General features: G+C 72.3%; 54 protein-coding genes (2 of these 54 running past the window's edge). 13 read left to right on the forward strand and 41 right to left on the reverse strand.

Going from position 1 to position 55,998, the window contains the following annotated elements; translation table 11 throughout:
• Together ACLQ22_RS09250 and ACLQ22_RS09255 are read right to left on the reverse strand one after the other, a co-directional pair.
• Positions 1–215, reverse strand: partial view of a hypothetical protein gene (locus ACLQ22_RS09250; protein WP_425691885.1) — the 5' end (the start) only. It extends 721 nt beyond the left edge of the window; the window shows 215 of its 936 coding nt (coding positions 1–215); it begins with the start codon at positions 213–215; its stop codon lies beyond the left edge, outside the window.
• The gene (locus tag ACLQ22_RS09255) at positions 206–376 is read right to left on the reverse strand and encodes a hypothetical protein (RefSeq protein WP_425691886.1); all 171 of its coding nucleotides are present in this window, start codon (positions 374–376) and stop codon (positions 206–208) included. The genes ACLQ22_RS09250 and ACLQ22_RS09255 overlap by 10 nt, the downstream gene beginning before the upstream one ends.
• Between ACLQ22_RS09255 and ACLQ22_RS09260 the strand changes: the two genes are divergently transcribed.
• Positions 369–1,439, forward strand: coding sequence for a tetratricopeptide repeat protein (locus ACLQ22_RS09260; protein WP_425691887.1), 1,071 nt, complete (start codon positions 369–371; stop codon positions 1,437–1,439). The genes ACLQ22_RS09255 and ACLQ22_RS09260 overlap by 8 nt on opposite strands.
• 33 nt (positions 1,440–1,472) lie before the next feature.
• Here the strand turns inward: ACLQ22_RS09260 and ACLQ22_RS09265 are convergent, their stop codons facing one another.
• From ACLQ22_RS09265 to ACLQ22_RS09290, 6 genes are all read right to left on the reverse strand, one after another.
• Positions 1,473–1,970 carry a hypothetical protein gene (locus ACLQ22_RS09265; protein ID WP_425691888.1) on the reverse strand — a complete coding sequence of 166 codons (498 nt, stop codon included), beginning with the start codon at positions 1,968–1,970 and terminating at the stop codon, positions 1,473–1,475.
• Positions 1,971–2,057: 87 nt separating this feature from the next.
• Complete coding sequence (locus ACLQ22_RS09270) at positions 2,058–2,231, reverse strand: hypothetical protein (RefSeq protein ID WP_425691889.1); 174 nt, start codon at positions 2,229–2,231, stop codon at positions 2,058–2,060.
• Complete coding sequence (locus ACLQ22_RS09275; protein ID WP_425691890.1) at positions 2,228–3,163, reverse strand: peptidoglycan-binding domain-containing protein; 936 nt, start codon at positions 3,161–3,163, stop codon at positions 2,228–2,230. Before ACLQ22_RS09275 ends, ACLQ22_RS09270 begins: the two co-directional genes overlap by 4 nt.
• Positions 3,160–3,705, reverse strand: a complete 546-nt coding sequence (locus tag ACLQ22_RS09280; RefSeq protein WP_425691891.1) for a hypothetical protein — start codon at positions 3,703–3,705, stop codon at positions 3,160–3,162. Before ACLQ22_RS09280 ends, ACLQ22_RS09275 begins: the two co-directional genes overlap by 4 nt.
• Positions 3,702–4,298, reverse strand: a complete 597-nt coding sequence (locus ACLQ22_RS09285; RefSeq protein ID WP_425691892.1) for a MauE/DoxX family redox-associated membrane protein — start codon at positions 4,296–4,298, stop codon at positions 3,702–3,704. Before ACLQ22_RS09285 ends, ACLQ22_RS09280 begins: the two co-directional genes overlap by 4 nt.
• A 6-nt stretch (positions 4,299–4,304) precedes the next feature.
• Positions 4,305–4,916 (reverse strand): hypothetical protein, encoded by a 612-nt coding sequence (locus ACLQ22_RS09290; protein ID WP_425691893.1) that lies wholly within the window; start codon positions 4,914–4,916, stop codon positions 4,305–4,307.
• A gap of 286 nt (positions 4,917–5,202) precedes the next feature.
• Between ACLQ22_RS09290 and ACLQ22_RS09295 the strand changes: the two genes are divergently transcribed.
• Positions 5,203–6,147, forward strand: coding sequence for an acyltransferase domain-containing protein (locus ACLQ22_RS09295; RefSeq protein ID WP_425691894.1), 945 nt, complete (start codon positions 5,203–5,205; stop codon positions 6,145–6,147).
• A gap of 101 nt (positions 6,148–6,248) precedes the next feature.
• On the opposite strand, the gene ACLQ22_RS09300 is transcribed toward ACLQ22_RS09295, so the two are convergent.
• Both ACLQ22_RS09300 and ACLQ22_RS09305 read right to left on the reverse strand, forming a co-directional pair.
• Positions 6,249–7,301, reverse strand: a complete 1,053-nt coding sequence (locus tag ACLQ22_RS09300) for a S1 family peptidase (protein WP_425691895.1) — start codon at positions 7,299–7,301, stop codon at positions 6,249–6,251.
• Between the two features lie 499 nt (positions 7,302–7,800).
• Entirely contained in the window at positions 7,801–9,240 is a 1,440-nt protein-coding gene (locus ACLQ22_RS09305; protein ID WP_425691896.1) for a non-reducing end alpha-L-arabinofuranosidase family hydrolase, read from the reverse strand.
• Between the two features lie 460 nt (positions 9,241–9,700).
• On the opposite strand from ACLQ22_RS09305, the gene ACLQ22_RS09310 reads away from it, so the two are divergent.
• On the forward strand, positions 9,701–10,534 hold the full coding sequence (locus ACLQ22_RS09310; protein WP_425691897.1) for an SGNH/GDSL hydrolase family protein: 834 nt from the start codon (positions 9,701–9,703) through the stop codon (positions 10,532–10,534).
• Positions 10,535–10,718: 184 nt separating this feature from the next.
• On the opposite strand, the gene ACLQ22_RS09315 is transcribed toward ACLQ22_RS09310, so the two are convergent.
• The 3 genes from ACLQ22_RS09315 to ACLQ22_RS09325 all read right to left on the reverse strand — a co-directional run bounded on the left by ACLQ22_RS09315 (position 10,719) and on the right by ACLQ22_RS09325 (position 15,707).
• A complete protein-coding gene (locus ACLQ22_RS09315; RefSeq protein WP_425691898.1) occupies positions 10,719–11,564 on the reverse strand; it encodes an NAD(P)-dependent oxidoreductase in 846 nt (281 codons plus the stop codon).
• Between the two features lie 178 nt (positions 11,565–11,742).
• Complete coding sequence (gene wrbA, locus ACLQ22_RS09320) at positions 11,743–12,384, reverse strand: NAD(P)H:quinone oxidoreductase (RefSeq protein ID WP_425691899.1); 642 nt, start codon at positions 12,382–12,384, stop codon at positions 11,743–11,745.
• A 50-nt stretch (positions 12,385–12,434) separates the two neighbouring features.
• On the reverse strand, positions 12,435–15,707 hold the full coding sequence (locus tag ACLQ22_RS09325; protein WP_425691900.1) for a BTAD domain-containing putative transcriptional regulator: 3,273 nt from the start codon (positions 15,705–15,707) through the stop codon (positions 12,435–12,437).
• Between the two features lie 156 nt (positions 15,708–15,863).
• Between ACLQ22_RS09325 and ACLQ22_RS09330 the strand changes: the two genes are divergently transcribed.
• Positions 15,864–17,087 carry an MFS transporter gene (locus ACLQ22_RS09330; protein ID WP_425691901.1) on the forward strand — a complete coding sequence of 408 codons (1,224 nt, stop codon included), beginning with the start codon at positions 15,864–15,866 and terminating at the stop codon, positions 17,085–17,087.
• Between the two features lie 177 nt (positions 17,088–17,264).
• On the opposite strand, the gene ACLQ22_RS09335 is transcribed toward ACLQ22_RS09330, so the two are convergent.
• The 13 genes from ACLQ22_RS09335 to ACLQ22_RS09395 form a co-directional block, all read right to left on the reverse strand.
• Entirely contained in the window at positions 17,265–17,561 is a 297-nt protein-coding gene (locus ACLQ22_RS09335; protein ID WP_425691902.1) for a hypothetical protein, read from the reverse strand.
• Between the two features lie 191 nt (positions 17,562–17,752).
• Positions 17,753–18,310, reverse strand: coding sequence for a dihydrofolate reductase family protein (locus tag ACLQ22_RS09340; RefSeq protein ID WP_425691903.1), 558 nt, complete (start codon positions 18,308–18,310; stop codon positions 17,753–17,755).
• A gap of 175 nt (positions 18,311–18,485) precedes the next feature.
• Entirely contained in the window at positions 18,486–19,352 is an 867-nt protein-coding gene (locus ACLQ22_RS09345; RefSeq protein WP_425691904.1) for an LLM class F420-dependent oxidoreductase, read from the reverse strand.
• A gap of 9 nt (positions 19,353–19,361) precedes the next feature.
• Positions 19,362–20,093 (reverse strand): ABC transporter ATP-binding protein, encoded by a 732-nt coding sequence (locus tag ACLQ22_RS09350; protein ID WP_121401183.1) that lies wholly within the window; start codon positions 20,091–20,093, stop codon positions 19,362–19,364.
• A complete protein-coding gene (locus ACLQ22_RS09355) occupies positions 20,080–20,979 on the reverse strand; it encodes an ABC transporter ATP-binding protein (protein WP_425691905.1) in 900 nt (299 codons plus the stop codon). Before ACLQ22_RS09355 ends, ACLQ22_RS09350 begins: the two co-directional genes overlap by 14 nt.
• Positions 20,972–21,991: a branched-chain amino acid ABC transporter permease gene (locus ACLQ22_RS09360; protein WP_425691906.1), complete on the reverse strand. Its 1,020-nt coding sequence runs from the start codon at positions 21,989–21,991 to the stop codon at positions 20,972–20,974. The genes ACLQ22_RS09355 and ACLQ22_RS09360 overlap by 8 nt, the downstream gene beginning before the upstream one ends.
• Positions 21,988–22,863: a branched-chain amino acid ABC transporter permease gene (locus ACLQ22_RS09365; protein WP_425691907.1), complete on the reverse strand. Its 876-nt coding sequence runs from the start codon at positions 22,861–22,863 to the stop codon at positions 21,988–21,990. The genes ACLQ22_RS09360 and ACLQ22_RS09365 overlap by 4 nt, the downstream gene beginning before the upstream one ends.
• A gap of 60 nt (positions 22,864–22,923) precedes the next feature.
• The gene (locus tag ACLQ22_RS09370; RefSeq protein WP_370040833.1) at positions 22,924–24,147 is read right to left on the reverse strand and encodes an ABC transporter substrate-binding protein; all 1,224 of its coding nucleotides are present in this window, start codon (positions 24,145–24,147) and stop codon (positions 22,924–22,926) included.
• 543 nt (positions 24,148–24,690) lie between these two features.
• Positions 24,691–24,939, reverse strand: coding sequence for a 4Fe-4S dicluster domain-containing protein (locus tag ACLQ22_RS09375; protein WP_425691908.1), 249 nt, complete (start codon positions 24,937–24,939; stop codon positions 24,691–24,693).
• Complete coding sequence (locus ACLQ22_RS09380) at positions 24,936–25,667, reverse strand: GntR family transcriptional regulator (RefSeq protein WP_425691909.1); 732 nt, start codon at positions 25,665–25,667, stop codon at positions 24,936–24,938. Before ACLQ22_RS09380 ends, ACLQ22_RS09375 begins: the two co-directional genes overlap by 4 nt.
• Positions 25,664–26,446 (reverse strand): thiamine pyrophosphate-dependent enzyme, encoded by a 783-nt coding sequence (locus ACLQ22_RS09385; RefSeq protein WP_425691910.1) that lies wholly within the window; start codon positions 26,444–26,446, stop codon positions 25,664–25,666. Before ACLQ22_RS09385 ends, ACLQ22_RS09380 begins: the two co-directional genes overlap by 4 nt.
• Positions 26,443–27,522: a hypothetical protein gene (locus ACLQ22_RS09390; RefSeq protein WP_425691911.1), complete on the reverse strand. Its 1,080-nt coding sequence runs from the start codon at positions 27,520–27,522 to the stop codon at positions 26,443–26,445. The genes ACLQ22_RS09385 and ACLQ22_RS09390 overlap by 4 nt, the downstream gene beginning before the upstream one ends.
• Positions 27,519–28,088, reverse strand: a complete 570-nt coding sequence (locus ACLQ22_RS09395) for a 2-oxoacid:acceptor oxidoreductase family protein (protein ID WP_425691912.1) — start codon at positions 28,086–28,088, stop codon at positions 27,519–27,521. The genes ACLQ22_RS09390 and ACLQ22_RS09395 overlap by 4 nt, the downstream gene beginning before the upstream one ends.
• 97 nt (positions 28,089–28,185) lie before the next feature.
• Here ACLQ22_RS09395 and ACLQ22_RS09400 point away from each other — a divergent pair, with 97 nt between their 5' ends.
• Both ACLQ22_RS09400 and ACLQ22_RS09405 read left to right on the forward strand, forming a co-directional pair.
• Positions 28,186–29,325: a zinc-dependent alcohol dehydrogenase gene (locus ACLQ22_RS09400; RefSeq protein WP_425691913.1), complete on the forward strand. Its 1,140-nt coding sequence runs from the start codon at positions 28,186–28,188 to the stop codon at positions 29,323–29,325.
• A complete protein-coding gene (locus ACLQ22_RS09405; RefSeq protein ID WP_425691914.1) occupies positions 29,322–30,839 on the forward strand; it encodes a class I adenylate-forming enzyme family protein in 1,518 nt (505 codons plus the stop codon). Before ACLQ22_RS09400 ends, ACLQ22_RS09405 begins: the two co-directional genes overlap by 4 nt.
• Positions 30,840–30,940: 101 nt before the next feature.
• Here ACLQ22_RS09405 and ACLQ22_RS09410 read toward each other — a convergent pair whose 3' ends face one another.
• Complete coding sequence (locus ACLQ22_RS09410) at positions 30,941–32,569, reverse strand: class I adenylate-forming enzyme family protein (RefSeq protein ID WP_425691915.1); 1,629 nt, start codon at positions 32,567–32,569, stop codon at positions 30,941–30,943.
• A gap of 76 nt (positions 32,570–32,645) precedes the next feature.
• Here ACLQ22_RS09410 and ACLQ22_RS09415 point away from each other — a divergent pair, with 76 nt between their 5' ends.
• Positions 32,646–33,047 carry a thioesterase family protein gene (locus ACLQ22_RS09415; RefSeq protein ID WP_425691916.1) on the forward strand — a complete coding sequence of 134 codons (402 nt, stop codon included), beginning with the start codon at positions 32,646–32,648 and terminating at the stop codon, positions 33,045–33,047.
• 134 nt (positions 33,048–33,181) lie between these two features.
• Here ACLQ22_RS09415 and ACLQ22_RS09420 read toward each other — a convergent pair whose 3' ends face one another.
• Genes ACLQ22_RS09420 through ACLQ22_RS09430 form a run of 3 tightly spaced genes read right to left on the reverse strand, consistent with a single transcriptional unit; the run spans position 33,182 to position 35,686 of the window.
• Positions 33,182–34,774, reverse strand: coding sequence for a class I adenylate-forming enzyme family protein (locus ACLQ22_RS09420; protein ID WP_425691917.1), 1,593 nt, complete (start codon positions 34,772–34,774; stop codon positions 33,182–33,184).
• Entirely contained in the window at positions 34,767–35,501 is a 735-nt protein-coding gene (locus ACLQ22_RS09425) for an SDR family NAD(P)-dependent oxidoreductase (RefSeq protein ID WP_425691918.1), read from the reverse strand. Before ACLQ22_RS09425 ends, ACLQ22_RS09420 begins: the two co-directional genes overlap by 8 nt.
• On the reverse strand, positions 35,498–35,686 hold the full coding sequence (locus ACLQ22_RS09430) for a hypothetical protein (RefSeq protein ID WP_425691919.1): 189 nt from the start codon (positions 35,684–35,686) through the stop codon (positions 35,498–35,500). Before ACLQ22_RS09430 ends, ACLQ22_RS09425 begins: the two co-directional genes overlap by 4 nt.
• Before the next feature lie 253 nt (positions 35,687–35,939).
• Here ACLQ22_RS09430 and ACLQ22_RS09435 point away from each other — a divergent pair, with 253 nt between their 5' ends.
• Positions 35,940–36,536: a TetR/AcrR family transcriptional regulator gene (locus ACLQ22_RS09435; RefSeq protein ID WP_132236701.1), complete on the forward strand. Its 597-nt coding sequence runs from the start codon at positions 35,940–35,942 to the stop codon at positions 36,534–36,536.
• A 127-nt stretch (positions 36,537–36,663) separates the two neighbouring features.
• Here ACLQ22_RS09435 and ACLQ22_RS09440 read toward each other — a convergent pair whose 3' ends face one another.
• The 4 genes from ACLQ22_RS09440 to ACLQ22_RS09455 are packed head-to-tail and all read right to left on the reverse strand — an operon-like array spanning position 36,664 to position 39,643.
• Positions 36,664–37,482, reverse strand: a complete 819-nt coding sequence (locus ACLQ22_RS09440) for an SDR family NAD(P)-dependent oxidoreductase (protein ID WP_425691920.1) — start codon at positions 37,480–37,482, stop codon at positions 36,664–36,666.
• Positions 37,482–38,702, reverse strand: a complete 1,221-nt coding sequence (locus ACLQ22_RS09445) for an acetyl-CoA C-acetyltransferase (RefSeq protein ID WP_425691921.1) — start codon at positions 38,700–38,702, stop codon at positions 37,482–37,484. Before ACLQ22_RS09445 ends, ACLQ22_RS09440 begins: the two co-directional genes overlap by 1 nt.
• Positions 38,703–38,713: 11 nt before the next feature.
• Entirely contained in the window at positions 38,714–39,436 is a 723-nt protein-coding gene (locus ACLQ22_RS09450) for an SDR family NAD(P)-dependent oxidoreductase (protein WP_425691922.1), read from the reverse strand.
• Between the two features lie 57 nt (positions 39,437–39,493).
• Positions 39,494–39,643: a hypothetical protein gene (locus ACLQ22_RS09455; protein ID WP_425691923.1), complete on the reverse strand. Its 150-nt coding sequence runs from the start codon at positions 39,641–39,643 to the stop codon at positions 39,494–39,496.
• A gap of 143 nt (positions 39,644–39,786) precedes the next feature.
• Here ACLQ22_RS09455 and ACLQ22_RS09460 point away from each other — a divergent pair, with 143 nt between their 5' ends.
• The 4 genes from ACLQ22_RS09460 to ACLQ22_RS09475 all read left to right on the forward strand — a co-directional run bounded on the left by ACLQ22_RS09460 (position 39,787) and on the right by ACLQ22_RS09475 (position 48,318).
• A complete protein-coding gene (locus ACLQ22_RS09460; protein WP_425691924.1) occupies positions 39,787–43,155 on the forward strand; it encodes a CARDB domain-containing protein in 3,369 nt (1,122 codons plus the stop codon).
• Positions 43,156–43,332: 177 nt separating this feature from the next.
• Positions 43,333–46,137 carry a tetratricopeptide repeat protein gene (locus ACLQ22_RS09465; protein ID WP_425691925.1) on the forward strand — a complete coding sequence of 935 codons (2,805 nt, stop codon included), beginning with the start codon at positions 43,333–43,335 and terminating at the stop codon, positions 46,135–46,137.
• Positions 46,138–46,460: 323 nt separating this feature from the next.
• On the forward strand, positions 46,461–47,288 hold the full coding sequence (locus tag ACLQ22_RS09470) for a peptidoglycan-binding domain-containing protein (RefSeq protein ID WP_425691926.1): 828 nt from the start codon (positions 46,461–46,463) through the stop codon (positions 47,286–47,288).
• Positions 47,289–47,355: 67 nt separating this feature from the next.
• Positions 47,356–48,318: a hypothetical protein gene (locus tag ACLQ22_RS09475; protein WP_425691927.1), complete on the forward strand. Its 963-nt coding sequence runs from the start codon at positions 47,356–47,358 to the stop codon at positions 48,316–48,318.
• A gap of 325 nt (positions 48,319–48,643) precedes the next feature.
• On the opposite strand, the gene ACLQ22_RS09480 is transcribed toward ACLQ22_RS09475, so the two are convergent.
• Positions 48,644–49,534: an SGNH/GDSL hydrolase family protein gene (locus tag ACLQ22_RS09480; protein ID WP_425691928.1), complete on the reverse strand. Its 891-nt coding sequence runs from the start codon at positions 49,532–49,534 to the stop codon at positions 48,644–48,646.
• Between the two features lie 199 nt (positions 49,535–49,733).
• On the opposite strand from ACLQ22_RS09480, the gene ACLQ22_RS09485 reads away from it, so the two are divergent.
• On the forward strand, positions 49,734–50,099 hold the full coding sequence (locus tag ACLQ22_RS09485; RefSeq protein WP_425691929.1) for a DUF4259 domain-containing protein: 366 nt from the start codon (positions 49,734–49,736) through the stop codon (positions 50,097–50,099).
• Between the two features lie 117 nt (positions 50,100–50,216).
• Here the strand turns inward: ACLQ22_RS09485 and ACLQ22_RS09490 are convergent, their stop codons facing one another.
• The 6 genes from ACLQ22_RS09490 to ACLQ22_RS09515 all read right to left on the reverse strand — a co-directional run.
• A complete protein-coding gene (locus ACLQ22_RS09490) occupies positions 50,217–51,509 on the reverse strand; it encodes an MFS transporter (RefSeq protein WP_425691930.1) in 1,293 nt (430 codons plus the stop codon).
• 101 nt (positions 51,510–51,610) lie between these two features.
• Positions 51,611–52,495: an aminoglycoside phosphotransferase family protein gene (locus ACLQ22_RS09495; protein WP_425691931.1), complete on the reverse strand. Its 885-nt coding sequence runs from the start codon at positions 52,493–52,495 to the stop codon at positions 51,611–51,613.
• A gap of 89 nt (positions 52,496–52,584) precedes the next feature.
• Complete coding sequence (locus ACLQ22_RS09500) at positions 52,585–53,235, reverse strand: hypothetical protein (protein ID WP_425691932.1); 651 nt, start codon at positions 53,233–53,235, stop codon at positions 52,585–52,587.
• 234 nt (positions 53,236–53,469) lie between these two features.
• The gene (locus ACLQ22_RS09505; RefSeq protein ID WP_425691933.1) at positions 53,470–54,189 is read right to left on the reverse strand and encodes a SanA/YdcF family protein; all 720 of its coding nucleotides are present in this window, start codon (positions 54,187–54,189) and stop codon (positions 53,470–53,472) included.
• Between the two features lie 151 nt (positions 54,190–54,340).
• A complete protein-coding gene (locus ACLQ22_RS09510; RefSeq protein WP_425691934.1) occupies positions 54,341–55,147 on the reverse strand; it encodes a M23 family metallopeptidase in 807 nt (268 codons plus the stop codon).
• Between the two features lie 212 nt (positions 55,148–55,359).
• Positions 55,360–55,998: the 3' portion of an MFS transporter gene (locus tag ACLQ22_RS09515; protein WP_425691935.1), read on the reverse strand. Its footprint extends 594 nt past the window's final position; only the last 639 of its 1,233 coding nucleotides appear in the window; its start codon lies off the right edge, out of view; it ends in the stop codon at positions 55,360–55,362.

Consider the following 55,998-nt stretch of genomic DNA (forward strand, 5'->3'; position numbering starts at 1 on the left):
TCGACGAGCTTCTCCTCGGCCAGCTCCAGCACCCGCCTGCGCGCCGGGTGCCCGCCGGAGTCGGTCAGCAGGTCCAGCGCGTCGGCGCCGAGCGCGGACTCCTGGCGGCCGGTGGTGCCCGCCTGCGGGGTGCAGGCACTCCCGCAGGCGAGCACCAGGAGACCGACGGCCACGGAGAGGATCCGGGACGTCGAGCGTCGAGTCGTCAGCACCACTTGTGCGAGCTGATCTTGTCGTTGGGGCTGGTCCCGTCGCTCCACCTGTCGTACGCCAGGTTGGCGAGGAAACTGCCGCGCGGCAGCCGGTAGAAGAAGGCGCCGGTGTAGTTGGTGCCGTCGTAGAAGGTGACGGCGCAGTTCTGCCCGTGGTTGAACACGTACGCCGCCCACGACCTGCTCCGCGCCTACGCCGCCGAGCTGGCGGACAGCCTCGACAGCCGGTCGGACCGGGACAGCGCGGCCCAGCGGGTCCTCGACCACTACCTGCACACCGCACACGCCGCCGCCCGGATGCTGGAGCCCCACCGGGAGCCGCTCACGCTCGCCGTGCCCCGTTCCGGCGTCACGCCCACGGCCTTCGCCACCGACGCCGAGGCACTGGCCTGGTTCGTGGCCGAGCGTTCCGCCCTGGTCGCCAGCGTCCAGCTGGCCGCCGCCACCCGGCACACCTCCCACGCCTGGCGGCTGGCCTGGATCCTCAACACCTTCTTCAGCCGCCAGGGCTACTGGCACGACCAGGCAGCCGTCCAGCACACCGCCCTGAGCGCGGCGCAGGACGCCGGCGACAAGGATGGACAGGCACACCTGCACCGGGGCCTCGCACGGGCCTGTTTCCGGCTGGGTCGCCACGACGAGGCCCACACCCACCTACGGGTGGCCCTCACCCTCTGCGAGGAACTCGGCGACCCGGTGGCGCAGGCGCGCGTCCACGGCGGCCTCGGCTTCATCCTCAGCCAGCGGGGTCGCCACCGGGAGTCGCTACCCCATCTCCGGCGGGCGCTCGGGCTGTACGCCAGGGCCGGACACCCGGACGGGTACGCGGAATCGCTCAACGCGCTCGGCTGGAGCCACGCGCTGCTCGGCAACCACCACCAGACCCTCGTCTACTGCCACCAGGCGCTGGTGCTGATGGGCCGGCTCGGTGACTGCCACGGCCAGGCCAACGTCTGGGACAGCCTCGGCTACGCCCACCACCACCTCGGAGACCACGGCAAGGCCGTCGACTGCTACCGACGGGCTCTCCAGCTGTTCCAGCACACGGGCGAGCGGTACCTGCGAGCCGAGACCCTCGTCCGGTTGGGCGACGCCCTCCTGGCCACGGAGGAGCCGGGTGGGGCCACCGCCGCCTGGGCCGACGCCCTGTGCATCCTGGCCGACCTCGGTCACCCCGACATCGGCCTCGTCCGCGCCAGACTCCGCTCGGTCCCCGAGTTGCCGTAGCGGCGGATGGCGCGCCGTGGCGTCGCGCCGCGTTCAGAACTGCCGCACGGCCAGCAGGCTGAGGGCGGCCACGAGCACGACGCCCGCCGTGACGGTGATCGTACGGATCCGTACCCGCAGGTCGGCGTCCCACCTGTCGCCGGTGCCGGCGGCGCGGCGGGCCAGCGGGGTGAACGCGCGCCCGACCCCGAAGCCGATCCCGGCGAGCATCGCGACGTGCAGGCGTTGACCGCCGAGGAGCAGGGCGACCGCCAGCACGTACGGAGCGCTCGCCGAGACGTAGGTGCGGACCCCGGTGCCCATCTCGAAGCCGAACTGCAGCGCCCCGCGCCGCAGGCTGCGCTGAAGCACGTCCTGCGGCACCTGCCGGGCGTTCTGCGGCAGCCGGATCGGCACCAGGCCCACCTCGCGGAGCAGCCCCAGCACCGCCACCGCCACGATGCCCGCGTACCGCCACGGGACGGGCAGGGGCGCGGACAGGCCGGAGAACAACCCCAGCACCAACCCGCTGAGCAGGCCACCGGCGATCAACCCTACGACGAACAGGCTGAGGACGACGCCCTGCCGATCTCGATCCCGCCACCCGGGCGAGGCCAGCGCGTGCGCGCTGTTGTGCGTTCAAACGGAGCCGGAGAGCGTGTAACCCGCGAGCCCTCCGATCATCGCCCAGGTGAGCACGTGTCCGTACGCGGCGGCGGCGAGCGCACCGACGGCGAGCAGCACGAGGGGTACGAGGGGGTCGCCGGCCCGGCGCAGTGCCGCCCGGGCGTGCCCCGGCAGCGTCCGGGTCATACGGCGGCGCCGGTCAGCGTCCGCCAGGAGTTGACCCCGATCACCCCGTCGACCGTCAGCCCGTTCTGCCGCTGGAAGTCGCGCGCCGCGCTGTCCGTCGCCGGGCCGAAGGACCCGTCGACCACCAGCGCGTAGCCGCGCCTGTTCAGCTGGCGCTGCGCGGCGCTGACGGCGTGGCCGCTGTTCCCGGAGCGGACCGTGGTCACGAGCTTCGGCCAGGTGGTCGCGTCGACGACACCGGTGGCCCCGAGGCCGGCCGCCGTCTGGAAGCTCTTCACCTTCGCCTCGGTGTCGGCACCGAAGATCCCGTCGATGTCGGTCGCGTGCCCGCGGGCGGTCAGCAGGTGCTGCACCGTGTAGACGTTGACCCCGGTGTTGCTCCGCCGGGTGGTGGGCCAGCTGGCCGTGCCCAGGCATCCGCACTTGGTGTTCCAGCGGCAGATCGACTTCACCCAGCCCGAGCTGGTCTTCTTGTACCCGTCGTGGCACCGGCGTTCGACCGAGCAGGCGCACGCGCCGCACGCCCCGTTGTAGGCCCACAGCCAGCCGTCGTAGGTGCCGCCGTAGCACTGGTTCGGCCGCAGGATCCAGGTGACGCCGTCGTTCTTGTGGAATCCGGTGTACGTCCCGCTGGTGTTGCAGGAATCGGCGAAGATCGTGCTCGGGCCGCACCCCGGTGAGCAGTTGTGGTCGCTGGCGTACGTCGGGCACCCGGCATAGATGGTGTAGCCGTCGGCGTACGCGCGGCGGGCCGCCGGGAACACACTGAGCGCGGCCATCCCCACCGCGGTGCCCGCCCGGAGCAGGGTGCGCCGCGACAGTTCCCACCCGGCGCGCCTCCGGCCGCCCGGCTGGACCGGCACCCGCCGGACGGCGGGCCCGGTCCCCGGGTCGTCTCCACGCAGCCAGGGCACGGTGTCGATACCGGTCATGCCCGATCTCCCTGATTCGTGGCGACCGCCGGTGTGGGGTCGCCGGGTGGGCTGTCGACTTCGTCGAGCAGGCGGTGCAGTGCCGCGCGGGAACCGAGCGGCTCGGCGCGCAGCACCCGCCCGGCCCGGTCGACGACGGTGGCGAACGGGGTGGCGAGGGCGTCGTACCGCTCGAACAGTTCCGCCTGTCCGCCGAGCACGGTGATCGGCAGCTCCGCGGCCCGCGTCGGAGGGTCCTCCCGGTAGAGGACCCGGAACTCCAGGCCGGGGCGGACGTGTTCGCTCGCCTCGGCCAGCACCTCGGTGCACGTCCCGCAGTCGGGTTCCAGGAAGAGCAGCACCAGCGGAACCGCCGGTGCCGCCGGTGCCAGCCGGGCGAACTCGGGGGCTGGTGCGCCCGGCCGCAGACCGACCGAGTCGGGACGGCGCTGGACCGCCCCGCTCGACAGCGCGTGCACCTGGCGTACCAGGCCCGAGACCGTGAACGCCAGCAGGAGTATCGCGATCCAGCTCAGGATCAGTGCGCTGGTCTGGAAGCTCATCCGGGCAGGCCTCCCTCTGTCGTGCCGATGGACCGGCGGGTCGTGGGCCGCCGGGCTGTCGCCGTCGCCGTCGCCGGCTCGTACATCGCGGCGGGCAGGTGCCACAGCAGCGCGGTGAACGTGGCGGAGGCCAGCAGCACGACGGCCAGTGCGGCGTCGGCGCGCTCCGCCGGGATGATCGAGCCGGACAGGAGCAGCCCGACCAGTGCCAGCCCGGCGAGGACCGCCGCCCGCGCCACCACCCAGCCGGTCATCGGCAGTTCCACCCGGGAGCATCCGCACGAGCCGGCGCGCCCGGTCGACCTCACGTACAGGCCGTAGCCGGCGTACAGGGCGAGTAGCGCGACGCTGCCGACGAGGACGGCGGCGAGCAGGCCCTCGCCGGCGGGGTGGAGCAGCGCCACGATCCCGGCGCCGGCGAGCAGGCCCTCGCCGGCGATGGCGATGGCGGCGACCGCGCCCGGAGCCGGAAGCACCCGGTGCGCGGCCAGGGCCTCGGCGAGCGCCGCCGGCCGTGACAGGTGCTCGGCGGTGCTGACGAGCAGGGTGAACAGGACGGTGTACGTGGCCACGCCGGCCAGCAGTCCGGACATTCCGACCTACCGGGCGGTCTGGACGCGGAGCCGGTTGACCAGAGTGGGCACCTGCTCCATGTCCGTGTCGGCGAACGGCACCAGGCTGAGCCACGCGTCCGCCGCAGCCAGTACGAAGTAGGGCTGCCCGTCGGGCAGGACGTCCCGGAAGAGTTCGCCCGCCTGCGTCCGGAGGCCACGCCAGGTGGGCAGTTGCCCGGCACGCTGCTTGGTGAGCGGTGCGATCTCCAGCAGGCCGAGCCCGGGAACCTCCTTGAGCACGGTGGCGGGTTCGACGAACTCGGCCCCGGTCTTCGAGGTCGGGCGCAGGGCCAGCCCGTCGTCGTGCTCCTCGATGCGCAGCGTCCGCAACGCACCGAGCAGGTCGGTGGTCGCCGCGCCGTACATCTCGGTGAAGAAGCAGTGCCGCCGCCCCCGCCAGACCGCCACGAGCCGTTCCTCGGCCAACTGGATCTGCGGGTCGTACGACCGGATGCGCGCGGTCAGCAGCGTTCCGCCCTGGTAGGTGAGTTCCTCGTCGAACGTCTCGACGCCGAGCGTCCGGGCCACGTCGTCCGCGAGCCCGATCGCGCCGGCCGTGAACTCGTGCAGCCGGCCGCCGATCGTCACGTCGGCCACGGATGTGAACGGTGCGCTGAGGTCGAGTGAACCATCGAGCGAGAATCGGCCATGGTCGATTGCCCGATGCGTCACCGGCGCGCCTCTGGCTGCCATGCGACCGCCCTTCGTCCGGTCCGGAACTTACCAACGGCACGGTATACGGATCTGTAAATATCTGACAAGGTCGATCCCTGTCACGGTGCGGTGACAGCCCGGGGCCGACGCGCTGACGCTGCGGGCGCGCGACGTCCGGCCGAGCGGCACGGGCCGCGGAGGACGCCGACCGGCCGGTAGGGTTTTCCGCGTGGACCTGGCCGACACCGCCGCCCGGCTCGGCGTACCCGTCGAGGACGTCGAGCGCGTGCACCGGCTCGCCGGCGACCGGCCGTCGGCTCCGCTGCCCGCGAAGGCCGACGCGCCCGCGATCCTCGACCGGCTCGCGGTGCGTCCGGACGACGCCGCCGAGATCCTGGCGGGCTGGCCCGAGCCCGACTCTCCGCTGTGGACCCCGGAGCTGCGCTGGCTGCTCGACCGCTCGATCGCCCTGGTCCGCGCCGATCTCGGGGGCCACGGCTGGCTGCCGCCCGGTCCGGCGCTGCCGCGCGAGCGGGGCCCCGCCTGGCGGCATCTCTACGTGTACGCGTACCTGGCCCTGGTCGACGTCGTCACGGCGTACCACCGCGACCACGGCATCGCCGACGGCGTCTCGTGGGTGACCCTCGCGGACCTGGGCCGCAACCTCGCGATTGACCGGCGGATGCACCGCGAGGGCTGGCCGGTCATGCAGAGCTGGCTCACGCTGCACGCGCGCGGCGGCATCTACGAGTTGGGCCGGCTGCAGCACCAGCGCGGCGACACCACCATCCACCTGCACATCCCCGAGTCGGGGCCGATGAGCCCGGAGGCGGTCGAGGCGTCGCTCGACGAGGCCCGCGCGTTCTTTCCGCGGCACTTCCCCGACGAGCGCCACACGGCGTTCTCCTGCGGCTCGTGGCTGCTCGACCCACAGCTGCGGGAGTACCTGCCCGCGGACTCCAACATCGTCCGGTTCCAGCGGAGGTTCGAGCTGGAACCCCACGAGGAGATGGAAGGGCTGGACGCCGACGTCGAGGTGCTGCGGTTCGTGTTCCGCACCCTGACCACGCCGCTCGACCAACTGCCGCGCCGCACCCTCCTCCAGCGCGCGGTCGTGGACCACCTGCGGGCCGGCCGCCACTGGCAGTGGCGCCGCGGCAGCTTCCCGATCTAGCCACACCCCCGGTTCCGTACGGGCCGGCCGGATCGGCGGCACGGACGCGGACGCAGGGGCGGGGCCGCCGGTGTCCGGCGGCCCCGCTGGTGTGCCGTCGCTCAGACGATCTCCACCCCGTAGACGCTCAGCGCCTCGGTGACCGGCTGGAAGTAGGTGGTCCCGCCGGAGGAACAGTTGCCGCTGCCACCCGAGGTCAGGCCCAGGGCGGTACTTCCGCTGAAGAGCGCGCCGCCGCTGTCGCCCGGCTCGGCGCAGACCGTGGTGCGGATCAGGCCGCTGACGCTGCCCTCGGCGTAGTTCACCGTGGCGTCGGTCGCCTCGACCGTGCCGCCGTGCAGGCCGGTGGTGCTGCCGGAGCGCTGCACCGACTGCCCGACGAAGGCGTCGGCCGCGCCGGTGATGTCGCGGGTGGTGCCGTCGTACAGGTAGACGCTGCCGTCGGCGGCGGCCGGGTTGGTGTGCTGCACGATGCCGTAGTCGTCGCCGGGGAAGCTGCCGGTGCCGCCGGTGCCGAGCAGGTTGCCCTGCCCGGAGTCGGCGTACCAGTTGGCGGTGATGTCGGTGCAGTGCCCGGCGGTGAGGAAGTAGTGGGTGTCCCCGCTGCGGACGTTGAAGCCCAGCGAACAGCGGCCGCCACCCTCGGCGTAGATGGCCTCGCCGCCGGCGGCCCGGGTGCTGAGCGTGCCGGCCTCCCGCTGGATGCGGACGGTGCCGCCGAGCCGCTGCGCGACGGCCTCGACACGTTCCAGTTTCGCGCCGGTCACCGTGCTGTCGACGGAGACCACGACCTGGTTGGTCGCCGGATCGGTCCACCACGCGGTGCCTGGCACCCGCGCGGCGCTGTTCAGCGTGCTGGTGGCGCGGGCGAGGTCGTCCGCACCGCGGGTGACGAGCTTCGGGGTCGCGCCGGCCGCGCGGACCTTGCGGGCAGCGGCGTCGTCGGTCACGGTGACGACCATGGCGCCGTCGGCTCCGGCGTACGCCCCGCCGGAGCGGTCGCCGAGTGCGGCGGCGAGCGCGGAGGCTTGATCGGGGGAAGCGGGCGTAGCGGGTGCTGCCTGAGCGGGACTGCTGGTCAACGTGCCGACGACCAGAGCGCCAGCCACCGACAGTGCGGTGACGCGGCGCAGCGGAGACCCGGAGAGTCGCATGTGGTACCTCCATGGAGCTGAGCACGGGCTGCCTTTCAGGTAGCCCCGGGCACCCGATCGGTTGGTGAGGCTCACCCGACCGGAGGCGTCGATCTATTCATAGTTCTCATATTGATTGCAAGAGTGACGGTTGGCCTGACTCGGCCGCTTCTCATACCTTGGGTCCGGACAGCCCGACGAGTGGCGCCTGCGGCGATTAGTGGCTATTCGCCGCGACTCGGCAGGTCAGCGAGCCCGGCCCGCGACCCGCCGGACGGCTGCCGCCACTCACCCCGACCGGATGGCGGGACGAGGTCGCAACATCGAAAAAACCGACGGCGGCCGACGGCCGCCGGGCCGGCACCGGGCACGTCGACGCCTCACCCGCCGTCATGGACGGGGCGGGCTCGGCCGTGCGCCGAGCCCGCCCCGCCAGTTCCACCCGGTCCTGATCGTGAACCCTGACAACGCCTGCCGTTCGGCCTACCTCGTTGGGCGACGTCAGGTAGGTGTCACGCCGTCAGCGTTGCAGTGTCAGCAGACCCGGCCGGTAGGGCAGGCGGCCGTAGTCGCCACCGGAGTCGGGGGCACGGCCCTGGTAGAGCAGCCGCAGGTTGCAGGGATCGACGGTCATGGTCTGATCGGCGTTGCTGCGAATCAGTTCGCCGTGACTGATGTCGTTGGTCCAGGTGGCGCCACTGTTGGCCTTGCCGGCGAAGGGGTTGCCTTCGGTCGCGGCCTGCGGCGTCCACGTACCGCCCAGACTGGTGGCCGTGAACGAGCGGAAGTAGCGACCCTGCGAGCCGATCGCCTCGACGAGCATGAGGTACCGGTCCTGGCCCTGGAGCTTGTAGACCTGAACGGCTTCGAACAGGTTGTTCGTCGTGTCGCTCATGATCACCGTCGAGGTCGAGCCGAAGCTGCCCGGGAAGTTGCCGATCGGCATGCTGGCCCGGTAGATCCTGCCGTTGTCCCCGGCGAAGAACAGGTACATGTTGGTGTTGTCCCCGATCACAGCCTGGTCGATGGGGCCGGTGCCGGAGTCGGAGATGCTCCCGGAGAAGAGCGTCTGCGGCGACGACCAGCTGTTCACATTGGTCGGGTCGCTCGACGTCCGGTAGGAGAAGGCGGGGCCGCCCCACTGGTAGGCGAGCACCCAGATGTTCCTGGGCGCGAAGTAGAACAGTGAGGGCGCGACGGCGGAGAAGGGCATCTGGTTCTGGCTGGCCGAGGCCATGTCGGACCAGTTCGTGAAGAGGCCGAAGTTCATCGAGCCCCACGTCGTTCCCGTGTCGTGCGTGGTCGCGTAGACGAGTTGCCGGCCGTTGTAGGGGGCGTGGGTGAAGTCCTTGAGTGACACCCACCCCGCCCTCGGTTGCGCCAGCGGCCCCGTCGACGACCACCGGTACGTCGACGGCAGGGCGCACGTGCCGGGCGGCGGCGTGGTGGGGTTGCCCCCGCCGTCGACGCGGACGAGTTGCCACTGCTGGTTGTTGCCGTTCCAGTCGTCGTACTGCACGATGTTCCCGCCGTCGGCGGTCGAGGCGCCCTGCACCTCCACCACCTTGCCGCTGTTCCGGTTGATCAGGCGGACGTAGCCACCGGCGGAGTCGGCCAGCCGGAACTGCTGGTTGGTCGAGTTGTTGTCGGCCCACTGCACGATGCCGGCACCGTTGGCGGTCGAGAAGTTGTAGACGTCGAGCACCTTGCCGGACAGCCGCGACCGCAACCGGTAGTAGCCACCGCCGGAGTCCACGAACTGCCACTGCTGCTGGTTGCCGTCGTTCCGCGCCCACTGCACGATCCGTGCGCCGTCGTTCGTGGCCAGGTTGTACACGTCCAGGGCCTTGCCGCTGTTGCGGTTGACCAGCACGTACCACGCGCTCGTGTCGACCGTCGCCGCGGCGGCGGGTGCCGACGACACCACCGCCGCGACGGCACCACCGAGCAACACGGCCATGCCGGCGGCGACGACCCGTAGCCACCAGCCACGCCCCCGCGACGGCGGCGCGACCGGTGGAGCTCCACCTGAAGCAGACATGATCCTCCTTGGATGAGAAGTACCAACGGGATGCCCGGAGACGGGCGCACCGCGATGCGTGACCGGGCGCGAGCGCATGGAAGTTAGCGCTAACACAGCTGGTGCGCCCTGGCGCGCGCCCGGTCCACGCCGACGAGCCCGGCCTGCCCGGTAAGCCACACTGTCGCCGCCCCTAGCCATCGACTGTGAGCGATAACATGCCGTTCGTCAAGCGGTAACCGCACGGGCTCACCGGCCGGGCGCGGCTGGTGGCCGCCGGCCGGGCGGCGACGGCTGGAGTCGCGGTCGCGCCCCACCGCATCAGTTGAACGGCATCTATCCCCGGACATCGATGTAGTGCTATTAATCGTTCACCAACCGGCGGACGATGGAGGGGTACATGACCAGAACCCGGATGCTGACCCTGCTCGCAGGCGTTCTCTCCGCGACACTCGCGCTACTTGGGCTGGCCAATCCGGCGCAGGCCGCCGGCCACCACTACGTGGCGCTCGGCGACTCGTACGCCTCAGGTGTCGGCGCCGGCAGCTACACCTCGGAGAGCGGCTCCTGCAAACGCAGCACCAACGCGTTCTCCGCCCGCTGGGCGGCGGCCAACGTACCGGCCTCCTACACATCGGTGGCCTGTGCGGGCGCGACGACGACCGACGTGATCAACTCACAGGTCGCCGCGCTCAGCTCGCAGACCACCCTCGTCAGCATCACCATCGGCGGCAACGACGCCGGCTTCGGCAACATCATGTCCACCTGCGCCCTCCGCGGCTCCAGCGCCTGCATCGCCGCGGTCGACGCGGCCCAGGCGCAGGCCCGGGCGAACCTTCCCGGCCTGCTCGACCGCGCGTACGCCGCGATCCGCGGCAAGGCCCCGAACGCCAGGGTCGTGGTGCTGAGCTACCCGGTCTTCTACCAGCTGGGCACGACCTGCATCGGCATCGGCGAGGCCGCCCGCGCCAAGGTCAACGAGGGCATCAACCTGGTCGACAGCCTGATCTCCGCCGCCGCGGCCCGCGCCGGGTTCACCTTCGCCGACGTACGCAGCATCTTCGTGGGACACCAGATCTGCAGCGGCAACAAGTGGATCCACTCCGTCGACATCCTGAACCTGTCGAACTCGTACCACCCGATGGTGACCGGGCAGACCAACGGCTACCTGCCGGTGTTCACCCAGGCAGTCGGCCAGTCCGCCACGGCCAAGAAGGCCGGCGCCAAGGTGTAGCCCCCAGGGCTGACCCGTTCGCACGGTCGGCACCAGCCTGCGTTCGGAGCCATGCCCACCAGCCCAGAAGCCAGGTGACAACGCTCAGTACGTGCCGCGAGGTCTCCGGTTCGGGCCTGTTCTCGCCGAATAACCCCTTACCGGAGACCTCGCCGCTCTCCCCCGGGCGCTGAGAGGACCGCCATCAGGGCTTCGCCAGCAGCTCGAACAGGCTCGAGAATCCCTGAGCGCCGAAGCCGGCAGCGATCCGGCGGTTCATCAGGTCCCTGACCTCTCGCATCCGCACAGCTTCCACGCCGATGGACTCCCGATGGCTGATCATGTCGTCCATCAGCGCGGCCTGGACGTTGAGCGAGCCGAGATCCGGTGGGTAGTCGCCGGTCCTGACCGCGTTGCCGATCGAGTTCAACAGCGGTGGCAGCGCGCCCACGGAGCTGGCGGCACGCTCGGCGAACTCCGCCACGTCGACTCCTTCCGCCTGAACCAGCCTCAGCGTGTGCAGGAACCCGATGAGGATCTCGTAGCCCATCGCGACCTGCGCCATGAACTCCACGGCGGCCGAGCCGGCCTCTTCCCCGTGGTAGACGACGGTGCCCAACTCCCGCAGCATCGGCCCGTGCGCATCGAACGCGCTGCGGGAACCGCTGACCGGGAACATGACGTGCGGCGTACCGACGTATGGCGGATCTCCCATGATCTTGCCGTCGAGGTACGCGGCGCCGCGCTCTCCCGCCCAGCGATCGTGGGCCCGGGCCTGCTGGGGAGAGCCGCTCGTCAGGTTCACCAGCACCTTGCCCGCGACCGCGGCGTCCACGGAACCGAGCACCTCGTCGACCGCCGCGCCGTCGAGCAGACACACCACGACGAGCGGGCTCGCTGCCGCCGCTTCCGTGGCGGTCGCGGCGGCCGTGGCGCCGGCGTCGGCCAGCGGCAGGGCCCTGCTCGCGGTCCGGTTCCAGACCGTCGTACGGTACCCGCGGCCGCTGAACGTCCTGGCGATCGCCGATCCCATGTCACCGAGACCGAGCACGGTGACCTGGCTCGCCCGGTCGGTCGGACCGTCGGTGGTCGTTGTCAGCATGATTTCCTCTCGTCATTCACTCAGGTGGTCCAGGTGTGTCAGGTGGCGGAGGGCGGGCACCAGTCGCCACGGACGCGGCTGCCCGCGAGCTCGCCCCGGATGCCGTACCGCTCCCGTCGCCGGGCTCCTACCCGAGCCGGCTCTGCGCGCGGACGGCGCCGACGGCGGCCGCCGTGCGGGTGAGGCGTGCGCCCTGGAAGCGGGCCGTCTCGAGGACGGCCCTGGCGTACTCGGGATCCCGGCCGGCGCGGCTCTCCACGAGGCTGACGCCGTACGGGTTTCCACCGGCGACGTGAGCGGTGTCGTAGTTCAGGTAACCCGTGGGCAGGATGATCGCGCCCCAGTGGTGGAAGGTCTGGTAGAGGCTGAGCAGGGTCGACTCCTGGCCGCCGTGCTCCTCGTAGCTGGCGGTGAAGCCGGTCGCCGGCTTGTCGGCCAGTTCCTCCGCCTGCCAGGGGGCGGTCGTGGTGTCGAGGAACTGGCGCAGCTGGGAGCAGACGTTCCCGAACCGGGTCGGCGTGCCGAAGGCGTACCCGTCGGCCCACCGGAGGTCGTCAAGGGTGGCGAGCGGGATGTCGGCGGTGGCGTCCAGGTGGGCCCGCCACTGCGGTTTGGCAACGACCACCTGCTCCGGTGCCAACTCCGCCACCCGGCGCAGGCGGACCTCCGCGCCGGCGTCGGCCGCTCCGTCGACGAACGCCTGCGCGAGCCGGTGCACGGTGCCGGTGGCGGAGTAGTAGATGACGGCGATCCTGGCATCGGTCTGCACGGTGGCCTCCTGGGGTCGGCTCGGTTCTCGGTCAACCGTGCCGAGCAGGCTTACCGTTCGCTGACCATCGCCTCACCGGCGCCGGTGAGCGCCGCTTCGTCGAGGTCGAGCTGTGCGCCGCGGCTCATCTCGGCGGCAAGTTCCTCGCTGCCGAGCGCCTCCCGGAGGCGGGAGGTGACGCGCTGGACGTCCTGCTGCTCGCCGGGGGGCAGCGGCGCTCCGGCGACCTCGCGAAGCGTGCGCGCCGCGCCGAGCAGCCGCGCGGCGCAGCGATGGTCGCCGCCGAGGCTGGTGGCCCCGGCCAGGCCCTCGAGGGCCAGGGCAACCGCCCGGGGGTCCCCGGTGGCCCGCGCCGCGTCGAGCGACTCACGGTGGCGGCGCTCGGCGAGGACGGCGTCACCGCGCTGCTCCGCGATGAACCCCAACTCGGCCAGCGCGAGCGCACAGCCCGGCAGGTAGCCGGCGTGGCGGTTCCAGTCGAGCAGGTCCCGCTGCCGGGTCTCGGCGGCGTCGAGATCGCCCCGCCGTCGCGCGATCATCGCCAGGCCCGTGCCGGCGAAGGCCGCGGCGGAGCGGCTCGACTGTTCCCGCGCCACCTGTAGCGCGCGGTCGTGACTGGCGGCCGCCTCGTCGAGGTCGCCGCGCAACAGGGCGAGCCGGCCGATGCACGCCAGCTGCCGGGACACCGACGTCCACAGCCGCAGGTGTTCGGCGATGCGCAGCGCCTCGCGGTAGTGCGCGGCGGCGCGGTCGTAGTCGCCGTGGATCTCGGCCAGGGTCCCCAACAGGCTCGTCGGATGCACCTGCCCCCAGCGGTCGCCCAGCTGCCCGAACAGCGTCCGGCTGGTCTCGCAGTCGCGCTGCGCGCCGGGCAGGTCGCTGCGGTGTACGAGCGCGAGGTCCGCCCGGGTGGCGCAGGCGGCAGCGATGCCCCACCGGTCCCCGTCGGCGCGGAACGCCGCCAGCGCCGCGTCGGCCAGGTCGGCGGCCTCGCCCGGATCTCCGGAACCGAGCATCATGGACGCGAACAGCCACTGCGCGAACGCCTTCTCCGGCCCGTCGGCGTCCCGGTAGGAGTCCAGGATGAGCTGCCGGGGAGCGGTCGGGTCACCGTCGCGGGTGGCGAGGGCGGCCAGCCACATGTCGGCACGCCGGCGCAGCGCGTCCGGGGCGACGTCGTCCTCGCTCTTTCCGACGATGTCCAACGCCGTACGCAGTGACCGGCTCAGCTCCCCGAACCGACCCCGCAGCAGCCGGTACCAGGCCAACGAGGTGGCGAGGGTCAGGCCCACGCGGGCCTGACCCTCGGTGGCGGCGACGTCGAGCGCCGCGCGGAGGTTCGCGTTCTCGGCGTCGAGTTCGCACAGCGCGCGACTCTGGTCGTGACCACGTAGCCGCCCGGCGGCCTGCTCGGCGAGGCGGGCGAAGCACGCGGCGTGACGGCGACGGGTCGCCGGGAGTTCGCCGGCGCTGTCGAGCTGTTCGAGACCGTAGGCAGCCACCGTCTCCGGCAGCCGATAGCGTCGCGGGCTCTCGCCGTGCCGCACCATGACCAGCGATCGGTCGATCAGGCGGGCCAGCACGTCGAGGACCTCGTCCGACGCCACCTGCCCGCCCGGGCACACCTGCTCGACGGTAGCCAGGGTGGCGCCGTCGGCGAAGACCGCCAGCCGGCGCAGCACCGCGCGTTCGGCAGGCGACAGCAACTCCCAACTCCAGTCGATCATGGCGCGAAGCCCCTGCTGACGCGGGGGCGCGGTGCGCCGGCCGGAGGACAGCAGTCGGAAGCGATCGTCGAGCCGTGCGGCCAGCTCGCCCGGGTCGAGAACGGGCAGCCGGGACGCGGCCAGTTCCAACGCCAGCGGCACGCCGTCGAGACGCCGGCAGATGGTGGCGATGGTGTCCGTGTTCCGCTGATCGACGGTGAACCCCGGCTCGGTGGCGCGGGCGCGGGCTACGAAGAGCCGAACCGCGGGGGCCCCGGCGATCTGTTCCGCGGTGGCTCCGGGCTCCGGCAGGGCAAGCGGCGGCACCGGAAGGACGACCTCGCCGGGGATCCCGAGCGGTTCGCGGCTCGTCGCCAGGATGCGCAGGTCGGCCGCGGCGCCGAGCAGTCTCTCGGTCAGTTCAGCGATCGGCGCCACCACGTGTTCGCAGTTGTCGAGCAGCAGCAGCATCCGCCGGTCCCGCAGCGCAGCGGCCAGCCGGTCCATCGGCTCACGTGGTCGCTCACCGGGCAGGCCGGGCGGGCTGTCGTCCCGGATCTCGAGAGTCGCCGCCACCACGTCGACGACCTCGGTGCAGGTCGCCCGGCCGCCGCAGTGCGGCTGGCCCGCCAGCTCGACGAGCCACACTCCGGCGGGGAACGTGTCGGCCAGCAGACGAGCGGCCTCGAGCGCCAACCTGCTCTTCCCCACCCCGCCCATACCGGTCAGGGTCACCAGCCGCCCGTTCGTCAGCCGCTCCCGTACCGCCTCGACGGCCTCGTCGCGCCCGATGAGTCCGCCGTACGGGCCAGGTGAGAGAGGGGCCGGCAGGTTGGTCCGGACCGGAGTCGACGGCGGTGCCGGCGGCTGCAGGGCGGGGTCCTGGCGCAGGATCGCCCGATGCAGCTCGGCCAGCTCCTGGCCGGGATCGAGGCCGAGTTCGTCGCGCACCTGCCGACGGAACTGCTCGTAGGCGGAGAGGGCTTCCCGCTGGCGTCCCGAGCCGTACAGGGCGCGCAGGTGCGCGGCCCGTAGTCGCTCGCGCCACGGGTGGCGTGCGACCAGGTCGGCCAGCTCGCCGGCGAGCAGGTGGTGCTCGCCGAGATCGAGTCGGGCCTCGGCCAGTTCCTCCAGCGCGGCCAGGCGCTGTTCGTTGAGCCGCTCCGCCGCCTGGCGCACGAATCGCTCGTCGCCGAAGTCGGCGTACGGGGAACCGCGCCACAGCGACAGGGCCTCCGTCAGCGCCGCCGCCCGCCCAGCCGGCTCCCGTTGGGCGCGCGAACGCACCAACAGAGCGGCGAAGCGACCGGCGTCGACCGACTCCGGCGAGGTCCGCAGCCGGTAGCCGGCATCACCGGACTCGACCAGCGCGCGGCCACCCGCCTCACCCTCCCCCAGCGCGCGGCGCAACTGCGACACCTTGGTCTGGAGTGCCCCGAGCGCCTTGTCCGGCGCCTCGTCACCCCAGAGGTCCTCGATCAGCCGGTCGGCGGACACCGGGCGTCCCTCATGGACCAGCAGGTCGGCCAGGAGAGCACGAACCTTCAGACCGGGTACGGCGACGGGTCTGCCGTCGGACGTCCACACCGCGATCTCGCCCAGCACCCCGAACCTCACGGCTTCACCCTAGCCAGTCGGCCGTCCCGCCCCGCGGATGTCAGTCGCCCGTCGGTCCGCCCACCGGGACGCGGCGCCGACGTCACGTCAGCCGGCCGTCAGCCGGCGGTGAGGAACCCCGGGGAGGCTGATCCGAGCCGACACCGGAGGAATGAGATGGATCGCCTACAGCGGCCCCGAGCCGCCAACGGTCACGAGCAGTTCGCACCAGGGCGGGTGGCGACGCCCTGGCTCGCCCTGCTGGCCGGTCCACTGTCGTACGGGATTGCCGCGCCGGCCCTGCTCCTCGACGACCTGGCGCGCGCGACGGGTACCGACGAACAGGCCGCGGCCGCCGGCGTGACCGCCTTCGGCTGGGGGATCGCGTTGGGGACACCGCTGTTGGCGGCGCTGCTGGCCCGTCGCGGCGTACGCGCGGCCCTGACCGCCTCGGCCGCGCTGCTGGGCGCGGGGACGATCCTCCTCGTGCTGGTGCCGACCGTGCCGGCGTTGGTGGCCGGCGCGGCGGTGCAGGCGCTGGGATCCGCCGGCCTCAGCGTGACGGCCATGAAACTGGCCGACTCGGCTCGGCGGATGGGGGTGGTCGCCGCATCGCTGGCGGTCGTCGGCGCCACCGGCCCGCTGACCGGCGCGCTGGTGGCCGACCTCTTCTCGTGGCAGGCGGCGCTGGCGTTGCCCCTGCTGGCGGTGGCCGCCGTGCCCGCGGCTCGCCGCGGCGCCACACCGCCGGACGCGGCGCCGGCGTCGTTCGATCCGCTCGGCATGGCTCTGCTCGCCATGCTGGTCACCGCGGCAGTCCTCACTCCGCACCGTCCGCTGGTGGCCGGTCCGGCCACCGTCGCGCTGCTGGTGTTGCTCGTGGCCCGGACGAAGGTTCGCCCCGACGGCTTCCTGCCCGCCGCGGTGGCGCGCAACGGCCGGTTCCTCGCGGCGTGCGTGCTGGCTTTCGCGCTGGGCGTGGTGAACTTCGCCCTGCTCTACGCCGCGCCGGATCTGCTGCGCGAGCACGCGGGCTGGGACGGCACCCGGAGCGGGATCGTGCTGCTGGCGCCGTACCTGCTCGGCGGCTTCTGCTCGGGGTTCCTGGTCGCGGCGTCCGTGCGGGTGCCACACCGCGTGACGGCCGCCGCGTTGCTCGGCGGCGCCGCCGCCGCGCCGCTGCTGGCGGCGGTCGCCTCCGCCGTACCGCTACTGCTGGGGGCGATGGCGCTCGCCTCCCTGTCCGCCGCGACCGGCCAGGGCGTGCTCGCCCTGCGAGCGACCGGCGTCGTGCCCGCCTCTCACCAGGCCGAAGCCCTGGGCCTGTTCAACCTCGCCTACCTGCTCAGCGTCGCGTTCGGACCAGCGATCGCCGTGACGCTCTCGCAGCCGACCGGCTGAGATCCGGCGGGGCCGGCGCGGTGCCGGCGGGCGTCGCGCCCGACGTCCGGGCCGGGCGGCACGAATCTCGCCGGGAGCGCCGAACCGCCTTCTGTCCGGCAGTGCCGGATGGCGCCGGCCGGGGCCGGCGCCATCCGGCACGCAGCCGGACAACGGCGAGGAGGTGAGCGGTCCTACCTACCAGTTGCAGTTGGCGGCCGGGATCCAGCCGTCCTGCCCCGGCGCCTCGGCCCCGTGGCCGTAGTACCAGGTCTGGATCTCACTGCCGCCGTAGATCGAGTGAACGCGGAAGCCCCGCCCCGGGCTCAGGGTGCGCAGGACGCTGCCCCAGGGCTGGTCGCGCAGCCAGGTGGCCTGGTTGGTCACGCAGATGTCACCAGGGCCGTCGCTGGCGGAGGCCGGCGTGGACGCCACCGCCGATCCGGCCGCGACGACGGCCATGACCGCCAGCACGCGTACAACCTTGCGCTTCATACGTTTCCTCTCGGTCGGATGCCTTACGAGCCAGCCGATTATGCCCAACACCCCTGACGGCGAGTCGGTCAGCCTGAGCGGCATCAGGGCACGTGGCGGCGAGGCAATGATCGACAGAGATGAAGCTCCAGGTTGGACGGCAGCGAGTGCTGCCCGGCTCGGCCACCGGCGGCCTCACCGACCGGTGCGGCTCAGCGGGTCCGGTAGCGCGCGTAGATCAGTCCGCTGTCGAAGGCACGCTCCTCGACCAGCTCGAGATCGAGGCGCACACCGTCGGGGAAGAACCGCTTGCCGCCGCCGACCACGCTCGTGGTGATGAACAGGTGGTACTCGTTCACCAGGCCGGCCGCGATCGCCTGGGCCGCGAGGTTCGGGCCGTCGACGGTGAGGTCGTGGTCAGCCTCGGCCTTGAGCTTGCGCACCGCGGCCGGGTCGAAGGTCCGCTCTATCCTGGTCTTCGCGCTGGAGACCGACTCCAGCGTCGTGGAGTACACGATCTTCTCCGCGGCCTGCCAGTCGCGGGCGTACTGGAGGATGTGCGGCGGCTGGTCGGGCTCGGTGTGCGCGGTCTCCCAGTAGACCATCGTCTCGTACATCCGTCGGCCGTAGAGGTACGTGCCGACGGGACGGAAGAGGTCGTTGATGAAGGTGTGCACCTCCTGGTCGTCGGCCCCGGTGCCGAGGCCGCCCTCCGCCGCCTCGGCGTAGCCGTCGAGCGAGGTGACCATCGAGTAGATGAGCTTCGCCATGCGTCTCCTTCGGATACGAGCGGGTCAGCCGGCCCGTCCCGCTGCGCCGACCCGGCCGACACGAACCCCGCCCGGATGAGCACCGCCTGCGAGGGTCGCGCAGGATCGTCCCGTTCCGCCACGAGGGTGTCAAGCAGCCGCAGCCCCGCGCCACCCGCAGTGTGCGGGCGGTCGGTCACTCCCCCAGAACCTCGTGTCGGTACCGGTCCACCGTTGCCGCGACCCGCTCGGGGTCGCGCGGGTCGACCCGGATGACCACCCGTGCCACGCCCAACTCCCGCAGGGCGTCAGCCTCGGCCCGGGTGGCCGGCGCCCGCGAGGTCACCGCCACCTCGGCCGGATCCCGGCCGAGCACCGCGCACTCGGCTCGGAGCAGGGTCAGCATCTCGGCCAGGCCGGCGGCGTCGACGCCGAGCGGGTAGAAGTCGGTGCCGTAGCGGGCGGCCCTGCGGACGGCCGCCCGGCTGTGCCCGCCGATCATGATCGGCACTCCCCCGGGCCGGGTGGGGCGTGGCGCGCTGTGCACCGCGTCGAAGTGCACGGTCGCGCCGTGGTGGGTGGCCGGCGCGTCGGACCAGAGCGTCCGCAGCGCGTCGAGGTACTCGTCGGCCCGCCGGCCCCGGTCGGAGAAGGGCACGCCGACGGCGTCGTACTCCTCGCGCAGCCAGCCGACTCCGACCCCGGCGATCAGCCGGCCGCCGCTGAGCACGTCGAGCGTGGCCAGGCGTTTTGCCAGGGCGACGGGGTGGTGCAACGGGAGGATCAGCATCGCGGTGCCGAGCACCAGCCGACTGGTGTGCGCCGCCGCGAAGGTCAACCAGTGCAGGGGGTCGGGGATGTCGTCGCCGGGCAGCAGGCTCATCCGGCCGCTCGCGTCGTAGGGATAGCTGGAGTGGTAGGCGTCGGGCACCAGCAGGTGCTCGACCGCCCACACCGACTCGCAGCCCAAACTCTCCAACTGTCGGACGAAGGCGGCGGTGACCCCGGGCTCGGCGGCGCCCGGCCCGCCGAGCACCGGCAGTACGCCGAGTTTCAACCCCATGCGACCCACTCAGCTCGCCGGGCGCAGTTCCCGAGGACGCTGCACACCCATCGCGGCGCGGTACGCGTCGTCCAGGGCACGCCCGCCGCCCTCCTCGCAGGTCAGCACCTCGCCCCGGACGAGGACGTAGCCCCGGGAGACCATCCGACGCAGCACGCCCAGCGCCGGCTCGGCGAGCAGCACCGCCACCCCCTCGGCGGCCAGCGCGGTCACCGTCCGGCCGAGTTCCTGCACGACCAGCGGGGCCAGCCCCGTGGTCATCTCGTCCAGCAGCAGCACCCGGGGCGAGCCCATCAGCGCCCGCGCCACCACCAGCATCTGCTGCTCACCGCCCGACAGCACGCCGACCAGGCTGCGCCGGCGGGTCCGGAGGATCGGGAACCGGTCCAGCGCGCCCTGCACCGCGCTACGGGGCAGGTGCAGCAGCTCCGCCATCACCTGGAGATTGTCGACGACGTCGAGATGCGGAAACAGCTGCCGCCCCTGCGGGACGATCGCGATCCCGGCCCGCGCCCGGGCCGCCGGCCGCAGCCGGCTGACATCGTCACCGTCCAGGAACACCCGCCCGGTGGCCGGCACCGAGCCGTAGGCGGCGAGCAGCAGGCTGCTCTTACCCGCGCCGTTCGGCCCGACCAGCGCGGTGACCGTGCCGCCCGGCACGGTCACCGCGGCGTCGGTGAGGGCGCTGGCGTGCCCGTACCGGACACTGAGCCCCTCCACCCTCAACTCATGAGCGGACATCCTCCACCCTCCCCTGGCGTGGCACGCTGTCGTCGGACGGCGCCGTGGCGTCGGCTCCGGCGGACGCGTCGTCGGCCACCGCAGCGGTCGCCGCGTCGGCATCCTCGTCCTCGTCGGCGTCGGTCGAGCCGAAGTAGACCTCCTGCATCTGCGGGCTCGCCAGGCACTGGGCGGGATCGCCGTCGAAGGCGACCCTGCCCCGGTCGAGCAGCAGCACCCGGTCGACCAGTCGGGCGACCAGGTCCACGTTGTGATCGACCAGGATCACGGCGTGACCCCGCCGCTGGACCGTCCGGATCACGTCGGCGATACCGGCCACGCCCTGCGCGTCGGAGCCGGCGAAGGGCTCGTCGAGCAGCAGCACCACCGGGTTCTGGCCCAGCGCCCGGCCGACCTCGACGAGTCGTTGCTCGCCGAGGGTCAGGTCGCCCGCCTCGCGGTCGAGACCCTCGATGCCCAGTTCGTGCGCCAACTGGCGGACGCCCTCGCGGTCGGCCGCCCGCTGCGGCCGCAGCACGCCGGTGAACGCACCCGCGATCATCCGCCACGGCGTGTTGTGCCGTTGCGCGTGCCGACCGAGCAGCAGGTTGTCCCGGACGCTGAGGTGCAGCGCGAGCTGCGGGTACTGGAAGGTACGGCCGAGCCCGGCGCGGGCCCGGCGGGAGGCCGGCCCGGTGAGCCGCTGCCCACGCAGCAGCAGTTCACCGGCGGTGGCGGCCTGCGCACCGGAGATCAGGTCCACCAGCGTCGTCTTGCCGGCGCCGTTCGGGCCGACCAGCCCGAGGATCTCCCCCGCCCGCAACTCGAACGAGACGTCCGCCAACGCGGTCACCCCGCCGTACCGCTTGGTCAGGCCGCGACCGACCAGGAGCTTCGTCTCATCCACCGGTACGCCTCCTCCGTGGCAGCGCCATCGCCCGCCGTCTCAACTTGTCGGCGTATCCGATCACGCCCTTCGGCGCGACCAGCATGATCACCAGGACCCCCAACGCGAGCAGCAGCGTGCCACTGGCCTGGATCGCCGGGAAGTTCAGGGTCAGCTCGACGGCGAGCACCGCACCCGCGACCGCGCCCCAGGGCGTGCCCGAGCCACCGATCAACGGCATGAAGATGGCCAGGAAGACGATGTTGAGCGTGAAGGTGTCGGGCGTGATGCTGCCGGCCGAGTAGGCGAAGAGGCCACCGCCGACCGCGGCGATGGCCGCGCCGAGCGCCAACGCGACCAGGTTCATCACCGGTACGCGGACGCCGGCCGCCTCCACCGCACGGGGGGCGTCCCGCATGGTCCGTACGATCACGCCCCACGGCGACAGCCGCAACCGGTCCAGCAGGAAGGCGACCACACAGACCACGATCACCGAGCCGACCACCACCTGGTAGTGGCTCGGCATCCAGCCGAACAGGCGCAGCGGGCGCAGGTTGCCCACGCCGCCGGAGCCGCCGGTGAGCCGCTCGCCGTCGATGAGGAACGCGGTGAAGGCCATCCCGAAGAGCAGGGTCACCGCGGCCAGGAAGAACCCGGACAGCCGCCGGGTGGCCAGGCCCAGCAGGACCGCGATGATCGCCGCCACGATCGGGCCGGCGATCCAGGCGAGCAGCAGCGGCAGGTCGGTGCGGGTCGAGATCAGCCCGACCGCGTACCCGCCGATGCCCGCGTAGGCGCTGTAGGCCATCGACAGCGAGCCCGCCATCAGGTACGGCACGTACATCCCGAGGGCGATCAGCGCGTAGGTGACGCTGGCGGTGACCAGCGTCTGCCGGTAACCGTCGGAGCCGACCCAGGTCAGGATCAGCACGGCGGCGGCGATCCCGAGGCCCAGGCCACCGATGCCGGGCACCTGCCGGATGTCCCACCGCGGGCGCGCGGCTGCGGCGTGGGGGGCGCTCACGTCGGTCATGCCCGCACCGTCCTGACGAAGAGGCCCTGCGGACGGAAGGCGAAGAACAGCAGCGCGATCAGGAGCATCCCGTAGACGTGCGACTGGCCACCGAAGTAGTAGGGCAGGAACACCTCGACCAGGCCGAGCAGCATGCCCCCGAAGAGCGGCGCCCAGACCGAGCCGGTGCCGCCGATCACCACCGCGAGGAAACCGGACAGTGACCAGTGCAGGCCGGAGAGCGAGTGCACCCCGGCCTTCGGCGCGAAGAGCAGACCCGCCACCGCGGCGAGGAAGCCGGCGGCCAGGAAGGCGACCAGTCGGATCCGGTTGACCGGCAGACCGAGCAGCGAGGCCGCCTGTTTGCTGTCACCCACCGCACGCAGCAGCCGGCCGGTACGGGTGGCTCTGATCCAGACGGCGGTCACCCCGAAGGTCAGCACGGTCACCACGATCAGCAGCAGCGAGCTGGGTTGGACGACGATGCCGCCGATCGGCAGGGGATCGAAGGTGGCCAGGTTCTGGCCCGGCAGCGTCGGATGGCCGAAGAGGTATCCGGCGATCTGCTGGATGGTGAAGAGCACGGCGGCCACGGCCACCAGGGCGGGCAGTTCGCCGCCGCCGCTGCGCCGCTGCACCGGCCGGACCACGCCCAGCTCGGTGCCGGCGGCCAGCAGCAGGGTGACCGCCACCGCGATCCCGGCCGCGGTCCAGACGCCGAGGTCGTACTCGATGACCAACCAGCTCGTGCAGAGCCCGCCCATCATCGCGTAGGGGCCGATGGCGAAGTTGAAGAAACCTGCGCCGACCTGGACCAGGTAGTAGGCCAGAGCCAGCATGCCGAAGAAACAGCCCATCTCCATCGCGGAGAGCCAGAGCTGGAGGTCTGTCATGTGGAAACTCCTCGGGGAACTGCCGCAGGGGCCGGTCGGCAGGACCGGCCCCTGCGCCGGTCAACCGGAACAGGGCGGTTGGAAGGTGGACCAGGGTCCCTTCGGCTTGTTGTCGTCGCCGAACTCGATCAGGGACAGCCCGCAGAGCCCGTCGGCGCCGAGGTGCTTGGTCGCCGAGAACGACAGGGTGAAGTTGCCCTGCCCGAAGGCGGCCTGGTAGCCGGTGATCCCCTGGATCGCCGCGTTGAGCTTGGCCGGGTCGTCCGGGCCGCCGGCCTTCTCGATGGCCAGCTTGAGCAGTTGCACCGAGTCCCACGCCTGCGCGTCGTACGCGGTCACCTCGTAGTCGTCGCCGTTCTTCTCCTTCAGCAGCTTGGTCAGAGCCTGGGTGCGGGGATTCTCCGAGTTGATCGACCCCATGAAGATCAGGCCCTTGAGCGCACCGGCGTTGGCCAGTTTCCACGAGGACGGCTGGTTGCCGATCGAGGCCAGCGAGAAGCGCGGCTTGCCGGAGAACTGCCTGGCCAGGGTGTTCTGGGCGAGCACCTCGAAGGAGCCGCCGACGCTGGTCACCAGGACTGCGTCCGGATTGGCGTTCTTGAGCCGGGCCACCTGCGCGGAGAGGTCGGAGGCGTTGGCCGCCCCCTTCTCGGTGGCCACCACCGTGACACAGGAGAGCCCGCCGAGCAGCGACTTGTTGAGCGCGGCGATGGTGGTGGTGTCGTCGGTCAGCACACCCAGCTTGCTGATGTTCGCCGCCTTGAACGCGCCGCAGTAGACCTCGGCCCAGTCCGCCGTGGTGTTGGCGAGCATGTAGATGAGTTCGTTGTTGGGTGGTTCGACAAGCGTGGCGGTGACGCCCGTCGGCGCGATCGCCGGCAACTTGAGCTGGGTCAGCGTCGACTTGGCCTGCATGATCGCCGCGCTGCCGCTCTGCAGGAGCAGCGCCTTGGCACCCTGGCCGGAGAGCTTCTGCAACACCGCGGGCACCTTGGTCGGGTCGCTCTCGTCGTTCTCGACGACGAGGCGCAACGGCCGGCCGAGCACCCCGCCCTTGTCGTTGATGTCCTGCACCGCCAGCCTGATCGTCTTGCCGGCGATGGTGCTGTAGGACGCGCCCGGGCCGGTGCTGTCCTCGTCCATCCCGATGATGATGGGCGCCCCTGATGCGGTGCCGTCGGTGGGCTTGTCACTGTCACCGCCGCCTCCGCCACAGGCGGTGAGGGCCAGCAGGGCCGCCAGACCCGCCGCCAGACCGGTGGAACCAATTCTCGATACGACCACTGCTATCCCTGCCTTGCCGGTTGTCAGTGATAGGTAGTTGTGGACTGCACGCGCCGGAGCCCGTTGACCGTCCCCGACGCGCCGCCCGGTTACCGCCGTCGCGCCCGCGATGACGCCGACGTTCCCGGCGACATGTCACCCCCCGCGAGAAACCTAGCAAGCGCTTGGTTGCTTCTCATGATGGTGCCGGCATGGCCGTGTGTCAAGCACCACAATGCGACGCGCAAGTTACGAAGAAATCAAGAAGGGCGCTCGTCTGCGTCAGGTTCCGCCGCAGGTCGGGGCCCGATCGGGCGGTATGGGCGCCAACTTCCCCTTCGGCCCGGCGGCCAGTCGGGCGGCTCCGGGATCCGGGTGAGCAGTCGGCTGCCGGCCAGGTCGACGGCGACCACCAGGCCGTCGTCCCGGCAGCGCCCACCGACCTGCCCGGGGGGTCGGTCAGCCGCGCGCCGAGGGACAACGCGCGCCAGCCACGAACCGGCCCGGGCACCCGCTGTGGCGGGTACCCGGGCCGGTGGGATCTCGTGCCGGCGGAGTTCGCCGTCAGCGGGGGGCGGGGGTCAGTCGGTAGACCGAGAAGACGAAGTCGGGGCAGACCATCTGGCAGGCGGTGCAGCCGGTGCAGCCCGGGGTCAACTCGGGAAACCGGTAGCCCTTCTCGTTGACCTCGGCGGACATCACCAGCACCTGGGGCGGGCAGGCCAGGACGCAGAGGTCACAGCCCTTGCACTTCTCGGTGTCGATGATCAGGGTGCCCCGGCTGGCCCTGGCCGGGCTCTGCTGCGTCGTCACGGGCGGGCTCCTCCCCTCGTCGCCTGCACGATGCCGAGCAACCGGTCGCCCTCCCCGGCCGCGGGTGGTGGGGTCTCCGCCGCGAACACCCCGCGCCGGCGCAACGCCCGCACGGCGTTCTCGGCGGTCATGAGCACGTGGTCGAGGCTCGCCGCGGCGGCGGCCTCGGGGTCCCCGGCGATCAGCGCGGCGTGTTCGCGACACAGCGCCGCCCGCTCGTCGTCCATCGCGTCCTCGATCGAGAACCTCGCCGCGACCGGCACCAGCCCGCTGAAGGTACGCAGCAGCGCGCGCAGGTGCGGGCCGGCGGCGGCGAGATTGACCACCTTGCGGAACTCACGGGCCAGCCGTTCAAACTCGTCCACCTGGCCGCAGTCGACCAGCGCCTCGATCAGCTTGTCGAGCGTCTCGCGCAGCCCCGCGTCCCCCGAGGCGGCGGCCCGACTGCTGGTCAGGGCGCTGAGCATGCCGTACAGCTCGAACGCCTCGCGCACCGTGCCGGCGTCGAACTCGGCCACGAACGCGCCCCGGTAGTGCGGCATGCTGACCAGGCCGTCCCGTTCCAGCTGCATCAGCCCCTCCCGGACCGGCACCCGGCTGACACCGAGCGTCGTGGCGATGCCGTCGAGGTCGATCCGGTCCCCGCTGCGCAGCGTGCCGTCGAACAGCAGCCCCAGGATGTAGCCGGCGACCGCCTCGCCCGCCTTCGCCCGCACCAGCGGCGTCATGTGACCAACTCCCCCAGTGGATAGGTCTGTTCCAGTGACCCGCCAAGGTAGCCGGGCCCCTCGGCGGTGGGGACGAACCACCCGGTGGGGCACATGGTGAGGATCTCCACCAGGCTGAACCCGGCACCGGCGAGCTGCGCCTCGAAGGCCTTACGCAGCATCCGCCTGGTCTGCGCCACCCCGCCGGCGGTAGAGACCGTGCCCCGGGCGACGTACGCCGTGCCCTGAAGGCTGGCGACCAGGTCGGCAACCGGGATCGGGTACCCGTGCGTCTCCGCCTCCCGACCGGCGAGGCTGGTCTTGGTCCGTTGACCGAGCACGGTGGTCGCGGTGAGCTGGCCACCGGTGTCGCCGAAGACGCCGTTGTTGAGCAGGACGCAGGTGATCCGTTCCCCCCGCGCGGCGGCGTGCAGCACCTCCTGCAACCCCTCGTTGGCCATGTCACCGTCGCCCTGCATCGTGAAGACGGCGCATTCCGGGCGGACCCGCTTGATGCCGGTGGCGCAGGAGGGCGCCCGCCCGTGCAGGCACTGGAGCACGTCGACGTCCATGATCCGTACGAAGCTGCCGTAGCAGCCGTGCCCGACCACTCCGATCGTCCGCTGCACGATGTCGAGTTCCTGCAACACCTCCAGCAGCAGCCGCAGGGCGACCGGCTCGCCGCAGCCGGGACAGAGCGAGTGCTCGCCGAGCAGGAGCGACGGTTTCGGGTCGGCCACCTTGCGGGCGGGCACGGAGGGCGGGCCGGAGGTGTCGATGATGATCTGTTCCCGGGTCATGCGGGGACACCTCCGGTGAGTGCGGCGAGGATCCGGTCGCGGATGACCGGGGCGTCCATCAGGTCGCCGTAGGCGAGGCCGGACTCGGCGATGCTGACCCCGCCGATGAACCGGACGACCGACCGGTCGGCGGCGTGGATGCGTACGTCGTCGAGCATCTGGCCGGCGTTGAGCTCGAACACCAGCACCCGGCGGGCGCCGGTGGTGGCGGCGGCCAGCGCCTCTCCCGGGAACGGCCAGAGCGACACCGGGCGGAACCAGCCGATCCGGTGCCCCTCGGCGCGCAGTTCCTCGACCACGTACTCGACGAAGAGCGCCGCCGTGCCGAAGGCCACCACGACCGTCTCGGCGTCGTCGACGTACGCCTGCTCGAACCGGGCCTCGACGCCGGCGATGGCGTCGAACTTGTCGGCGACGGCCCGCCAGTGCCGGTCCGGTCCGGGCCCGGGGTCGGTGGCCTTGCCCATGGCCCAGGTCCAGACCTGGCGGGAGCGTCCGGTGCCGCCGCCGGTGCCGTCGAGCACCCAGTCCCGCGCCGGCAACGGTCCGTAGTCGCGAGGCGCCACGGTGACGGAGATCCGGGTCTGGGCGATCAACGGGTCGCCGTAGAGGATCACCGGCGCGCGGTGCAGCTCGGCGAGATGGAACAGCAACTGGGTGTGCTCGACCGCCTCGGTCACGTCCTTCGGCGCGAGGGTGATGGTCCGGTAGTCGCCCCAGCCGCCGCCACGGGTGCACTGGAAGTAGTCCTGCTGGTTGCGGGCCATGTTGAAGACGACGAACGGGGTCTCGTTGAGCGCCGCCTCGGCGATGGTCTCCTGCATCAGCGCGATCCCCTGCCCGCAGGAGCCGGTGGCCGACCGGGTGCCGGCTGCGGCGGCGCCGAGCACCATGTTCGCGCCCTCGATCTCGCTCTCGGCGTTGACGCAGACCCCGCCGACCTCGGGCAGTTCGCGCGACATGCTCTCCAGCAGCCCGGTGAACGGCGACATCGGGTAGCCGGCGAAGAAGCGGCAGCCGGCCGTGATCGCGGCGGCGGCGATGGCGGCGCTGCCCTCCAGCAGCTCCCGGGTCACGACGGCACCCCCACCGTGGCGCCGACCGGCACGACCGGCACGGCGGCGCCGGCCGCGAGCGCGCGGGCGTTGGCCGGTGCGTGCTGGCGGCGGTACGGCGGCAGCAGCTCGGTCATCGCCTCGACCAGGGCGGCCGGGTCGACCACTCCGGTCACCGCGTTGTACGCCCCGAGCAGGACGAAACCGATCGCCTGCGGCGCGTCGACCGACTTCGCCACGGCGGTGGCGTCCACCGGATGCACCGTCATCGCCGGCAGGCTGCCCGGGTCGACCAGCGGGACGTTGACGACGGCCGGTCCACCGGGGCGCAGCCGGGCCAGGGCCGGCCCGCTGAACCGGTGGTGCACGACGATCGCCGACCAGGCGGCGGCGAGCACCGGCAGGCTGCGCAGCGGCTCGTCACCGATCACCACACCGGCCCGGGACGGGCCGCCGCGCATCTCGCCGCCGTAGTCGGCGGTGAGCATGGCGTAGCGCCCCGATCGGGTCGCGGCGAGGGCGAGGGTCTTGGCGAGCAACTGGATGCCCTGGCCACCGACCCCGGTGACCACGAGTTCCCGCTCCATGCGTCCTCCTGAGTTCGGCACTTGACCTGGTTTGGATATTGAATACAAAATCTAACCGCGAGACAAGGGCAGGGTACGAGCCGTCGAGAGGAACACGATGCGCGCCGCTGTTCTGCACGGCTTCGGAGACCTCCGGGTCGAGGAGGTGCCCGATCCGCAGGCCGGGCCGGGCGAGGTGCTGGTCGACGTCTGCTGCGTACAGCCGAGCGTGACCGAGTGCATGCTGATCGCCGGCGAACCGGTCGCCCTGCACCGACGGCTGGCCGACGCGCTGGCCGCCGGGCCGGTCCGCTTCGGCGGCCACGAGTTCTGCGGCGTGGTGCGGGCGGTCGGCCCCGGGGTGCGCCGGTACCGGCCGGGTGACCGGATCACCGCCGTCGAGACCCTGGTCTGTGGGCACTGCGCCGCCTGCCGCAACGGCCGCACCGACGCCTGCGTCCGGCCCGAGTTCATCGGGTTCACCCGGCCAGGTGCCCTGGCCGAACGACTGGTCGTGCCCGAGACGGCCGTGGTGCCCGTCCCACCCGGGGTGAGTGCGGCGGCCGCGGCGGCGATCCAACCGCTGGCCGGGGCGCTGCACGCGCACGCGCTGGCGGCCGTCGCGCCGGGCGAGACGGTGCTGGTCCTCGGCGCGGGGGTGATGGGCCTGCTGGCGGTCCAGGTCGCCCGCCGGGGCAACGCCGGCCTGGTCGCGGTCAGCGGCCGGAGCCCCGCCAAACTCGCCCTGGCCCGGCGGTTCGGGGCCGATCTGGTCATCGACGCCACGGCGGCCGGCGCCGACGGAGCGGACCCGGTGCTGGCGGCGGTCCACGACGCGACCGACGGGATCGGCGCGGACGTGGTGATCGAGACGGCCGGCGGGTCGCCGGGGCTCGGGTTGTCCGGTGCGGACACCCTGGAGCTGGCCGCCCGCTGCGCCCGCCGGGGCGGTCGGGTCGTCGGCGTCTCGGTGCTGCCGGACGACGTGCCGGCGCCCCTCGGTCTGCTGCGCGAACGGTCGGTCTCCCTGCTGCACCCCCGCTCCGGAGCCGGCGGCTACTCCCCCTCCGGTAGCGTCTTCGCACACGCCCTGCGCCTGGTCGCCCGGGGCGACGTCGAGGTGGAGCCGCTGATCACCCACCGGTCGACCGGGATCGAGGCGATACCCGAGGCGGTGCGGATCACCCGGGACAAGGCCGCGCACGGGGCGATCAATCCGGCCCAGGTCCGGCTCGACGTCGACTGGAGGCGGCCGTGAACCTGCTGATCGGGGAGATCGTCCGGCTGGCCGCCCGGATGACACCGACCGCCGTGGCGGCCACCCTGCGCGGGCGGCGGATCACCTTCGGCGAGCTGGACCGGCAGGCGAACCGGACCGCGAACGCGCTCGCCGGGCTGGGGGTGCGGACCGGCGACCGGGTGGCCTGGTCGACCGCACCGACCCTGCGTACCCTCGACGGTTTTCTGGGCTGCGCCCGCCTCGGCGCCGTCTTCGTGCCGGTCAACCCGGCCCTGTCCGCCACCGAGGCCGAGGCGGTGCTGGCCTACCTGGAGCCCCGGCTGCTCGTCAGCGACCGGCCCGACGGTCCCACCGGGACGCTGTCCGGGGTGCCGTTCGCCCGGGTCGGTGCCGCCTCGGGTGGGGGTGGCGATCTGGATGCGCTCACCGCGCGCGCCTCGGCCACCGCGCCGGCCGGCGCCGACCGGCTGGCGGACACCGACCCGCACATCATCTACCTGACCAGCGGCAGCACCGGCCAGCCGAAGGGCGCGCTGGTCAGCCACCGGGCGAGCTGGCTGCGGGCCTCCCCCGGCGGCGGCACCTTCACCACCGGGATCCAGGGCTCGGGCGGGGTGCTCTGCAGCTTCCCGCTCTACCACTACGGCGGCTGGCACTACGTGCTGGAGGCGTGGCAGAACCGGACGGCCGTGCACCTGGTGCCCCGGGCCGACGCGGTCGCGCTCATCGACGTGGTGCGCACCGAGCACCCGTCGGCGCTCTACTGCATCCCGGCGGTCTGGGAACGGCTGCTCGATCCGGAACACCACCGGGCGGATCTCTCCGCGCTGCGGCACGCCGACACCGGCACCTCGGCCGTGCCGGCCGAGCTGGTCGACCGGATCAAGCGCCGGCTGCCGGGAAGCAGCACGACCATCCTGTACGGCTCCACCGAGGCCGGCCGGATGGCGGCGCTGCACGACACGGACCTCGCGCGCCGGCCGGGCAGTGTGGGACGGCCGGCCTTCCCGGGCGCGCTCTGGGTGGCGGCGGAGGGTGCCGGTCGGATCGGCGAGGTCCAGGTGACCGGGCCGGCGCTGATGTCCGGGTACCACCGGCTGCCCGCCGAGACCGCGGCGGCGCTGCCGGACGGCGCGTACCGCTCCGGCGACCTCGGCTGGCTCGACGCCGACGGATACCTCTACCTGACCGGCCGGGCCCGGGAGGTCATCCGGACCGGGGGCGAGTCGGTCTCCCCGGTCGAGGTGGAGGCGGCCCTGCACGGCCTGGCCGGCGTCGTCGACGTGGCCGTCATCGGACTGCCGGACGGGCGTTGGGGCGAGGTGGTCTGCGCGGTGCTGGTGCTGGCGCCGGGCGCCGCTGCGCCGGAGGTCGACGCGGTACGCCGCCACGTGGCCGGCCGGCTGGCCGGCTTCAAGCAGCCGCGCCGGGTGGTCGTGCTGCCCAGCATCCCGCGTACCCCGGCCACCGGGCAGGTGCAGCGGTCCCGGATCCGCGAGTCGCTGCGGGACGTGGCCGGCCAACTGCCGTAGCCGGGGCCAGGCGGGGCGCGCGGCGCGACCGGGGCGGGTCGCGCCGGGTCAGAGCGGTGGGCCCGGCTCCCGGGTGGTGTCAGCGCCCGGAGTGTCGCCGGTCAGCCGGTGCGCAGCCGGGCGCGCAGCTCGGCCTTGGCGATCTTGCCGCCGGAGCCGCGCGGCAGTTCGTCGACGAGTTCCAGCCGCTCCGGCCAGTTCTCCGGGGACACCCCCCGCTCGGCCAGGTGCGCCCGCAGCCCGTCCAGGTCCAGCGTCGCGCCGGGACGCGGCACCACCACCGCGCAGACCCGCTCGCCGTACGTCGGATCGGGCACCGCCACCGCCGCCACCAGCGCGACCGCCGGGTGGGTGCCGACCTGGTCCTCGACCGCCGCCGCGCTGACGTTCTTGCCGCCCCGGATGATGAAGTCCTGCTTGCGGTCGACCACCCGCAGGTAGCCCCGCTCGTCGGCGGTGCAGATGTCCCCCGTCAGCATCCAGCCGTCCGGGGTGAAGAGGCGCTCGTTGGCCTCCGGGTCGGCGAAGTAGCCCAGGCAGGTGGCCGGGCCGGCGCAGGCCGCCTGCCCGGGGCCACCCGTGGCGGTGACGTCGGTGCCGTCCTCGGCGAGGAGCCGTACCCGCATCTCGTCGATCACCCGGCCCGCCGTGCGCAGCCGGGCGTCGATCCCGTCGTCCACCGTGGTACGCGACAGCGCCCCGGTCTCGTTCGAGCCGAAGAACTGCAACACCTGGGCACCGGTACGGCGCTCGAAGTCGGCCGCCCGCTCGAACGGCACCGCCTCGCCACCGGTGAACATGCACCGCAGCGAGCTGAGGTCGTACCGGTCCGGGTCGGCGTTCAGCATCATGATGAACTGCGTGCTGACGCAGCAGAGCACGGTGACTCGTTCCCGCTCGATCAGCTCCAGCGCGCCGGTGGCGCTGAACCTGGGCATCACCACGGTCGGCGCGCCGAGCAGGGTGGGCGTGAAGTTGGCCGTCCACTGGGCGAAGCCGTACGGGGCGGGGATCAGGGTGAGGAAGACGTCGTCGCCGGTGAGCGCGCCCGCGTCGACGGCGAGGCGGTGGTAGTACATCCACCGGTTCTGGTTGTGCACGACGCACTTGGGCATGCCGGTGGTCCCGGAGGTGCCGTTGAGCAGGTGGATCTCGCCCAGGCCGAGGGTCCGCCCGGCGATCAGTCGACGCTCGGCGTCCGTCGGCGCCGGCCAGCCCACGTCGGCCAGCGTCGCCGGCAACTCCAGCCGTACGGTCAACGGCAGCCCGTCCACCAGCTCGGCGGCCGGAATCCCCCGGTGCTCGGCGAGACTGACCAGCGCGGTGGCGCCGCTGACGGTGAGCAGGTGCCGGACCTCCAACCGACCGGCGCGCGGCCCGACCGCCACCACCACGACGCCGGCCTTCAGCGCCGCCAGGTACGCGACGTGCACCAGCACCCCGTCGGGGAGCAGCACCCCGACCCGCTCACCCCGGGCGAGGCCCTGGCGGAGCAGCACCGCGGCGAGCCGGTCGGAGAGGTCGTCGAGCTCCCGCCAACTGACCCGCTCGGTGCCGGCGACGAAGGCGGGCCGTTCGCCGATGGCGCCGGCGTGCCGGCGTACCCGGTCGACCAGGGTGTCGGCGCCCCAGCGGCCCACCTCGGCCAGCCGGTCCGCGACGTAGCGCTCGTGGGCGCTGCCGGGGGCCGGGGCCGTGCCGGGTGGATAGAGAGCTGAGACCTGGTTCACCTGCACCGTCCCTACCAAACAAGCGCTTGTTTATGGCATTCTGTGGCCGGACAGCGAGACGTGTCAAGGAGGCGGAATGCGGATCTGGCGGACCTCGGCGGCGGCCGACCTGTTGACCGTGGCGGTCGAGCCCGGCGACCGGGCCCACCGGTCGTTCGAGGTCGGCACGGGAATGCTCACCGACCACGTGCCCGGCTCCCCGCCGGTGCTCTCCACGCCGGCTCTGATCGGGCTGCTGGAGGACACCGCCGCCGACGTCCTGCGTCCCCGCCTCACTTCCGGCGCCGCCTCGGTCGGCACCTGGATCGGAGTGCACCACCGTTCCCCGGCCCTTGCGGGGGACCGGCTGGACGTGGTGGCGACGGTCGCCGTCGTGGCCGGCCGACGAGTCACCTTCGACGTGACCGCGTCGGTCGGCGGACGAACCGTCGGCGACGGCCAGGTCAGCCAGACCCTGATCCGGGCCGTCGAACACTGAGCCGGCCCACGGGCCGCCGTCCGTCGCCCGACTCCGACACCGCGACTGGCCGATCCGCGCGAAGCTGACCGCATCGGTCGTCGTGCCGGTGACCACCCGGCGGGCCGGCGGGGCGCCGGCCCGTCGTCGACCGCTCAGAGCAGCGCCCGCAGGGCCGACTTGTCGACCTTGCCACCGGCACCCAGCGGCAGCACGGGCAGCCCGACCAGCCGCTCCGGCCAGTTGACCTTGGAAACGCCCGCCGCCTCCAGGTGGACCCGCAGCTCGTCCAGGGTCAGCCCGACACCGTCGCGGGTGACCACGAAGGCACAGACCCGCTCCCCCAGCACGTCGTCGGGCATGCCGACCACCGCGACCTGGGCCACGCTCGGATGCCCGCCCACGGCCTCCTCGACCACCGGCGCGCTCACGTTGTGCCCGCCCCGGATGATGAAGTCCGCCGTCCGCCCGGTGATCGAGAGGTACCCGTCGGCGTCCAACCGCCCCAGGTCTCCGGTGCGCAGCCAGCCGTCCGGGCGGAACAGCAGGCGGTTGGCCGGCTCGTCCCGGAAGTACCCGGAGGTGCAGCCGGGACCGTTCACCGCCACCTGGCCCGGCCCCTCGGTCACCGGGTCACCGTCCGGGTCGAGCAGGCGTAGCCGCATCGCCGGGACCGGCCGACCGGCCGTCCCCAGCCGTGCCGGACGAGGGTCGGCCACCCGGGTCACCGAGATCGGCCCGGCCTCGTTGGAGCCGTAGAACTGCAGGACCGCGCAGCCGGTCCGCTCCTCGAACTCCTCCGCCCGGTGCCGTGGCACCCGCTCTCCGCCGGTGAAGAGCACCCGCAGCGAGCCGAGGTCGCGCCGGGCGAACGACTCGTGGTTCAACATCATGATGAACTGGCTGGTCACGGCGGCGAGAACGGTCACCCGGTGCCGTTCGATCAGGTCCAGCGTCCCGGCCGGGTCGAACTCGGCGCTCAGCACCGTGGTGAACCCGTACCGGGCGGGCATGACGTGGGCACTCCAGAGCCCGAAGCCGTACGGCGCGGGCAGCGCGCTCAGCACCACCTCGTCCGGGCCGAACGCACCGGCCTCGGCGGCCAGCGCGGCGAAGTATTTGCGCACGTTCATGCTCTGCCGCACGCACTTGGGCCGCCCGGTGGTGCCCGAGGTGGAGTTGAGGAAGAACAGGTCGTCCGGGCCGAGACCCCGGCCGGCGAGCAGCCCGACGGCCTGCGCCACCGTCGGCACCGTGAGCGGTACGCCGGCCCGGCGCAGCACCGGCACCGCGTCGATGAGGTCCAGCTCCAGGTGCTCGGGAGCCCCGGTGAGCCGGGCGATCTCCCCGGCGGGCCGTCCCCGGTGACTGGACCGGCTGACCAGCGCGACGGCGCCGGTGTGCCGCAGCAGATGGCTGATCTCGGCGTCCCCGGCGCGGGGGCTCAGCCCCACCGTCACCAGGCCGGCCCGCTGCGCGGCCAGGTACGCGACGTGGGTGAGCGCGCCACCGGTGAGCAGCACGGCCAGCGGTTGCCCCGGCGCCCAGCCGGCGAGCACGTACGCCCCGGCCAGCCGGGTCGCCGCCGCGTCGTACTCGCGCCACGTCAGTGCCCCCTCCGGGGCGTGGAAGGCGATCGCGTCCGGCGCGGTGACGGCGTTGCGCGCCACCAGGTCGGCGATCGTGTCGGCGTCCCACGATCCGTCGGCGTAGTACCGCTCGATCGTCGCCGAGGAGAACTCAGACACCTGCCCCACCGTCCATTCGCAGCACCGCTCCGGTGGCGAACCTCGCCTCCGGTGAACCGAGATAGGCGATCGCGGCGGCGATCTCCTCCGGCTGGGACACCGGCGGATCGACCAGTGCCCGGCCGTGTGCCAGCAGTCGGGGATCGGCCCCCGGCACGGGCGTCAGGTTCCGGGTCAACGCCGTGTCGATCGACCCGGGGCAGACGCAGGTGACCCGGACCCCGGTGAGCGCGTACTCCACGGCGAGCGCCCGGGTCAACGCGACCACCCCGCCCTTGGCCGCCGAGTAGGCGGCGCTGTACCGGTAGCCCCGCACTCCGGCCAGGGACGCGACCGTCACCAGCGCGCCCCGCCGCGCGCTCAGGTGCGGCAGCGCCGCCCGCGCGGTCAGGAAGGTGCCGGTCAGGTTGATCGCGAGCAACCGGTCCCACTCGGCGAGCGCGACGTCGGTGGTGTGGCCGAAGGAGGCGACCCCGGCGGCGGTCACCACCAGGTCGATGCCACCGCCCCAGTCGACCGCCCGGTCGACCGCCTCGGCGATGCCCGCCTCGTCCCGGACGTCCACCGTGATCGCCAGGCCCGCCGGGCCGAGATCGGCGTCGTCGGCGAGCAGGTCGAGGCAGGCGACCCGGGCACCCTCGGCCGCGAGTCGGCGGGCCGTGGCCCGGCCCAGCCCGCTGGCGGCGCCGGTGACCAGCGCGACCCTGCCCTCGTACCGGCCGTTCATCGGTCCACCGCACCGCCACGGGGCGGGGTGTCCCGGCCCGGGCCGTCCACGGTCGGGCCGCCCGGGGTGGCGGCGTCGCGCACCGACCGGTTCAGCTGGACCACCACCCCACCACCGGTCGCGACGGTCGTTGCGGGGCGTAGCTCCGTCACGACGTCGTCCCCGGTCATCCGCTTGTCAGCCATCGCCGCCTTCTCGCCGCCGGTCCGCCCGGCCGTCCGCGGTCGCCCCCACCGGTCGGCGCAGGTCAGCGCAATTCGATCCCCGGAGGCACGTGATGTGAATTTACCAAGCGCTTGGTTGGTTACGCTACCCTGTACGACGAGCGGCACGACCTGTCGATGCCGCCGGTACACTCCGGAGGCCGTCCGGCGGGAGGACCCGTCGGACGTCCAACGACCAAGGCCCCTGTTCCGTCGAGTCCGTCTGTGAGAAAACATGGCGCGAGAGCCTGGAGTCCGGCGCGAGGCGATCCTCGCCAGTGCCGCCGCACTGTTCGCCAGGAAGGGCGTGGCGGCGACCACGGTCCGGCAGATCGCCGACGACGTCGGCATCCTCTCCGGCAGCCTCTACCACCACTTCGACTCCAAGGAGACGATGGTCGACGAGATCGTCTCCTCCTTCCTCAAGGACCTCCAGCACCGGTACGAGCAGGTCCTGGCCGAGGAGATCGGCGCCCGCCAGCGCCTGCACGACCTGATCGTCGCCTCCCTCGAGGTGGTCGAGGCGCACCCGCACGCCACCGAGATCTACCAGAACGACGTCAACTTCCTGCTCCAGTTCGACCGGTTCGACTACCTGCGCAACGCCGGCCGCCAGGTGCAGAACGTCTGGCTCACGGTGATCGAGGCGGGCATCGCGGAGGGCACCTTCCGGGCCGACGTCGATCCGAAGATCCTCTACCGCCTGATGCGGGACGCGGTGTGGTTGTCCGTCCGCTGGTTCAAGCCCAGCGCGGACCACCCGATCTCCAGCCTGGCCGAGGACTGCACGTCGCTCTTCCTGGACGGCCTGACCAGCCGTCCCAAGGACTGACGGCTACCGGCGCCCGGCAGACCTCCAGGGTTCCCGGCCAGACCTCCCGGGCTCCCGGCCGGGCTTCCGGGCTTCCGGCCGGACCTCACGGCTTCCGGCCCGAGCCTCGGCTTCCGGCCGGGCCCGGTCACGGCTGCTGGCGCAGGTCACCGGCGAACGCCTCGGCCACCGCCGCGACCGTCCACTCCGGCAGCCGTACGGCGACGGCCGTGCGCGGCGGCTGCACCAGCGACAGTTCGTCGCCGTCGACCCGGACGATCCGGCCCGAGATCCCCGCCGCCGCGTCGGAGAGCAGGTGCACCACGGCCGGCGCGTTGCTCGCCGGCGACTTGCCCACGTTCTGCCCGCGGGCCCGGGCGCCCAGATGCCGCTCGAAGGCGTCCGCCATCCGGGTGTGCGCGTTGGGCGAGACCGCGTTGACGCGCACCTCCGTGTCGGCCAGGTCCGCCGCCCAGCACCAGGTCAGCGAGGCGACGCCACCCTTGCTGGCACCGTACGCGGCGAGGGCGGCAGTGCCGGACTGGGAGCCGGAGGTCACGTTCACCACCGAGCCAGCGCCGCCCTGCTCCAGCATCGCGCGGATCGCGTGCAGTCCGCAGTAGGCGGTGCCGAGCAGGTTCACCTCCAGCACCCGGCGGAACTCCTCCGGGTCCTGCTCCCGGGGATCGGCCAGCCGGAACAGCCCGGCGTTGTTGACCAGTCCGTCCACCCGCCCGTACGCGCGACGGCAGTTGTCGATCAACCGGCCGGCGCCGGTCCAGGTGGCGACGTCCGAGTCGTCGGCCAGCGCCCCGATCGCCCCGGCCACCGACGCGGCGGCCGCCGAGTCGACATCGTTGACCACCACCGAGGCGCCCTCGGCGGCGGCGAGCCGGGCGTAGGCCTCGCCGAGGCCACGCCCCGCGCCGGTGATCACGACGGCCTTGCCGGCCAGCACGCCCGGCATCACGAGAGCCGCTCGATGATCAGCGCCATTCCCTGTCCGCCGGCGGTGCACATGGTGACCAGTCCGAACTGCCGGTCGCGGAAGCGCAGCGCGTTGATCAGGGTGGTGGTCATCCGGGCCCCGGTCATGCCGAACGGGTGCCCGACCGCGATCGCGCCGCCGTGGACGTTGAGCCGGTCCAGGTCGATGCCGAGCATCCGGTAGCTCGGGATCACCTGGGCCGCGAACGCCTCGTTCATCTCCACCAGGTCGATGTCGCCGATGGTGAGCCCGGCGTTGGCCAGCGCCCGCTGGGTGGCCTGCACCGGGCCGAGGCCCATGATCTCCGGACTGAGCGCGGAGACTCCGGTGGCGACCACCCGGGCCAGGGGGGTCTGACCGAGCTCGCGGGCGCGGGTGTCGCTGAGCACCACCAGCGCGGCGGCGCCGTCGTTGAGCGGGCAACAGTTCGCCGCGGTGACCGTGCCGTCCGGCCGGAAGACCGGTTTCAGGGCGCCGACCTTCTCCAGGGTGACGCCCGCACGCGGGCCGTCGTCACGGTCGACGACCGTGCCGTCGGGCAGGGTGACCGGCGTGATGTCGGTGGCCCAGAAACCGTCCATGATCGCCTTCTCGGCCAGGTTCTGGCTGCGGACGGCGAACTCGTCCTGCTCCCGGCGGCTGACCCCGCAGTGCTGGGCCACGTTCTCGGCGGTGTGTCCCATGGCGATGTAGACGTCCGGCTCCGCACCGGCGGACCGCGGGTCGACCCAGTCCGCGCCACCGCCCCGGGCACGGGCGGCGGTGCGCTCCTCGGCGACGGCGTAGCGGGGGTGGTGGGTGCCGGGCATGCCGTCGGCCTTGCCCCGGTCGTAGCGGGAGACCATCTCCACCCCGGCCGAGAGGAAGGCGTGCCCCTCCCCCGCCCTGATCGCGTGCAAGGCCATCCGGGTGGTCTGCACCGACGAGGCGCAGTAGCGCTGCACCACGACGCCGGGCACCCCGTCCAGGCCGAGCCGCAGGGCGAGCATCCGGGCCAGGTTGTAGCCCTGCTCGCCGGCCGGCTGGGCGCAACCGAGCAGTACGTCGTCCAGCGCCCGCGGGTCCAGCGCGGGAACCTGCGCCAGGGCCGCACCGGCGATGTCGGCGATCAGGTCGTCGGCGCGCACGCCGACCAGCGAGCCCTTGCCGGCGCGCCCTATCGGTGAGCGGGCCGCGGCGACGATGACGGCTTCTGGCATCGGTTGCCCCCTTACTGAGTGACCATCCAGCCGCCGTCGACCGGCAGCAGCACGCCGTTGAGGTAGCCGGCGAGCGGGGAGAGCAGGAAGAGCACCGCGCCGGCGACCTCCTCCGGCCGGCCGGCCCGCCCCATCGGGTTGCGGGCCACGAGGTCTCGGCCCAACCCGGAGGCGGCGAACCCGGCCGTACGCGGGGTGTCGATCAGACCGGGCGCGACGGTGTTGGCCCGCACCGCCGGGGCGAGCCGGGTGGCCAGGTGCCGGGTGTAGCCGGCGATGGCCGCCTTTCCCGCGCAGTACCAGGCGGAGTCGGTGCCGACCAGGTTGCCGGCGACCGACGCGATGTTGACCACCGCCGCGCCGTCACCCGGCCGGCTGGCCAGCCAGGCGTCGGTGACCGTCCGGACGCTGCCCACGGTGAGCGCGAGCGCCCGGTCGAAGTCGAGGTCGGCGCTGCTGGCCGGGCCGGCGTTGTTGACCAGGTACGTGGCCGGGCCGCTGGCGGCGAACGCGCCTCGCACCGCCACCGGATCGGCCACGTCGACCACCCGCGCGACGGCGCTGCCGCCGGCGGCGGTGATCTCGTCGGCGGTACCGGCGACCGCGTCGCCGGCCAGGTCCCAGGCCGCCACCCGCAGGCCGACCCGGGCGGCCAGCAGCGCGGTCGCCCGGCCGATCCCGCTGCCGGCACCGGTGACGACGACGGTGGCGCCGGCCGGGAAAGCGAAGTCCATGTCGTCAACCTAACAAGCGCTTGGTCAGATGACAACGGCCCCCCGCGCCCGTCACGACTACTGCCGCAGCCGCCCCTTGATCCCCACCGCCGGCATCGCCGCCCACACCTCGACCCCGACCGGGCGGCGCAGAGCGCGCAACCCCGGGAGTCGGAGCGCCTCCGCGCGTACCAGACCGTTGACGAACCGGCGACCCATCTGAAACATTGACGGACATCACGCGAAAGAAGTTGGCACGGCAGCGCAAGAAGGCGATCGCGCTTCTGGAATTTTCTGACAACGCCGCCTTCTTCCGTCCGCCGCAGACCGCGCCGCAAGATCCACCGCCGATCTCACAGAACAGGGACGCCATGAAACGAAGGAAACTCGGCCGAGGGCTGCTCAGCGGTCTCCTCGCGGCCGGCCTGATAGGCCTGACGGCCGTCTCGCCCACCCCGGCGCTCGCGGCCGGAGGCCCCAACCTGTCGCCCGGCAAGGCGGTCTCGGCCAGCGGATCCAACGGCGGCTACGTCGCGGCCAACGTCAACGACGGCAACCAGCAGACGTACTGGGAGAGCCCGTCGAACGCCTTCCCGCAGTGGGTTCAGATCGACCTCGGCAGCAGCGTCACCGTCGACCAGGTGAAGCTGAAGCTGCCCCCCTCGACCGACTGGGGCACCCGTACCCAGACCATCGCCGTGCAGGGCAGCACCAACGGGAGCACCTTCAGCACGCTCTCCGGGGCGGCCGGGCGGGTGTTCAACCCGGCGACGGCCAACACCGTCACCATCGACTTCGCCGCCACGGCGGTCCGCCACGTGCGGCTGACCATCACCGGCAACACCGGCTGGCCCGCCGCCCAGATCGCCGAGTTCGAGGTCTACGGCGTGGGCGTCCCGGGCGGTGGCGACCCCGGCGTCCCGGGCGGCACGAACCTGGCCGGCGGCAAACCGATCGAGGCGTCCTCGTCGGTCTTCACCTTCGTCGCGGCCAACGCCAACGACAGCAGCCCCAGCTCCTACTGGGAGTCGGCCGGATTCCCGTCGACCCTGACGGTGAAGCTCGGCGCCGACGCCGACGTCACGGCGGTCGTGGTCAAGCTCAACCCGGACCCGGTCTGGGGCGCCCGCACGCAGAACGTCGAGATCCTGGGCCGCGCGCAGACGGCCACCGGCTTCACCTCGTTGAAGGCCGCGGCGAGCTACGCCTTCGACCCGGCGAGCAACCAGAACTCCGTGACGATTCCGGTCACGAGCCGGGTCGCGGACGTACAGCTGAGGTTCCTCGGCAACACCGGCGCGCCCGGCGGGCAGGTCGCCGACCTCCAGGTGCGGGGATCCTGGGCCCCGAACCCGGACCTCGTCGTGACGACGACGAGCTGGAGCCCCGCGACGCCGAGCGAGGCCACCCCGATCACCCTGTCGGCCACGGTCAGGAACACGGGGACCGCGGCCGCCGGCGCGACCAGGGTGGACTTCAAGCTCGGCGGCACCGTGGTGGGTGGCGCCTCCGTCGCCGCACTTGCCGCCGGCGCCTCGACCACCGTCTCGGCGAACATCGGCACGCAGGCGATGGGCAGCCACACCGTCTCCGCGGTGGTGGACCCCGCCAACACGGTCGCCGAGCAGAACAACGACAACAACGGCTTCACCTCGGCCACGCCGCTGGTCATCACCCAGGCTCCCGGCCCCGACCTCCAGGTCGTCGGCGTCACCCCCAACCCGTCCAACCCGGCCGTCGGAGCGGCGGTCACGTTCACCGTCGCGGTCCGCAACCGCGGCATCACCGGCGCCCCCGCCGCCTCCGTGACCCGACTGACGGTGGGCGGCACCACGCTGAGCGCCAGCACCCCCGCGGTGGCCGCCGGCGCGACGGTCAACGTGGCCGTCGGCGGGAGCTGGACCGCCACCGCCGGCGGCGCGACCATCACCGCCACCGCCGACGCCACCAACGTCGTCGCCGAGACCAACGAGACCAACAACTCGTTCTCCCAGGCCATCGTGGTCGGCCGTGGCGCGGCCGCGCCGTGGGTCGAGTACGAGGCCGAAGCCGCCCGCTACCAGGGCACCCTGCTGGAGGCCGACCCCCTGCGCACGTTCGGGCACACCAACTTCGCCACGGAGTCCTCCGGGCGCAAGTCGGTGCGGTTGAACAGCACCGGGCAGTTCGTCGAGTTCACCTCGACCAACCCGTCGAACTCCATCGTGGTGCGCAACTCCATCCCCGACGCGCCGGGCGGCGGCGGCATCAACGCCAGCATCAGCCTCTACGTCAACGACGTCTTCACTCAGAAACTGACGCTCTCGTCGCGGAACAGCTGGCTGTACGGCACCACCGACGACACCGAGTCGCTGTCCAACACGCCGCAGGCCGACGCCCGACGGCTGTTCGACGAGTCGCACGCCCTGCTGTCGCGGTCCTGGCCGGCCGGGACCAGGTTCAAGTTGCAGCGGGACGCCACCGACACCGCGTCGTTCTACATCATCGACCTGATCGACCTGGAGCAGGTGGCGCCCCCGGCCACCAAGCCGGCCGAGTGCACCTCGATCACGGCCTACGGCGCGATCCCCGACGACGGGCTCGACGACACCGCCGCCATCCAGCGCGCGGTGACCGACGACCAGAACGGCGTGATCAGCTGCGTCTGGATCCCCGCCGGGCAGTGGCGGCAGGAACAGAAGATCCTCTCGCCGGACCCGAACCGCGGGCAGTACAACCAGCGGGGCATCCGGGACGTCACGGTCCGCGGAGCGGGCATGTGGCACTCACAGCTCTACACCCAGACCGAGCCGCAGAACGTGGTGGGCAACATCAACCACCCGCACGAGGGCAACGTCGGCTTCGACATCGACGACAACACCAGGATCTCCGACATCGCCATCTTCGGCATGACGACCAACCGCGCGAACCGGGGACACGGGCTGAACGGGCGGTTCGGCAGGAACACGAAGATCAGCAACGTGTGGATCGAGCACGTCAACGTCGGCGCCTGGGTCGGGCGGGACTACTCCGACACGCCCGCCTACTGGAACCCCGGCGACGGGCTGGAGTTCACCGGCATGCGGATCCGCGACACGTACGCCGACGGCATCAACTTCTCCAACGGCACGCGTAACTCCCGGGTGTTCAACTCGTCGTTCCGTACCACCGGCGACGACTCCCTGGCCGTCTGGGCCAACCCGCGGGTGAAGGACGCCAGCGTGGACGTCGCGCACGACAACCGCTTCCTGAACAACACCATCCAGCTGCCCTGGCGGGCGAACGGCATCGCGATCTACGGCGGCCACGGCAACACGATCGAGAACAACCTGATCTACGACACGATGAACTACCCCGGCATCATGCTGGCGACCGACCACAGTCCACTGCCCTTCTCCGGCACCACGCTGATCGCCAACAACGCCCTCTTCCGGTGCGGTGGGGTCTTCTGGAACGAGGACCAGGAGTTCGGGGCGATCACGTTGTTCCCGGCGACGACGGACATCTCCGGCGTCACCATCCGCGACACGGACATCCACGACTCGACCTACGACGGCATCCAGTTCAAAAACGGCGGAGGCAACATGCCGAACGTCGCGATCACCAACGTGAAGATCGACAGGTCGAACAACGGCGCCGGCATCCTGGCCATGAGCGGCGCTCGCGGCAACGCCGTCCTGACCAACGTCACCATCACCAATTCGGCCGACGGCAACATCGTGAAGGAACCCGGTTCCACCTTCTCCATCTCCGGCGGCTGACACCCGCCCGACGGTGACGCGAGGTGTCTCCGGCCGTGGCCGGAGACACCTCGCGGCCAGGCGGATCGGCCCGGTCGCGGCGCCCGCACGAGCGCCGCGGATCGGCGGTGTCGCGGCGCCTGCACGAGCGCCTCTACGATCGGGGAGATCGAATCCATGATCGTGGAGGTTCGCGGGATGACGGTCGGGTTCGGCCTGCTGGGACCCGTGAACCTGTGTGTCGACGGCCGCCGCGTCGCGCTGCCGACCGGCCGGCCGCAGCTCCTGCTGGCCGCGCTGCTCATGGGGCGCGGGCGGCGGGTGTCCGCCGACCGGCTCAGGGGCAGTCTATGGGCGGAGCCACCACCGTCGGCGCAGGTCAACATGAGGGCCTACGTGGCACGGTTGCGGGTCGCCCTGGGCCCCTACCGTGACCGGCTGACCTGGGTGAACTCCGGCTACGCGCTGAGGGTCGAGCCGGGCGAGCTGGACCTCGACCGGTTCGAGACCGACGTACGCGACGCTCTCGACGCGAGCCGCGCGGGACGCCCGGAGCAGGCCGCGGACCTGCTCGCCACCGGGATGCGCCGGTGGTACGGCGAGGCGGCCGAGGGTCTGCCCCGCCACGGCGCGCTGGGCCACGGCCTCGACGCGCTTGACGAGAGCCGCGCGGTGGCGGTCGAGCAGTACGCCGCCGCGTGCGTCGAGGCCGGCCGGACCGATGCCGCGGTCGGCGCGCTGCGATCGCTGCTCGCCGACCGGCCGGGGCGCGAGTCCGCCTGGGAAGGGCTGGTCCAGGCTCTGGTCCGCTCGGGCGACCGGGCCGAGGCCATGGCGGCCCTGGCCGCGGCGAACGCCGCGCTGCTCGCCACGTTGGGCCGGGGCGCCGGTTGGGTCCTCCAGGACATCGAGCGCAAGCTGCTCCATGAGACGTCAGGCCCCGCGCACCGCCCGATGCCGGCGCCCGGTGCGGCGTCGCCGGACGGGTCGCCGTCCACCCTTCCGCCGCCGGTGGCCCTTGTCGGCCGGCAGCGCCTGCTGGCCCGGATCGAGGCCGAGCTCGGCACCGCCAGGATGCTGGTGCTGCACGGCCCGGCCGGGGTGGGCAAGTCCGCGTTGGCCGGCAACCTCGCCGCCCGGCTCGCCCCGTCGCACCCGGGCGGGCAGCTCTACCTCGACCTGTGCGGCAGCAGCCCCGGCCTGACCCCGATGACGGTCGAGGAGGCGATCGGCAGCCTCCTTCGCGCACTCGGTGGGGACCGGTCGGGCGGCACCCCCGGCGCGGAGGCGGCCGAGCTGGGGGTACGGGTCCGCGGCCGGCGGGTGCTTGTCGTCCTGGACAACGTGGTCGACGCCGGCCAGGTACGACGGCTGTTGTCGGTGCTCGGCAGCGCCACGGTGATCGTGACGAGCCGGACCACGTTGCCCACGCTGGACGTGGCCCACCTCGCAGTCGACGAACTCGGCGCCGAAGAGTCGATCATGCTGCTCGCCCGGCACGCGGGCGCGGACCGGTTCACCAGTTCGCCCCGGGAGGCCGAGGAGCTGGCCGCGATGTGCGGGCACCTCCCACTCGCGCTACGGATCGTGGGCGCCCGACTGGCCAGCCGTCCGGAGTGGACGCTCGCCGACATGGTCGCCCGGCTCTCCGACGAGCAGTACCGGCTGGACGAGCTGAGCTGCGACGACCTGGCCGTGCGGGCGAGCCTGGCGGTGACGTGCGACGTTCTCGCCGAGCGGGCGGGCGGGCCGGAAGCGTTGGACCTGTTCGACCGCTGGGGAATGATCTGCACCCCGACGCTCGACCTCGATCTGGCCCGGGTGCTGACCGGGGCCACCGCGCGCGAGGTGCGCACCGCGCTGGACCGCATCGCGGACGCGGGGCTCATCGACCCGTGCGGAACGGGCCGCTACCGCCTGCACGACCTCGTGCGGATCTACGCCGTCGAACGCGGCCGACGTGACCCGGTGGCCCGGGCGGCTGCGATACACGCGGCACGCTGCTACTTCCTCGACACCGCGCGGCGCGCCCGGGACCAGGTCCGGCCCGACCCCCATCGGCTGCCCGACGTCTTCGTCGAGGCCGTCCCCGCCGTCACGTTCACCCACCAGCGGGAGGCCCTGGGGTGGCTCGAGGCGGAGCGCGACAATCTCCTCGCCGTGGCGCGCGTGGCGGCGCGGGACGGCACGCCCGAGGGCGACCTGTTCGCGGTCGGGATGTGCACGGCGCTCTACCCCTTCCTGCCCATGCGGGGCCACTACCGGGAACTGCGTGAGCTGGCCGAGAACGCGCTGCGCTGCGCCCGGCGGCGGGGCAGCCGTCCGGACGAGGCCACCGCGCTGACCTACGTCGCGGTTGCCCGGTCCCGGCTCGGCGAGACCGAACAGGCGGTCGACGGCCTCCGAACGGCACTTGCGCTCCAGACGACCGAAGGGGACAGCCACGCGGTCGCGGTGACCCACGACCATCTCGGAGTCGTGCTGGCCGCCGCCGGCCGCCTCGACGAGTCCCGGGTGAGCTTTCTACGGGCGCTCGAGATGCACCGCCAGCGCGATGACCGGCAGCGGGTGGGCCTCACTTTGAACAATCTGGCCGACGTGCTGCTGCAACTCGGCCGGACCGAGGCGGCGCTCGTCAACCTGCGGGAGAGCCTGCGGTTGCGACGTGAACTCGGCGACGAGCTGGGCCTCGGCATCACCATGTTGACCATCGGCCAGGTCTACGCCCGTAGCGGCCAGCCCCGGCACGCGTACGGATGGCTCGGCAAGGCCCTGACCACCGCGCGTGCCACCGGCAACCGCGAGGCGGAGTGGCGGGTCCTCACGGTGCGGGCCCAGGTCCACCGCGACACGGGGCAGCGGCTGGCGGCCCGCGACGACCTGCACCTGGCGCTGGCTCTCTCCGAGCGGATCGGCGACCCGAACGGCACCCGCGAGGTGCGTCGCGCCCTGGCCGAACTCGACTCCTCCGCCGGGACGGGGCGGAAGGTCAGCCGACGGTGAACGGTGTCGGGCGGCAGGCGGATCAACGGGCGAAGGCCGCGAACGGGCTCGTACATTCCGAGTACATCATCGATGAGCGTCTTGACGGGCCGGTTCGTTGACTCGATAGTCAGGCAACCGTCCTTTGCGTCCGTGGCAGGGGATCCGGCTGCCTGACGGAGTCGAGGTGTGAGGCCACGTTCCCCGCGGCTGTTCGCGGTCGCGCCTGCCTCCACGGTCGGTGTGCCTCTCCGACGCGTACGTCCACACCGGCTTCGACGGGCTCACCGCCGGCGTCCCGCGCCGCTGACCGACCACGTCGTGACGGACAGACAGGAGCTCAAGTGATCACGAGAAGAAGCCTGCTCGTAGCCGCGGGCGCGGCGGTGGCCACAGCCGGGCCGTTGGCCCGCCCGGTCGCCGCCGCGTTGCCTCAGGTCGACATGGAGGCGCTCATCAAGGCCGCCCAGATCGACCCCCGCCGGGCGGACACCGCCATCACGACGGGCGCCAAGGACAGCGTTCTGCTGGTGGAGCGGGCCCTGCAGGCCAGAGGGCTGCTGTCGGCCACCTACGTCGACGGGCACTTCGGCACCAGCACGGTCGCCGCGTACGCGGCGTACCAACGGTCCCTCGGCTACACCGGCCTCGACGCGACCGGGCTGCCCGGGCCGTCTTCGCTACGGCTGCTCGGCGAGGGCCGGTACACCGTCGTCCGCGCCATCTCGCCCGGCAGCGTCGTGACCCTGCGCGGCTTCCTGGTCAACACCCGTACCAGGGCGATGCTGCTCGAGGCCGAACGTCTGCTCGGGCGCCAGCTCAGCATCACGCAGGGGTCCTACAACACCGGCGTGGGTGCGTCGGCGGGCACCCACGACGGCGGCGGCGCCCTCGATCTGTCGGTCAGCGGTCTCTCCTCGACCACCCGGACCGACGTGCTGCGCCGGCTTCGCACGGTGGGCTTCGCCGCGTGGCTGCGCACCCCGAGCCAGGGGGACTGGGGCTACCACATCCACGCCATCGCCCTCGCCGACACCGACCAGTCGACAGGCGCGCAGAACCAGGCCGGCGACTACTACCTCGGCCGTAACGGACTGGCCAACCGCGGCCCCGACGACGGTCCCGCGGTCAGCCCCAAGCGCACCTGGGAGGAATACCAGCGGACCCTCTGACGACGACGGACCCCAGCGTCTCCACGACCCGCATCGATGCCGATCACCAGCACGACCAGGAGGAAAGTTGTCCATCCGTAACAGCCGCCTGACGCGCGGCGCCGTCGCCGTACTCACCACGGTCCTCACGACCGCGGCGGTCGGCCTCACCGGCGCCACCGCCGCCCACGCCGCCGTCAACACCTCCCCCAACCACGTCGTGGTCTACAACAACAACATCGAGAACTGGCTGCCCGCCTCCTGCGCCGACGGATTCATCTGGGACCGGCTGATCACCTACATCAAGGGCCGCCCGCTGAGCCCGGACATCTTCACCGTGCAGCAGGTCTCCAACCAGACGCAGCTCAACGCCCTGACCCAGCGCCTCTCCGACGAACTGCCCGGAACCTACGCCGGACAGATCGCGATCGCGAACCCCGGCTCGATGGGCTACACCAGCACCTGCGGCAAGATGAAGAACCAGCAGACCAACGCGGTCATCTACCGCTCCGACCGGTTCACCTACGAGGCCGCCACCCGCTGGCGCTCCGACGCCCCCGAGAACTACGACGCGGGCACCGGCGGATGCCAGAATCTCGAGCCCACCCGCAGCAGCCAGGACCGGGTCCACAACATCGCCGTCCGGCTGCACGACAACATCGCCAACCAGGACGTCTCGGTGGCCTCGATCCACTGGCCCACCAACACCTGGCACGGCCCGAAGTGCGCGGACGAGAACATCAAGGAGGCCGACGAGGCGATGAGCCGACTCGGCGGCGACCTCAAGATCGTCGCGGGTGACGCCAACACCGAACCCGACACCGAAGGCTGGTGGAACGACGGCAAGGCCCTCGGGTACCGCGACCCGATCGCCGAGAAGTGCGGCAGCCGCAACTGCTCCGCGGCGTACGACACCCTCAACAGCCGACGCATCGACTTCCTGCTGGTCAAGAGCGGCAACGGCTTCAGCAACGTCGCCACGATCACCCCCACGATGACCGGCGGTGAATACTCCGACCACCTCGCTCTCACCGCCTACGTCAACTACTGACGACCAGCGACCGATTGGATCAACCGGGTGAGCCGCAGGGCGGGGTCGGTACCGGTTCCCGCGCCGCAGTGCCGGCCCCGACCAGGAACGCGACGGCCACTGCCCGGCAGCGCCGCCGCCGGTGGAATCCAGCCGACGGTACGGACGTTGCCGGGCAGCGCCACCCGCGTCAGCCGCTGCGCGCAGGTCACCGACCATCCCGCCGCGGCGCTCGCGACCCGGGCCATACGGTCCTCACCGGCGCGGAGACCGGGCCGGCCCTCGTGGCCGCCGGCCCGGACCCTCACGCCCGGATGAGCCGGTCCCCGTCGGTGGGAGTCGTCAGTCAGCTGCTCAGGTTGGCCAGCAGCGCGTTGGCCATGCCCTGCTCACCCCTGGCGTTGGGGTGGAACGGGGCGGCGGCGTTCTGCGGGACCAGCCCTTCGACCCACCGGGTGCTGCTGCTCTTGCACGTGTCGTGGCCGACCGAGGGCCGGTAGACGTCGGCGTAGCTGGCGTTGTTCGCGGCCGCGGTGTTGGCGAGCATCGTGTTCAGGGACTTCTGGACACCGCGCAGGTACGGCACGTCCTGGTAGGCGATCGGGACCACGGGCCAGCAGCCGTAGCCGCTGTCCGGCAGGATCGCCGGGTACCCGAGCACCACGACCCGGGCTCCCGGGGCGGCCCGGCGGACCGCCTGCAGCACGGCGGTCACCTTCGGCGCGGTGGCGGCGATCCTGGCCTGCAACTGGTCGACGCCTCCGGCGGTGTACCTGTTCTTGCAGGGCGAGCCGAGCGGGCTGCTCAGGCTCGCTTCCGCGCAGTCGCTGATGATGCCGGAGAAGCCGATGTCGTTGCCGCCGATCTGCACCGTGACCAGCGTCGTGTCCGGGGTGATCGCGCTGAGCTGCGGCGGCAACGAGATGCCCAGTGCGCCGCTGCCGCCGACGAGGATGTCCTCGGTGGTGGCCCCGGAACAGCTCACGTCCGCGAACGCCGACGAGCCGGCGGCGGCGGCGACCAGCGACGGGTAGTTGCGGTTGGAGCGCAGGCAGTTCAGATCGACCTGGGTGGGGATCAGCGGACCGGAGGTGTACGAGTCACCCAGCGCGACGTAGCGCCCGGTGGGTACGGCGGCGTTGGCCGGTGCGGCGAAGGCGAGCAGCACACCGGCGGTGGCCGCGGCGAACGCGGCCAGCCGGCTGGCCCGGAGGAACGACAGGCGGGGACGGATCATGGCATCTCCCAGAGGGGATCATGGTGGGTGCCGTGATTCTGTCCGCGTCGTCGCGGAACGTCAATATCGATGGCCATTGCTACAGCCGGCTTTCGACGCCGGAGACGGTGCGCGGCGGGTGGCCGAACTTCCCGCCGGGCGGTGTCGGTGGTGCCTGCTTCAATGCGGCGGACGTTCGGAGCCGGGAGGGCGAGGATCAGTGGGCACCTGGGGCAGCGGAAACTTCGACGACGACACGGCCGCCGACCACCTGTCGGGCCTGACCGACCGGCTGGTCGCCGAGGTCACGGAGGCGATGTCCGGCGACCCGGTCGGCATCGAGCCCGACGAGTACTGGGGCGTCGCGGTGCCCTGCAACCTTGAGCTGCTGCACCTCATCGCACGACAGAACTACGTCGGGGTCAGCCTGCCCGACCGGACGACGATCGCCGGCTGGAAGAGCAGATACCTGGCCGTCTGGGACCGGACGATCGACGGCTTGGAGCCCGGTCCGGAATACCGGCAGCAGCGGCGCGCGACCCTCGTGCGCACATTCGACCAGCTCGCCGAGTTGGCGAAGGAGTAGCGACGGGCGGCCGGCAGGCCCAAGCCGGTGCCGCGACGCGCGTCACGACGGGCCCGGGTCCGGCCGGCGACGCGGCACGGGCTGCCGCCGTCTGAGACGGGGCGTCGGCGGCTGGCTTCAGCGGGCTGGGCGGGTCCGTGCCAGGACGCCCACGAGCGTGACCAGGGCTACGGCCTGCGTGACGACCACCGCGACCACCAGGTTCGCCAGCGAGAACTCGTACAGGAGGCCGGCCGCGGCACCGCCGATCAGCGCCCCCGCGCCTTGCACGGCGGCGAAGACCCCGTACGCGGTGGCCCGACGCTCCCGCGGCACGAGATCGGCGACCAGCGCCTTGACGGTGGAGTCCTGCACCCCCACGGCCGCACCCCACACCAGCGCCCCCGTCACCGCCAGCGGCAGACCACCGCCGAACACCAGGGCGGGAACGGCGGCGACCAGCGCCGGCAACGCGATCAGCACCCACGGCCCGGCCCGGTCGTACAGCAAACCCGTCAGCAGGGCGGCGAGCGCGCCCGCGGCCATCGCCGCCGCGTACACCAACGGCACCGCTGCGGCCGCGACCACGCCCGCGCGGACGAGGTGGAAACCGATCAACCCGAACGTCACCAGACCCGCCGTGCACAGCGCCATCGCCGCCGCGAACACGTGGAACCGGGCAGGCAGCGGCTTCCGGCCCGCCACCGACGGGGGACCTGCCGCGGTGGCCCCGCCGGCCGCCGGCGAAGCGTCCGCCCGCGCGCGGATGGTGAGCAGCAGCAGCATCGCGAGCACGCCGGGCACGGTCAGGACGGCCAGGCCCGGCCACAGCGACCCTGCGGCCATCGCGACCACCGCGGCGACGAGCAGCGGGCCCGCGAAAGCGCCGACCTGGTCCAGCGCCTTGTGGACACCCAACCCTCGCCCCAGGCCGACGCGGCTGGCGGCGTCGGCCAGCAGCGCCGACTTCGCCGGGCTACGGATCGCCTTGCCCAGTCGCTCGGCGAGGATCAACGCGGCGGCGACGGCGAGGCCGGCGCCGCCCAACAGCGGGGTGACAGCGAGCAGCGGCACGCAGACCGCAGTCAGCCCGTACCCGAGAATCGTCAACGACCAGTACCGGCGGGTCCGGTCCGCCAGTGGCCCGGACACCAGCCGCAGCACCAGCGCCGCCGCCTCACCGGCGCCGGTGACCAGCCCGACGACGACCGCCGACGCGCCCAGCGAGGCCAGCAGCGGCCCGTAGATCGAGCGGGCACCCTCGTACACCATGTCCGCAGCCAGGCTCACCACACCGAACCCGACGACCACCCGCCACGCCGACCCTCCACCCCCGGCCGCACCTACCCCGCGCGACGGTAGGGAGTCGACCGCCGACGGCCTACCGACGACATCTGCGGCGTCATCCACACGATCCACTTCCGGAGGCATGCTGGGCATTATCCGTAGTCCTCTACGGGCGGCCGACGAGGCCGCCCGCTCCCGCGGCCGTCCGGGGCGTCGCCCGACGGTGACAGGGCGGCCACTGCAGGTCAGTCGTGGCGGTGACGCACGAGGTGGTCGATGTAGCGGATCGTGTCCTCGCGGTCATCCTCGCTGACCGAGTCCCACAGGTCCGCCAACCAGTAGAGCGAGCCCGACAGCATCCAGGCCCATCCGCGCACCCAGGTCGCCTCATCGAACCCGAGCGCCTCCCGGTAGGCGGCCCGCGCGCGGGCATCGAACAGGCTCCAGCCCGGCCGCACCTCGACCGCCGGATCGCCGCGGCCGAGACCGCCGAAGTCGATCACGCCGGTGAGCCTGCCCCGGTCGACCAGCAGGTTGCCTTCCAGGAGATCACCGTGCAGCCACACCGGCGGTCCGGGCCACTCGTCCGCCGTCATCGCCTCGTCCCACGCCGCGCTCACCGCCCGTCCGTCGATCCGGTCGCCCAGCGCCGCGATCGACCGGCGGGTCAGCTCGTCCCGCTGCGCCAGAGGTACGCCGCGCTGAATCCCCTCCTTGACCGGCCCGCCCATCGGGTCGATCGCGATCATCGCGCGCACGAAGCCGGCGAGGTCGACAGCGAGGTCGACGAGGTCCTGCCCGGCTACCGGATTGCGCCCGTCCAGCCATGGGACGACCGTCCACGGCCACGGATAGTCCCCGCCCGGCCGGCCGACCGCGATCGGCACCGGCACCGGCACCGGCAGATGCGGTGCCAGCCGCGGCAGCCAGGTCGCGTCGGTCGCCACCTGGTCGACCGCCCACGGCGCCCGTGGCAGCCGTGCCGTCAGGGAATCACCCAACCGGAACAGCGCGTTGTCGGTGCCGTTCAACGGCTGCGCAACGATCGGCAGGTCCGACCATTCGGGGAACTGCTCGTCGATCAGGGCGCGTACCTGCTCGACAGCGACGACGATCTCTCCAGGGCGCATCGACGTGACCGTAGAACCCGCTGGATCATGCGGTCAATCGAGTTGTCGTACCAAGCAACACTCTCGCGTCGCTGAGATCAGCTCACTGCCTAGTACTTCATCACGCAATAGACCACGGTGGGATTCGTGAATCGGTACCAGCGGTTCCATCTCTGGTCCCGCGTGCAGCTGTTTCCGTTGGTGGCGCCGGGCACGATGTCGATGACGTGGACGGTGCCCTTCGCCTTGCACTTCGGCGCCCCGACGATCCAGCCGTTGCCCGTCGGGAACTTGTAGCAGCGCAGACGCACCAGGTGGCGCTCCAGGCAGAGCCGATAGCCGCGTTCGGTGAGGTACGCCGAACCGGGGTCGGCGCACTGCCCCTGGGAGTAGTCCACCGAGACGACCCGGTAGGTGCCGATGCTGCCGTTGCAGTTGCCGATGCCCTGGAACTTGCCCGCCACGCTGACGGCGATGCACTGCCCGATCCTCGCCGGCGGCGGGGGCGGAGCCGCCTGCGTCGTGGGGAGGACGGGCGGCGGCGAGTACATCGGCTCGCGCGGAAGCTCCCTCGTCGTCCCGACCGGCTCGGGCAGGGGTCTCGCCGCGGGCTGGCCCTGCTGGCCGCTGTTGGCCCTGATCAGGCCCACCCCGACCAGTGCGGCCCCGCAGACGCCGAGCAGGCAGAGCGCCAGCACCGCGGCGACCACACCGATGATCAGGGGCGTGTTGCGCTTCGGCGGCGACGGTGGCGGCGACATCGGTGGCGCTGGTGGCAGTGGCGATGGCGGCAGTGGCGGCGACATCGGTGGTGGGGCCCCGGGCGCTGGTGGCGTGGAGGTCGGCTGGCCGGGCTCGCTCGGCGGCGGAGGCGACGTCACCCGCAGAGTGTCACACAGCCTCGCCCGGGTGCCCGCCCCTCCGTCCTGTGTGGTGCGTCGCCACGGTCGTGATCTTCCAATCGGTGGCGGCGCGTACGCCCCCGGCCGCAGGTCTCACGCGTCGCGCAGCGCGTCCTGCACCCCGGTCTCGCGGCGGCCGAGCTGCGCCGGATCGCGGCCGGAGAGGAGGTCCAGGGTGGCCTTCACGCAGGCGCCGTACTCACGGGTGGAGCTGATCCGCCACGTCCTGTCGTACCGGCGGGCGGTCTCGTCGCCGACCCCGTTGGCGTCGACGCCGAGCCGCCGGCACACCGTCACGGCGCGGGGCAGGTGGAAGGACTGGGTCACCACCGTCGCCCGCTCCACCCCGTAGACCCGCTTCGCGCGGGCGCACGAGTCGTACGTGTCGAAGCCGGCAGGGTCCAGCACCACCCTGGTCGCCGACACGCCGTTGTCGACCAGCCAGCGCCGCATCGCGGCCGGCTCGTCGTAGTCGGGGTTCATGTTGTCGCCGGAGAGCAGGATGGCGCGTACCTTGCCGGTGGCGAGCAGCCGCCGGGCGATCTCCAGGCGGCCGGTGAGGAACGGCGACGGGGTCCCGTCGGGGTGGACCTTGGTGCCCAGCACCAGGGCGACCGGCGCCTCCGGGACGTCCCGCTCGGCGAAGATGTGCCCGTCCGCCCCGCCGCGGATCCAGTGCACGCTGGCCAGGGTGCCGCCGGTCAGGAGCACCGCGCCGACGACGGCCGCGACGACGGCGCGACGCAGCCAGCGCGTACGCCGGCGAGCGGCCGGGCGCGGCCTTCGGGTCAGCTTGGGGAGTCGGGGCCGCATGGGGCGAGTATCCCAGGGCCGCCCGACGACCGGTCCCGCCCCCGGCCGTGCGCGGTCGCCGGCCGAGCGGTCAACCATGCGATGCCGGAAGCCGGCCCGCTTCCGATGCAGCGAGCCGGCCGGGCGTCTCCGAGGTCACCCCCGGGATGGATCAGGCAGGCACCGTCCCGTTGAGGTACGCGTTGATCTGGTCGATCTCCAGCGCGTTGAAGACCTCAGGCTGGGCGGCGGCCTGGTTCGAGTTGATGATCCGCTTGAACAGGTTGTAGTGCGCCATCGACCGCAGCCCGATGACGCGGTTGGGGGTGACCAGGTAACCGGTGCCGCCGGTGCTCCAGATGAGGTACATCAGTCCATCCTTAGTGACAATCTCGGGGGGAGATCCGGGCGCCCCGGCGTACGGGGCACCCGTGAGAACCGACTCGGGGTTAATTCGCTGACCGTTCGGCTGGAAGATCTCAAGATGCAGGTGCGCGCCGGTGGAGCGGCCGGTCGATCCCACGTTGCCGATGTGCTGGCCGGCGGCGACCTGCGCGCCCGTCCCGACTCTGGGAGCCTCCCGCATGTGCCCGTAGACACTCCGCCAACCATCGGCGTGCGTGATGGTGGCGTTGTGGCCGAGGCCGCTCGCGCTGTACGAGACGCTGGTCACCGTGCCCGCCGCGATCGAACGGATCGGATAGCCGAGAATCCCCGAGTAGCTGTAGTCGGTGCCGTTGTGCATCCTGGACTCGCCAGTGATCGGATCTGTCCGCATCCCATACGAGGACGTGATCGGGACCCATTTGTCGAATGGCCGGTTCCATCTCGGCGTCGCGCCGTACGCGGCTTCCGCGAGCCACGCCTCCGGGATGATGCCGGCCGCCAGCGTGGCGGTGACCAGGCCAAGCAGATGGCGACGGTCGATGCCACGCGACGCCGCCCCATCCCCCGGCGATGTTTCGTCGAACGTCTGCATTCGGCCCCTTGCTCACAATGGATGACGAACGATCCGCACCGGGGAGACCACCGACCGTGACTTCTGCTCAGTTCCGGGCCGCTGGTTCGGGACGGGCTGACCAACCCCTTCGGCGGCGAACCAGCGAGCCCGCGTGCATCTGGGATCTTGGATATTAGGGGATCGAACTCCGTTGGTGTCAAGACTCGGTTTCCGCCCGGGGGGACATCGCGTCAGCTTGTGGCGGTGGCGGTGCGGACGGTTCTGCTGAGGGTCGCGGCGAGTGCGAGCAGCGTGAGCCATCCGGCCAGGACGAAGGTCAGCGTCGGCGCTCCGAGCAGGGCGATCAAGGCACCGCCGGCCATGGCCCCTACTGCCGCGCCTCCGGTGGTGAGGGTGTCGATCGCGCTGGTCACTCTGCCCCGGAGCGCGTCGGGGGTGATGGCGAGCCGGTAGGAGTCAAGCGCGACGTTGTAGACCGGCGAGACCACCGACTCCGCGAACGCCACGACCAGGAGCAGCCACCACGTCGGCGCTGTCGCGTAGAACGGAAAGGCCGACGCCTCGATCCACAGCATCGTGATGGACAGCGCCCCGAGTGGAAATCGGCGGCTGAGCGCTGGTGCCAGCAGGTTCCCGAACAGGGCGCCGACGGCTGCGCCGGCGAAGACGATGCCGACCTGCGTGGGGCTCGCGTCCAGGCGCTGGGCCAGCATGATGATCAGCAGGTAGCCGGCGCCGTACCGCAGGCTGTCCGCCGCGTCGAGCAGAGCCAGCGTCCGGATCACCGGATTGCGCCACAGCCAGGCCAGCCCGTGACCGATGTCGGCCAGGAGCACGCGCGGCGAGGCCGACGTGGCCGATTGTTGCTG

The organism is Micromonospora sp. DT178, from assembly GCF_049841695.1.
Classification (GTDB): Bacteria; Actinomycetota; Actinomycetes; order Mycobacteriales; family Micromonosporaceae; genus Micromonospora.

Bases quoted from the DNA above. Each gene is read 5' to 3' on its own strand.
- ACLQ22_RS09280 (WP_425691891.1), bottom strand. From the start codon at position 3,705: ATGAGCTTCCAGACCAGCGCACTGATCCTGAGCTGGATCGCGATACTC.
- ACLQ22_RS09340 (WP_425691903.1), bottom strand. From the start codon at position 18,310: ATGGCGAAGCTCATCTACTCGATGGTCACCTCGCTCGACGGCTACGCC.
- ACLQ22_RS09415 (WP_425691916.1), top strand. From the start codon at position 32,646: ATGCGGATCTGGCGGACCTCGGCGGCGGCCGACCTGTTGACCGTGGCG.
- ACLQ22_RS09460 (WP_425691924.1), top strand. From the start codon at position 39,787: ATGAAACGAAGGAAACTCGGCCGAGGGCTGCTCAGCGGTCTCCTCGCG.
- ACLQ22_RS09335 (WP_425691902.1), bottom strand. From the start codon at position 17,561: ATGAAGCGCAAGGTTGTACGCGTGCTGGCGGTCATGGCCGTCGTCGCG.
- ACLQ22_RS09425 (WP_425691918.1), bottom strand. From the start codon at position 35,501: ATGAACGGCCGGTACGAGGGCAGGGTCGCGCTGGTCACCGGCGCCGCC.
- ACLQ22_RS09465 (WP_425691925.1), top strand. From the start codon at position 43,333: ATGACGGTCGGGTTCGGCCTGCTGGGACCCGTGAACCTGTGTGTCGAC.
- ACLQ22_RS09350 (WP_121401183.1), bottom strand. From the start codon at position 20,093: ATGTCCGCTCATGAGTTGAGGGTGGAGGGGCTCAGTGTCCGGTACGGG.
- ACLQ22_RS09300 (WP_425691895.1), bottom strand. From the start codon at position 7,301: ATGCGACTCTCCGGGTCTCCGCTGCGCCGCGTCACCGCACTGTCGGTG.
- ACLQ22_RS09445 (WP_425691921.1), bottom strand. From the start codon at position 38,702: ATGCCAGAAGCCGTCATCGTCGCCGCGGCCCGCTCACCGATAGGGCGC.
- ACLQ22_RS09305 (WP_425691896.1), bottom strand. From the start codon at position 9,240: ATGGCCGTGTTGCTCGGTGGTGCCGTCGCGGCGGTGGTGTCGTCGGCA.
- ACLQ22_RS09360 (WP_425691906.1), bottom strand. From the start codon at position 21,991: ATGACCGACGTGAGCGCCCCCCACGCCGCAGCCGCGCGCCCGCGGTGG.
- ACLQ22_RS09510 (WP_425691934.1), bottom strand. From the start codon at position 55,147: ATGCAGACGTTCGACGAAACATCGCCGGGGGATGGGGCGGCGTCGCGT.
- ACLQ22_RS09330 (WP_425691901.1), top strand. From the start codon at position 15,864: ATGGATCGCCTACAGCGGCCCCGAGCCGCCAACGGTCACGAGCAGTTC.
- ACLQ22_RS09310 (WP_425691897.1), top strand. From the start codon at position 9,701: ATGACCAGAACCCGGATGCTGACCCTGCTCGCAGGCGTTCTCTCCGCG.
- ACLQ22_RS09285 (WP_425691892.1), bottom strand. From the start codon at position 4,298: ATGTCCGGACTGCTGGCCGGCGTGGCCACGTACACCGTCCTGTTCACC.
- ACLQ22_RS09270 (WP_425691889.1), bottom strand. From the start codon at position 2,231: ATGACCCGGACGCTGCCGGGGCACGCCCGGGCGGCACTGCGCCGGGCC.
- ACLQ22_RS09365 (WP_425691907.1), bottom strand. From the start codon at position 22,863: ATGACAGACCTCCAGCTCTGGCTCTCCGCGATGGAGATGGGCTGTTTC.
- ACLQ22_RS09395 (WP_425691912.1), bottom strand. From the start codon at position 28,088: ATGGAGCGGGAACTCGTGGTCACCGGGGTCGGTGGCCAGGGCATCCAG.
- ACLQ22_RS09380 (WP_425691909.1), bottom strand. From the start codon at position 25,667: ATGACGCCGCTGGTGCGGGCGAAGGCGGGCGAGGCGGTCGCCGGCTAC.
- ACLQ22_RS09450 (WP_425691922.1), bottom strand. From the start codon at position 39,436: ATGGACTTCGCTTTCCCGGCCGGCGCCACCGTCGTCGTCACCGGTGCC.
- ACLQ22_RS09385 (WP_425691910.1), bottom strand. From the start codon at position 26,446: ATGACCCGGGAACAGATCATCATCGACACCTCCGGCCCGCCCTCCGTG.
- ACLQ22_RS09500 (WP_425691932.1), bottom strand. From the start codon at position 53,235: ATGTCGCCGCCACCGTCGCCGCCGAAGCGCAACACGCCCCTGATCATC.
- ACLQ22_RS09495 (WP_425691931.1), bottom strand. From the start codon at position 52,495: ATGCGCCCTGGAGAGATCGTCGTCGCTGTCGAGCAGGTACGCGCCCTG.
- ACLQ22_RS09480 (WP_425691928.1), bottom strand. From the start codon at position 49,534: ATGATCCGTCCCCGCCTGTCGTTCCTCCGGGCCAGCCGGCTGGCCGCG.
- ACLQ22_RS09275 (WP_425691890.1), bottom strand. From the start codon at position 3,163: ATGACCGGTATCGACACCGTGCCCTGGCTGCGTGGAGACGACCCGGGG.
- ACLQ22_RS09400 (WP_425691913.1), top strand. From the start codon at position 28,186: ATGCGCGCCGCTGTTCTGCACGGCTTCGGAGACCTCCGGGTCGAGGAG.
- ACLQ22_RS09490 (WP_425691930.1), bottom strand. From the start codon at position 51,509: ATGCCTCCGGAAGTGGATCGTGTGGATGACGCCGCAGATGTCGTCGGT.
- ACLQ22_RS09435 (WP_132236701.1), top strand. From the start codon at position 35,940: ATGGCGCGAGAGCCTGGAGTCCGGCGCGAGGCGATCCTCGCCAGTGCC.
- ACLQ22_RS09440 (WP_425691920.1), bottom strand. From the start codon at position 37,482: ATGCCGGGCGTGCTGGCCGGCAAGGCCGTCGTGATCACCGGCGCGGGG.
- ACLQ22_RS09455 (WP_425691923.1), bottom strand. From the start codon at position 39,643: ATGTTTCAGATGGGTCGCCGGTTCGTCAACGGTCTGGTACGCGCGGAG.
- ACLQ22_RS09345 (WP_425691904.1), bottom strand. From the start codon at position 19,352: ATGGGGTTGAAACTCGGCGTACTGCCGGTGCTCGGCGGGCCGGGCGCC.
- ACLQ22_RS09430 (WP_425691919.1), bottom strand. From the start codon at position 35,686: ATGGCTGACAAGCGGATGACCGGGGACGACGTCGTGACGGAGCTACGC.
- ACLQ22_RS09505 (WP_425691933.1), bottom strand. From the start codon at position 54,189: ATGCGGCCCCGACTCCCCAAGCTGACCCGAAGGCCGCGCCCGGCCGCT.